Annotated in this window: 53 protein-coding genes (2 of these 53 running past the window's edge); 33 read left to right on the forward strand and 20 right to left on the reverse strand. The window is 68.6% G+C overall.

Going from position 1 to position 56,493, the window contains the following annotated elements:
- A protein-coding gene (dnaB, locus tag ACFXIV_RS30325) for a replicative DNA helicase (RefSeq protein WP_379400687.1) crosses the window boundary here: on the forward strand, positions 1-660 show its 3' end. It extends 735 nt beyond the left edge of the window; 660 of the gene's 1,395 nt are visible here — the last part of the coding sequence; the start codon falls outside the window, past its left edge; its stop codon occupies positions 658-660.
- A gap of 48 nt (positions 661-708) precedes the next feature.
- Positions 709-2,064, forward strand: a complete 1,356-nt coding sequence (locus ACFXIV_RS30330) for an LAGLIDADG family homing endonuclease (RefSeq protein WP_379400689.1) — start codon at positions 709-711, stop codon at positions 2,062-2,064.
- 325 nt (positions 2,065-2,389) lie between these two features.
- On the opposite strand, the gene ACFXIV_RS30335 is transcribed toward ACFXIV_RS30330, so the two are convergent.
- Complete coding sequence (locus ACFXIV_RS30335) at positions 2,390-3,175, reverse strand: amidohydrolase family protein (protein WP_379400690.1); 786 nt, start codon at positions 3,173-3,175, stop codon at positions 2,390-2,392.
- 84 nt (positions 3,176-3,259) lie between these two features.
- Here ACFXIV_RS30335 and ACFXIV_RS30340 point away from each other — a divergent pair, with 84 nt between their 5' ends.
- The 4 genes from ACFXIV_RS30340 (at position 3,260) to ACFXIV_RS30355 (ending at position 8,318) form a co-directional block, all read left to right on the forward strand.
- Positions 3,260-3,628, forward strand: a complete 369-nt coding sequence (locus tag ACFXIV_RS30340) for a MerR family transcriptional regulator (protein WP_379400692.1) — start codon at positions 3,260-3,262, stop codon at positions 3,626-3,628.
- A gap of 31 nt (positions 3,629-3,659) precedes the next feature.
- On the forward strand, positions 3,660-5,591 hold the full coding sequence (locus tag ACFXIV_RS30345) for a CocE/NonD family hydrolase (protein WP_379400693.1): 1,932 nt from the start codon (positions 3,660-3,662) through the stop codon (positions 5,589-5,591).
- A gap of 135 nt (positions 5,592-5,726) precedes the next feature.
- Positions 5,727-7,670, forward strand: a complete 1,944-nt coding sequence (locus tag ACFXIV_RS30350; protein WP_379400694.1) for a DUF6301 family protein — start codon at positions 5,727-5,729, stop codon at positions 7,668-7,670.
- A 9-nt stretch (positions 7,671-7,679) separates the two neighbouring features.
- Positions 7,680-8,318: a class I SAM-dependent DNA methyltransferase gene (locus tag ACFXIV_RS30355; RefSeq protein WP_379400695.1), complete on the forward strand. Its 639-nt coding sequence runs from the start codon at positions 7,680-7,682 to the stop codon at positions 8,316-8,318.
- A gap of 12 nt (positions 8,319-8,330) precedes the next feature.
- Here the strand turns inward: ACFXIV_RS30355 and ACFXIV_RS30360 are convergent, their stop codons facing one another.
- Entirely contained in the window at positions 8,331-8,753 is a 423-nt protein-coding gene (locus ACFXIV_RS30360; RefSeq protein WP_379400696.1) for a winged helix-turn-helix transcriptional regulator, read from the reverse strand.
- Between the two features lie 66 nt (positions 8,754-8,819).
- On the opposite strand from ACFXIV_RS30360, the gene ACFXIV_RS30365 reads away from it, so the two are divergent.
- The 3 genes from ACFXIV_RS30365 to ACFXIV_RS30375 all read left to right on the forward strand — a co-directional run bounded on the left by ACFXIV_RS30365 (position 8,820) and on the right by ACFXIV_RS30375 (position 12,937).
- A complete protein-coding gene (locus ACFXIV_RS30365; RefSeq protein WP_379400697.1) occupies positions 8,820-9,722 on the forward strand; it encodes an NADP-dependent oxidoreductase in 903 nt (300 codons plus the stop codon).
- Positions 9,723-9,811: 89 nt separating this feature from the next.
- Complete coding sequence (locus tag ACFXIV_RS30370; RefSeq protein ID WP_379400698.1) at positions 9,812-11,347, forward strand: FAD-binding protein; 1,536 nt, start codon at positions 9,812-9,814, stop codon at positions 11,345-11,347.
- Between the two features lie 36 nt (positions 11,348-11,383).
- Positions 11,384-12,937, forward strand: a complete 1,554-nt coding sequence (locus ACFXIV_RS30375; RefSeq protein WP_379400699.1) for a phytoene desaturase family protein — start codon at positions 11,384-11,386, stop codon at positions 12,935-12,937.
- 39 nt (positions 12,938-12,976) lie between these two features.
- Here ACFXIV_RS30375 and ACFXIV_RS30380 read toward each other — a convergent pair whose 3' ends face one another.
- Complete coding sequence (locus ACFXIV_RS30380; RefSeq protein ID WP_379400700.1) at positions 12,977-13,393, reverse strand: winged helix-turn-helix transcriptional regulator; 417 nt, start codon at positions 13,391-13,393, stop codon at positions 12,977-12,979.
- A gap of 87 nt (positions 13,394-13,480) precedes the next feature.
- On the opposite strand from ACFXIV_RS30380, the gene ACFXIV_RS30385 reads away from it, so the two are divergent.
- Positions 13,481-14,380, forward strand: coding sequence for an NmrA family NAD(P)-binding protein (locus tag ACFXIV_RS30385; protein WP_379400701.1), 900 nt, complete (start codon positions 13,481-13,483; stop codon positions 14,378-14,380).
- On the opposite strand, the gene ACFXIV_RS30390 is transcribed toward ACFXIV_RS30385, so the two are convergent.
- Both ACFXIV_RS30390 and ACFXIV_RS30395 read right to left on the reverse strand, forming a co-directional pair.
- On the reverse strand, positions 14,355-14,999 hold the full coding sequence (locus tag ACFXIV_RS30390; protein WP_379400702.1) for a class I SAM-dependent methyltransferase: 645 nt from the start codon (positions 14,997-14,999) through the stop codon (positions 14,355-14,357). The genes ACFXIV_RS30385 and ACFXIV_RS30390 overlap by 26 nt on opposite strands.
- 28 nt (positions 15,000-15,027) lie before the next feature.
- Complete coding sequence (locus ACFXIV_RS30395) at positions 15,028-15,945, reverse strand: LysR family transcriptional regulator (protein ID WP_354840969.1); 918 nt, start codon at positions 15,943-15,945, stop codon at positions 15,028-15,030.
- 236 nt (positions 15,946-16,181) lie between these two features.
- Here ACFXIV_RS30395 and ACFXIV_RS30400 point away from each other — a divergent pair, with 236 nt between their 5' ends.
- Positions 16,182-17,657, forward strand: a complete 1,476-nt coding sequence (locus ACFXIV_RS30400; protein WP_379400703.1) for a threonine/serine exporter ThrE family protein — start codon at positions 16,182-16,184, stop codon at positions 17,655-17,657.
- Here the strand turns inward: ACFXIV_RS30400 and ACFXIV_RS30405 are convergent.
- A complete protein-coding gene (locus tag ACFXIV_RS30405; RefSeq protein ID WP_379400704.1) occupies positions 17,573-18,199 on the reverse strand; it encodes a GDSL-type esterase/lipase family protein in 627 nt (208 codons plus the stop codon). The genes ACFXIV_RS30400 and ACFXIV_RS30405 overlap by 85 nt on opposite strands.
- Positions 18,200-18,524: 325 nt before the next feature.
- Here ACFXIV_RS30405 and ACFXIV_RS30410 point away from each other — a divergent pair, with 325 nt between their 5' ends.
- Complete coding sequence (locus ACFXIV_RS30410) at positions 18,525-20,981, forward strand: flippase-like domain-containing protein (RefSeq protein ID WP_379400705.1); 2,457 nt, start codon at positions 18,525-18,527, stop codon at positions 20,979-20,981.
- On the opposite strand, the gene fadD5 is transcribed toward ACFXIV_RS30410, so the two are convergent.
- Positions 20,978-22,543: a fatty-acid--CoA ligase FadD5 gene (gene fadD5, locus ACFXIV_RS30415; protein WP_379400706.1), complete on the reverse strand. Its 1,566-nt coding sequence runs from the start codon at positions 22,541-22,543 to the stop codon at positions 20,978-20,980. The two genes, ACFXIV_RS30410 and fadD5, sit on opposite strands and share 4 nt — an antisense overlap.
- Positions 22,544-22,827: 284 nt before the next feature.
- Here fadD5 and ACFXIV_RS30420 point away from each other — a divergent pair, with 284 nt between their 5' ends.
- The 5 genes from ACFXIV_RS30420 (at position 22,828) to ACFXIV_RS30440 (ending at position 28,649) form a co-directional block, all read left to right on the forward strand.
- Positions 22,828-23,802, forward strand: coding sequence for a nitronate monooxygenase family protein (locus ACFXIV_RS30420; protein ID WP_354840956.1), 975 nt, complete (start codon positions 22,828-22,830; stop codon positions 23,800-23,802).
- 143 nt (positions 23,803-23,945) lie between these two features.
- A complete protein-coding gene (locus tag ACFXIV_RS30425; RefSeq protein WP_354840953.1) occupies positions 23,946-24,119 on the forward strand; it encodes a type II toxin-antitoxin system VapB family antitoxin in 174 nt (57 codons plus the stop codon).
- A gap of 173 nt (positions 24,120-24,292) precedes the next feature.
- On the forward strand, positions 24,293-26,995 hold the full coding sequence (locus ACFXIV_RS30430) for an acyltransferase domain-containing protein (RefSeq protein WP_379400707.1): 2,703 nt from the start codon (positions 24,293-24,295) through the stop codon (positions 26,993-26,995).
- Positions 26,996-27,074: 79 nt separating this feature from the next.
- Complete coding sequence (locus ACFXIV_RS30435) at positions 27,075-27,464, forward strand: hypothetical protein (protein WP_379400708.1); 390 nt, start codon at positions 27,075-27,077, stop codon at positions 27,462-27,464.
- Between the two features lie 27 nt (positions 27,465-27,491).
- Complete coding sequence (locus tag ACFXIV_RS30440; RefSeq protein WP_379400709.1) at positions 27,492-28,649, forward strand: cation:proton antiporter; 1,158 nt, start codon at positions 27,492-27,494, stop codon at positions 28,647-28,649.
- Positions 28,650-28,737: 88 nt separating this feature from the next.
- Here the strand turns inward: ACFXIV_RS30440 and ACFXIV_RS30445 are convergent, their stop codons facing one another.
- The 3 genes from ACFXIV_RS30445 to ACFXIV_RS30455 form a co-directional block, all read right to left on the reverse strand.
- Complete coding sequence (locus ACFXIV_RS30445; RefSeq protein ID WP_379400710.1) at positions 28,738-29,160, reverse strand: RNA-binding S4 domain-containing protein; 423 nt, start codon at positions 29,158-29,160, stop codon at positions 28,738-28,740.
- A 42-nt stretch (positions 29,161-29,202) separates the two neighbouring features.
- The gene (locus ACFXIV_RS30450) at positions 29,203-29,874 is read right to left on the reverse strand and encodes an NlpC/P60 family protein (protein WP_354840938.1); all 672 of its coding nucleotides are present in this window, start codon (positions 29,872-29,874) and stop codon (positions 29,203-29,205) included.
- A gap of 220 nt (positions 29,875-30,094) precedes the next feature.
- Positions 30,095-30,352, reverse strand: a complete 258-nt coding sequence (locus ACFXIV_RS30455; RefSeq protein WP_354840935.1) for a hypothetical protein — start codon at positions 30,350-30,352, stop codon at positions 30,095-30,097.
- A 188-nt stretch (positions 30,353-30,540) separates the two neighbouring features.
- Here ACFXIV_RS30455 and ACFXIV_RS30460 point away from each other — a divergent pair, with 188 nt between their 5' ends.
- From ACFXIV_RS30460 to ACFXIV_RS30475, 4 genes are all read left to right on the forward strand, one after another.
- On the forward strand, positions 30,541-31,725 hold the full coding sequence (locus ACFXIV_RS30460) for an AAA family ATPase (RefSeq protein WP_379400711.1): 1,185 nt from the start codon (positions 30,541-30,543) through the stop codon (positions 31,723-31,725).
- Between the two features lie 127 nt (positions 31,726-31,852).
- Positions 31,853-33,808: an acyl-CoA dehydrogenase family protein gene (locus ACFXIV_RS30465; RefSeq protein WP_379400712.1), complete on the forward strand. Its 1,956-nt coding sequence runs from the start codon at positions 31,853-31,855 to the stop codon at positions 33,806-33,808.
- Between the two features lie 361 nt (positions 33,809-34,169).
- On the forward strand, positions 34,170-35,156 hold the full coding sequence (locus ACFXIV_RS30470; RefSeq protein WP_379400713.1) for an alpha/beta fold hydrolase: 987 nt from the start codon (positions 34,170-34,172) through the stop codon (positions 35,154-35,156).
- A gap of 182 nt (positions 35,157-35,338) precedes the next feature.
- Complete coding sequence (locus ACFXIV_RS30475; protein WP_356996046.1) at positions 35,339-35,626, forward strand: hypothetical protein; 288 nt, start codon at positions 35,339-35,341, stop codon at positions 35,624-35,626.
- On the opposite strand, the gene ACFXIV_RS30480 is transcribed toward ACFXIV_RS30475, so the two are convergent.
- Positions 35,627-36,220, reverse strand: a complete 594-nt coding sequence (locus ACFXIV_RS30480; protein WP_379400714.1) for a TetR/AcrR family transcriptional regulator — start codon at positions 36,218-36,220, stop codon at positions 35,627-35,629.
- A 115-nt stretch (positions 36,221-36,335) separates the two neighbouring features.
- On the opposite strand from ACFXIV_RS30480, the gene ACFXIV_RS30485 reads away from it, so the two are divergent.
- Entirely contained in the window at positions 36,336-36,809 is a 474-nt protein-coding gene (locus tag ACFXIV_RS30485; RefSeq protein WP_379400715.1) for a nitroreductase/quinone reductase family protein, read from the forward strand.
- A gap of 24 nt (positions 36,810-36,833) precedes the next feature.
- On the opposite strand, the gene ACFXIV_RS30490 is transcribed toward ACFXIV_RS30485, so the two are convergent.
- On the reverse strand, positions 36,834-38,135 hold the full coding sequence (locus ACFXIV_RS30490; RefSeq protein WP_379400717.1) for an acetyl-CoA acetyltransferase: 1,302 nt from the start codon (positions 38,133-38,135) through the stop codon (positions 36,834-36,836).
- Between the two features lie 336 nt (positions 38,136-38,471).
- On the opposite strand from ACFXIV_RS30490, the gene ACFXIV_RS30495 reads away from it, so the two are divergent.
- The 4 genes from ACFXIV_RS30495 (at position 38,472) to ACFXIV_RS30510 (ending at position 42,312) form a co-directional block, all read left to right on the forward strand.
- Positions 38,472-39,305, forward strand: coding sequence for a hypothetical protein (locus ACFXIV_RS30495; RefSeq protein WP_379400718.1), 834 nt, complete (start codon positions 38,472-38,474; stop codon positions 39,303-39,305).
- Between the two features lie 40 nt (positions 39,306-39,345).
- The gene (locus ACFXIV_RS30500) at positions 39,346-41,277 is read left to right on the forward strand and encodes a fumarate reductase/succinate dehydrogenase flavoprotein subunit (RefSeq protein WP_379400719.1); all 1,932 of its coding nucleotides are present in this window, start codon (positions 39,346-39,348) and stop codon (positions 41,275-41,277) included.
- A 2-nt stretch (positions 41,278-41,279) separates the two neighbouring features.
- Positions 41,280-42,026 carry a succinate dehydrogenase/fumarate reductase iron-sulfur subunit gene (locus ACFXIV_RS30505; RefSeq protein WP_379384410.1) on the forward strand — a complete coding sequence of 249 codons (747 nt, stop codon included), beginning with the start codon at positions 41,280-41,282 and terminating at the stop codon, positions 42,024-42,026.
- Between the two features lie 130 nt (positions 42,027-42,156).
- Complete coding sequence (locus tag ACFXIV_RS30510; protein WP_354840902.1) at positions 42,157-42,312, forward strand: hypothetical protein; 156 nt, start codon at positions 42,157-42,159, stop codon at positions 42,310-42,312.
- Positions 42,313-42,358: 46 nt separating this feature from the next.
- Here the strand turns inward: ACFXIV_RS30510 and ACFXIV_RS30515 are convergent, their stop codons facing one another.
- Both ACFXIV_RS30515 and ACFXIV_RS30520 read right to left on the reverse strand, forming a co-directional pair.
- Positions 42,359-42,562 carry a DUF397 domain-containing protein gene (locus ACFXIV_RS30515; protein ID WP_354840899.1) on the reverse strand — a complete coding sequence of 68 codons (204 nt, stop codon included), beginning with the start codon at positions 42,560-42,562 and terminating at the stop codon, positions 42,359-42,361.
- Complete coding sequence (locus tag ACFXIV_RS30520; RefSeq protein WP_379400720.1) at positions 42,559-43,446, reverse strand: helix-turn-helix domain-containing protein; 888 nt, start codon at positions 43,444-43,446, stop codon at positions 42,559-42,561. The genes ACFXIV_RS30515 and ACFXIV_RS30520 overlap by 4 nt, the downstream gene beginning before the upstream one ends.
- Positions 43,447-43,709: 263 nt before the next feature.
- On the opposite strand from ACFXIV_RS30520, the gene ACFXIV_RS30525 reads away from it, so the two are divergent.
- The 4 genes from ACFXIV_RS30525 (at position 43,710) to ACFXIV_RS30540 (ending at position 45,623) form a co-directional block, all read left to right on the forward strand.
- Positions 43,710-43,913 (forward strand): hypothetical protein, encoded by a 204-nt coding sequence (locus tag ACFXIV_RS30525; RefSeq protein ID WP_379400721.1) that lies wholly within the window; start codon positions 43,710-43,712, stop codon positions 43,911-43,913.
- A complete protein-coding gene (locus tag ACFXIV_RS30530) occupies positions 43,883-44,134 on the forward strand; it encodes a hypothetical protein (RefSeq protein WP_379400722.1) in 252 nt (83 codons plus the stop codon). Before ACFXIV_RS30525 ends, ACFXIV_RS30530 begins: the two co-directional genes overlap by 31 nt.
- 155 nt (positions 44,135-44,289) lie before the next feature.
- Positions 44,290-44,760, forward strand: a complete 471-nt coding sequence (locus tag ACFXIV_RS30535; RefSeq protein WP_379400723.1) for a GNAT family N-acetyltransferase — start codon at positions 44,290-44,292, stop codon at positions 44,758-44,760.
- 2 nt (positions 44,761-44,762) lie between these two features.
- Positions 44,763-45,623, forward strand: coding sequence for a hypothetical protein (locus ACFXIV_RS30540; protein WP_379400724.1), 861 nt, complete (start codon positions 44,763-44,765; stop codon positions 45,621-45,623).
- Between the two features lie 30 nt (positions 45,624-45,653).
- Here ACFXIV_RS30540 and ACFXIV_RS30545 read toward each other — a convergent pair whose 3' ends face one another.
- The 4 genes from ACFXIV_RS30545 to ACFXIV_RS30560 are packed head-to-tail and all read right to left on the reverse strand — an operon-like array spanning position 45,654 to position 50,505.
- On the reverse strand, positions 45,654-46,637 hold the full coding sequence (locus tag ACFXIV_RS30545; RefSeq protein ID WP_379400725.1) for an SCO2521 family protein: 984 nt from the start codon (positions 46,635-46,637) through the stop codon (positions 45,654-45,656).
- A 12-nt stretch (positions 46,638-46,649) separates the two neighbouring features.
- A complete protein-coding gene (locus tag ACFXIV_RS30550; RefSeq protein WP_379400726.1) occupies positions 46,650-47,699 on the reverse strand; it encodes an SCO2522 family protein in 1,050 nt (349 codons plus the stop codon).
- Entirely contained in the window at positions 47,696-48,628 is a 933-nt protein-coding gene (locus ACFXIV_RS30555) for an SCO2523 family variant P-loop protein (protein WP_356996061.1), read from the reverse strand. Before ACFXIV_RS30555 ends, ACFXIV_RS30550 begins: the two co-directional genes overlap by 4 nt.
- Entirely contained in the window at positions 48,625-50,505 is a 1,881-nt protein-coding gene (locus ACFXIV_RS30560) for an SCO2524 family protein (RefSeq protein ID WP_379400727.1), read from the reverse strand. The genes ACFXIV_RS30555 and ACFXIV_RS30560 overlap by 4 nt, the downstream gene beginning before the upstream one ends.
- 195 nt (positions 50,506-50,700) lie before the next feature.
- Here ACFXIV_RS30560 and ACFXIV_RS30565 point away from each other — a divergent pair, with 195 nt between their 5' ends.
- From ACFXIV_RS30565 to ACFXIV_RS30575, 3 genes are read left to right on the forward strand one after another with little or no spacing between them, the layout of a single operon-like run.
- Positions 50,701-51,588, forward strand: coding sequence for a carbohydrate ABC transporter permease (locus ACFXIV_RS30565; protein WP_379400728.1), 888 nt, complete (start codon positions 50,701-50,703; stop codon positions 51,586-51,588).
- The gene (locus ACFXIV_RS30570; protein WP_379400729.1) at positions 51,578-52,408 is read left to right on the forward strand and encodes a carbohydrate ABC transporter permease; all 831 of its coding nucleotides are present in this window, start codon (positions 51,578-51,580) and stop codon (positions 52,406-52,408) included. The genes ACFXIV_RS30565 and ACFXIV_RS30570 overlap by 11 nt, the downstream gene beginning before the upstream one ends.
- Positions 52,405-53,694, forward strand: coding sequence for an extracellular solute-binding protein (locus ACFXIV_RS30575; protein ID WP_379400730.1), 1,290 nt, complete (start codon positions 52,405-52,407; stop codon positions 53,692-53,694). The genes ACFXIV_RS30570 and ACFXIV_RS30575 overlap by 4 nt, the downstream gene beginning before the upstream one ends.
- Positions 53,695-53,701: 7 nt before the next feature.
- Here ACFXIV_RS30575 and ACFXIV_RS30580 read toward each other — a convergent pair whose 3' ends face one another.
- Together ACFXIV_RS30580 and ACFXIV_RS30585 are read right to left on the reverse strand one after the other, a co-directional pair.
- Positions 53,702-54,619 (reverse strand): DNA-3-methyladenine glycosylase family protein, encoded by a 918-nt coding sequence (locus ACFXIV_RS30580; RefSeq protein ID WP_379400816.1) that lies wholly within the window; start codon positions 54,617-54,619, stop codon positions 53,702-53,704.
- A gap of 311 nt (positions 54,620-54,930) precedes the next feature.
- Positions 54,931-56,493 carry the 3' portion of an FAD-binding and (Fe-S)-binding domain-containing protein gene (locus tag ACFXIV_RS30585; RefSeq protein ID WP_379400731.1) on the reverse strand. The gene runs 1,209 nt beyond the window's last position, so the window shows 1,563 of its 2,772 coding nt (coding positions 1,210-2,772); its start codon lies off the right edge, out of view; the stop codon is at positions 54,931-54,933.

Genomic DNA, 56,493 nt, shown 5'->3' on the forward strand with positions numbered 1-56,493 from the left:
CGCAGCTGCTCCATCAAGCATGGTCTGGCCAGCGTCATCTTCTCGCTGGAAATGAGCCGCACCGAAATCGTCATGCGCCTCCTATCCGCGGAAGCGAAAATCAAACTGGGCGATATGCGTTCGGGTCGCATGAGCGACGACGACTGGACCAAGCTGGCGCGGCGCATGAGCGAGATCAGCGAAGCGCCACTGTTCGTCGATGACTCGCCGAACCTGACGATGATGGAAATTCGGGCGAAAGCCCGACGGCTCAAGCAAAGACACGATCTGCGCCTTGTGGTGGTCGACTACCTTCAGCTGATGACATCGGGCAAAAAGGTCGAATCACGTCAGCAGGAAGTTTCCGAATTCTCGCGGAGTCTCAAGCTTCTGGCGAAGGAGCTGGAGGTGCCGGTGATCGCGATTTCGCAGCTCAACCGCGGTCCGGAGCAGCGGACGGATAAGCGGCCTATGGTGTCCGATTTGCGCGAATCGGGATCACTAGAACAGGATGCGGACATGGTCATCCTGCTGCATCGCCCAGATGCCTTCGAGCGGGACGACCCTCGTGGTGGCGAAGCAGATCTCATTCTAGGAAAGCATCGAAACGGTCCGACCGCAACCATTACTGTTGCGCACCAATTGCATTTGAGCCGATTTGTCGATATGGCCCGAGGCTAATCGCAGATTTCGCGCGTTTCGAACGCGGATTCGAGCTACAGTCGGCGCGTGCAGACGAACCAGGCTCCTGATGAAGCAAGAGGTAAGCGCACCAATGCTTTTGGTCACTCCGGACTGGGCGGTCTGACGGCTTCCGCGCAAATCCTGAGGGCCGATAACGGGATCCCCACATCAGTGGAGACCCTGATGCACAGCAACGAACGACCGCTCGTTTGGTCGCTCGACAAGCAGATGCGCTTCGTCGCTCGGCCACTGGAGAACATGCTTTCCAGCGGCACAGGCGAAGTCGTACAGCTTCGTTTGGCCTCCGGCCGCTCAATCGACATGACAGCCAAGACACGTTTGCTGACTGTCGACCGTTGGAAGGAACTGGGAGAACTCGAGGTCGGGGACCGTATAGCCATCCCTCGCTGGACTCCTGCGCCCGTTCATACCGAGGAAATGCCCGACCCTGAGGTAATCCTGTTGGCACACATGATCGGCGACGGATCGTGCGTCAAGCGCCAGCCGATCCGATACGCGAGCATCGACGAAGAGAACCTCGCCGCGGTCACGGAAGCCGCTACCCACTTCGGCATCACGGCGATTCGTGACGAGTACGCGGCGGCGCGCGTCACCACACTCCGTTTGCCCGCGCCCTATCGACTCACCCATGGCAAGCGCAATCCGATCGCCAAATGGCTCGACGATCTCGGACTCTTCGGTTTGCGTAGCTACGAGAAGTTCGTTCCTGAGCGGGTTTTCACCATGCCGACCGAGCAGGTCGCGATCTTCCTCAGGCATCTCTGGGCGACGGACGGCTCCGCCCGCTGGGATGAGAAGGGTCGACAGGCCCGGATCTACTACACCTCTACCAGCCTGAGACTCATCGAGGACGTCGCTGACCTTCTGGTCCGACTGGGAGTCCACGGTCGCATCAGGCTTGTACCGAAGGCCGGTTACCGGGACTGCTGGCATCTCACGATCGACGGTGGGGAGAACCAGATCACCTTTCTGGAAGACATTGGATCCCACGGTGCGCGCGGCGTCATCGGTGAAGCGTGTTTGGCCCAACTCGATATGATGACGTCAAACCCCAACGTGGACACGATTCCCAAAGAAGTCTGGAACACGGTTCGAGCACTCCTCTCGACCCGCAATATGACCCATCGGGAGTTCCAATCTGCGATGGGAACCAAGTTCTGCGGGTCCACCATGTGGAAGCACTCGCCCAGCCGCCTGCGTCTGGCCCGAGCAGCAGACATCCTGGATGCACCCGAACTGGCCATGCTGTGTACCAACGATATCTTCTGGGATCGCATCACGGAGATCAGCGATCTCGGAGAGCAAGAGGTGTTTGCTGCCACAGTCGCTGGCACCGAAAACCTTATCGCACAGGGTGTTTCAGTCTACGCCGGACTCTGACCCAGGCCCGGCTCATCGCGAGCCCTGAAGTCGCTGAGCCGCACCAGGTTTGGTGTGACCGGTTCAGCCGATGTTAGTGGAGAGCGCGGGGAGCATGCGGACGGCCATGCAGACCTGGAAGGCTCGGGTGTTGGCAAGGGCAGGGCTTCTAGAGCCATGCCGTTGACTGTGCCCATGGTGGGGCGGTCCCCGCACCGGGCGCAAGCGGGCGTGACGACGGGGGCAGTTCCCGTCGTCACGCTCGCTCGATGGACCTATCGTCCGACCCGCAGGATTCGTTGCTGAAAATTAGCGACAATCTTGGGGATTGGCGTACACCCGCAGGTCAGGCTCGGAGAATTCGTTGAAAGTTGTCCTCCAGGACCAGGGTTCGCACTGCCGGATCTGCGATGGCGGCCTCGACGGTGTGTCGCGCGGCGACCACGTCTCCGTAGGGTGTGTTCGAGCCGAACAAGCACTGATCGGGGACTTCCTGTGCGGCGGCGGCGACCGCGAACACCTGCAACGCGCTCGACAGATCGATGTGCAGGTTGGGCCGGTCCGCGGCCAGCTCCACCAGGTCCAGGGCGTGGAATCCGCCCAGGGCGCCGACGATCAGGGGAACGGACGGATAGCGGGCGGCCAGTGCCGAATAGGTTCGGAGATCGTCAAGGGTGTTGGGCGCGAAGCCGTGGACCAGTACCGGTATCCCGCCGTGGTCGGCGCTGACGGCCAGCACCGGTTCGATGCGCGCGGCTTGCCCGGGCGGTGGGGTGATCTCACCGATGCCCACGATGCCGGGCCGGGTCAGGTAGGGCTCGAACCATTCGCCGAGGTGCTCGGCGGGCAGTAGTGAGGGCAGGCTCGCGAAGCCGAGCGTGGTGCCGGGGTATGCGTCCAGCGCGCGCAGCACTTCGTCCATGGCCGCCCGCACCTCGTCCGCCGCCGCGTCCGCACCGCCGATAACGGCTGTCAGCCTGGCGAATTCGGCCCGCACCTCGTCGAGGGTGCGGGCGCGTTCGGGGTGGACCCGGGTGGAGAGCAGCACCGTGCGATCCACGCCGGCCTGCTTCGCGCGCGCCAGCTGTGCGGCGGGGTCGATGGTGACGTGGGCGTGGACATCGGTGACCATGGCGTTTCCTCCGGCGGGGAATGGGCGGCAGCGGCTCGACGCTAAACGTTGACACTGGGGTCAAGGTCAAGCCGGAGGACATGGATGCTGATCAGCGAGCTGTCGCAGCGCAGTGGGGTGAGCGCCCGCGCACTGCGGCACTACGACCGCAGCGGCCTGCTGGAGGCCGGGCGGCGGTCCAATGGCTACCGGGATTTCCCGGAGTCGAGTGTCGAACGGGTGCGCCGGATTCGGGCGCTGCTCGAGGTGGGTCTCGATCTGTCGGGGGTCGCGGAGCTGCTGCCGTGCTTCGCCCCGGATGGACAGCTGGGCGGGTGTGAGCGGGCGCAGCGCCGGCTGACCGATCGGATCGCGGATCTGGACCGGTCGCTGGTTGCCATCACGCGGGCGCGGGCCGTGCTGGCCGCGGAGGTCGCGCGGTGGGATCGGCCTGCTTTGCCCGATTGTCGGTGAGTGGATGTGGGACCGGGGTTACGGTCGATCAATGAGCCGTAGTGGGAGCGGGCGCGGTCGTATCGCTCGGGTGGGGGCGGTGGCCGCGGCGATCGCGCTGGTGGTCGCGGGCTGCGGGAGCGGGGGGAACGGGCCGGCGCCGCAGGGGGCGGCGAGCTGGCCGCCGTCGGACGGGCGCGGGTCGTGTGCGGTCGACAAGCAGGAGAATGTTCCCGCGACCATGCGCGACGGCGTGGTGCTGAAAGCGGATGTGTATCGGCCCGAGTCGGCGGATCCGGTGCCGGTGATTCTGATGCGGACGCAGTACGGGAAGACGTCCGCGCAGGTCCAGCCGTTCCGATACCAGACCCCGGACTGGTTCGCTTCGCACTGCTATCTCGTTGTGGTGCAGGACATTCGAGGGCAGGGGCAGTCGGGCGGCACCTTCACCGAGTTCGCGAATGACACCAATGACGGCTACGACTCGGTGGAGTGGGCCGCCACCTTGCCGGGTTCGAATGGCAAGGTCGGGATGTACGGCTCGTCGTATGTCGGTGCGACGCAATGGCTTGCGGCCGTCGGCGCGCCGCCGCATCTGGCGACCATCGTGCCCGCCAATACCGCCTCGGACTATTACGACGGCTGGACCTATGAGGGCGGTGCGTTCCGGCTGGCGTTCGTGGAGCCGTGGGCCATGGAGACCATCGGCGCGAGCGCGGCCCTCAATCGCGGTGACACCGCCACCGCCAAGCAGCTGGGAGTCGATGGCGCAGACTACACGCGCTGGCTGGGTTTCCGCCCGTATCAGCAGTTTCCGCCGCTGCACCCAGGTGATCCGGTGGTCGCGCCGTGGTTCTACGACTGGATCTCGCATTCCACCCGCGACGACTACTGGAAGCAGTGGAGCATTCGCGATCGGTACGCGAACGTGAAGGTCCCGGTGCTGGATGTGGAGGGTTGGTACGACGCCTTTCTCGCGGGCGGGGTGCAGAATTTCTCCGGCATGGTCGCCGGTGGCGGCACGCCGGAGGCCCGGGCGGGGCAGCGCCTGGTGCTGGGCCCGTGGGATCACGTCGGCTGGGGTCGTCCGGGCAGCAAGGTGGAGACCCCGATGCTGGCGGCGAGCGGTGCGGCGGGCGACAGTCCGATCAACGACCTCATGCTGGCCTGGTACGACCATTTCCTGAAGGGCAAGGACAACAAGGTGTCCAGGAAGCCGGTGGTCGACTACTTCCTCATGGGTGCGAACAGGTGGAAGTCGGCCTCGGCCTGGCCGCTGCAGGATACCCGCTGGACCACCTATTACCTGTCCGGCAATGGCGGCAATGGAATTCAGGGCCGGGCCGGGCTGCTCACCACCGATGCCCCGCAGGACGCGCAGCAGCCGGATCGCTACGACTACGACCCGCTCAATCCGGTGCCCAGCGCGGGCGGGCACTCGTGCTGTGGCGCGTCGACGGGACCGCAGGGTCCCGTGGATCAGTTCGTGGTGGAGCAGCGTTCGGATGTGCTGACGTACACGACCGCGCCGATGCCCTCCGATACCGAACTCACCGGGCCGATTCGCGTGACGCTGTGGGCGTCCTCGACCGCGACCGACACCGATTTCACCGCGAAGCTGGTGGCGGTGGCCCCGGACGGCTCGACGGTGAATCTCAACAACGGGATCGTGCGCACCGCGTTCCGCGATTCGCTCGATCATCCGTCGCCGATCGTGTCGGGTCAGCCGTATCGGTTCACGATCGATGTGTGGCCGACCAGCTATCTGGTCAAGGCCGGATCGGCGATCCGGGTGGAGGTGTCGAGCAGCGATTTTCCGCAGTTCGCACCGAATCCGAATACCGGTGACCCGTTCGGGCAGAACATGAATACGCAGGTCGCGACCCAGACCGTGTATCACGACAAGGATCACCCGTCGGCGCTGGTGTTGCCGATCATTCCGGCGGGCGACTCGGGAAGTTCACGTTTCCCGATGGCGCACTGACATATTCGCCCCCGATCATGACCGTGGCCGGGCTTCCCGTGGATTGTCCGCCCCGTGCGGGAAGCACCGGCCGCCTACAGACTAATCGCGATCGCGAAGGCCCCCGGCACGGCCGGGCCGGGTTAGTGTCGCTGGGTGGCTTTCGAGGTGCGTGTCGATACCGCGGGTGCGGTCGAGATCGTGAGAGCGGCAGCGGGGTTCGGCTGGCGCTGGGGCTCCGGCAATGTCTCCGAATTCGCCCGGCTGGTCGGATGGAGTAGTCCGCAGCCGGTGGGAACACTGCGTACCGGCCCGGTCTTCTCCCGGACCGGGCTGTCGGTGTGGTGGGACTCGGCCATGTTCTGGGGCAGCGACCGCGGCCTCGACCATGTGCGCGTGACCATCTCCGACTGCCCGCCCCCCGCGGAGTTCGGCAGCCGGGAACTCCTGGACGCGGCACTGGCCCGCACGACGGCCGTGTTCACCGAGCACTGGGGCGATCCGGAGAGCCCGGCCGCGGGGCCGGCCGAGGGCCCGGCCTGGCGTTTCCCGACCGTATTCGCGGGCCTCACCATCGGTGTGGACACCGTCGATCTGCTGCTGGTGAACCCGACCGCGCAGCGGTACTGGATGGAACGCCGGCACCAGACGGCCCGTCGCCGCGCCGCCGCGGGCGCCTGGACCCGCTTCGCCGAGAACCTGGCGGGCTTCGTGGAGACGCTGCCGGTGGACGCGCGCCTGCTGATCACCGCGCCCGGCAGCCGCTTCGTCCAGTTCGACGCCGGGCCGGAGCAGCTGACCGGCGAGCTGGCCCGCACCGAATTCATCGACCCCACCTGGTATTACGGCCCGGAGACCGAGCAGCGGCTGATCGACCTGGGCTGGACGCCGCCGCGCCAGGCCAACTGGACGCGCACCCTGTCCCGGCGCGCGGGCGCCGTGGCCATGAGCGGGCTGGCGCTGCGCACCGCCGATACGCTGCGCACGGTCGGTGTCACCGCGCCCACCGAGCTGGTGGCCGACGCCTGGGTGGAGGGCGGCGCGGATCTGGACGTGACGCCGCTGGGCATCCCCCCGCATCCCACCTCCCGCAGCCAGCGCGCCGAATTCCTGCGCCGCCACGCCGTCTCCGACTTCGATGCCGGGCCGCTGCGGGTGGACGTGCCCGCCGGCGTCGAGATCGCCCGCGCGGCGCGGGACTTCGACTGGACCTGGACGCGCGCCGACCTGGACGGCTTCGCGGCCACGGTGGGCTGGAAACCGGTGCACGACAGCGATACCGGCGAGCGCACGGTGTGGGCGGACACCGAATTACGCGTGGACGATCCGCGCGCCCGCTTCTGCTTCGACGGTGACCGGCTGGAGGCGGTCTGCGTCACCCTCAGCGACAGCATCGAATCGTTCCTCTACGACGAGGGCCTGCCCGGTGAGGTGCGCGAGCAGCGCACCGCCGCCCAGGCCCGCGCCCTGGACGGTTTCCGCACCGAGTTCGGTGTGCCGCGCCATGCGGTACTGGGGCAGGCGCACGGACCGGCCTGGCCCGGCGACCGGCTCACGGTGGGCCTGGTCACCGAGCCGGACACGGTGGAGCTGTACCTGGTGCGGCCGGGCGAACGCGACCGCCGCCTCATCATCGAGCAGCAGCGCGCCGCCTTCCGCGCCCACGACCGCGAATGGGCGCAGTGCTATGAGGAATTGGCCGCCCTCATCGCCGATCTCACCGAGTCCGGCCAGCTCACCGTGGACGCCGGGGAACCGCATCGCGCCCGGATCAATCTCGACCACGACCAGGACCAGGAGCTGTTGCGGCTGGAACTGGCCAGCGCGACCGCCCGCGAATTGTCCCCGCGCGTCCTGAAATTCATGCTGCGCGACGGCTGGCAGCATCCGGATCACCGATATCCGCTGTGGCACATCGATCTTCCGCTGCCCGCCCTGCCGCGGGACCTGCGCCGGCTGGCCCGGCTGGCGGTGCTGCCGCTGCGCACCCTGATGCCGCCGCAGGCCCGGTTGCGCGTGCTGCTGAACGGCGAGTATCAGGCGGTGCGCGCACCGTCGACGGGCGCGATCGGCGCGCAGGCGGCCGCGCCGGACGCCTAGAGTCGAGGCATGATCGACAGCGAGGACATGCGCGTCACCCGGGCCGCCTACGACGAGGTGGCGGAGCTGTACGCCAAGCTCTTCCACCGGCAGCTGCACACCAATATCTTCGATCGATCGATGCTGGACGCCTTCGCGGAAGCGGTGCGGGAGAACGGGAATGGTCCGGTGGCCGATATCGGCTGCGGGCCGGGCCGGGTCACCTCGTATCTGGCGGCGGCGGGTCTGGAGATGTCCGGTGTCGATCTGTCGCCGGAGATGATCCGCCTGGCCCGGGAGGAGTACCCGGACATTCCGTTCGAGGTCGGTCCCATGGAGCAGCTCCGGTATGGCGACGCCGCCCTGGCCGGGCTGGTGGCCTGGTACTCGATCATTCACATTCCGCCGCAAAGGGTTCCGGCGGTGCTGACCGAGTTCGCGCGGGTGGTGCGGCCCGGCGGGCACGCCGTGTTCGGCTTCCAGGCCGCCGACGAGCCCACGGGCGTGCGGGATTACGCGCACAAGGTCGCCCCCGCCTACCGGTGGGCGCCGGGCACCTTCGCGGAAGCGCTGGCCGCCCATGGTTTCCGGGCCACCGCAACGCTGTCGCGGGAGGCCCGCCCGGACGAGTACACCCCGCACGCCACCGTGCTGGCGGTCAGGGTCTGAGAACGCCGGTGGTCACGTCCGGATCGGTTCCGGTTCCCGTGCCGCCCGCTCGTCGAATTCGGTTCGGGCGGCGGTGATTTCCTCGGCGTGCTGCAGCGCCCACTGTCCCATGGCGTGGGTGATCCGGCCCAGGTCGGCGCCCAGATCGGTGAGCGCGTACTCCACCCGGGGCGGCACGGTCGGATACACCGTGCGCCGGACCAGCCCGTCGCGTTCCAGGTCCCGCAGGGTGCGGGTGAGCACCTTCTGGGTGATGCCGTCGAGGCGGCGGCGCAGTTCGTTGAATCGGATCGGCCCGCCCTCGTTGCGCAGGGTGCCCAGCACCAGCAGCACCCACTTGTCGGCCAGCACCGCGAGGATGTCGCGGGCGGGGCAGCGCCGCAGGTAGCTGTCGACCAGATTTCCGGATGGCTCCCAGTCGGAGACGGTATCCATGAGGTACCTCGGGATCAAAAGAGTGCCTTCTTCCTACGAGATACTATCCGGCGCAGGATCGAGATCATGAAAGCGATCAGTCAGCGCACCCTCGGTGGACCGGACGTTCTGGAGACGGTGGAGGTCGATGTTCCGCGACCCGGCACCGGCGAGGTGCTGGTGCGGGTGGCCGCCACCTCGATCAATGCCGCCGATTGGAAACTCCGCTCGGGCGCGGTCACCAAACTGGGCCCGCCGCCGTTCACGCTGGGCTTCGACCTGTCGGGTGTCATCACCGCGGTCGGCGCGGAGGTCACCGAATTCCGGCCCGGTGACGATGTTTTCGGGAATGTGCTCAGCCGTTCCGGCGCGTACGCCGAATATGCGGTGGCCCCGGCGCAGTTCCTCGCCCACCGGCCCGCCGGGCTCGACCACATCCATGCCGCCGCGCTGCCGACGGCGGTGCTCACGGCGTGGCAGGCGCTCACCGATGTCCAACCGGGACAACGGGTTATGGTGCACGCGGCGGCGGGCGGCGTGGGGCATCTGGCGGTGCAGATCGCCAAGGCGCGCGGTGCGTACGTGATCGGCACCGCCCGCGCGGCCAATCACGAGTTCCTGCGCGGCCTCGGCGTCGACGAGCTGATCGATTACACGGCAACCGATTTCACCACCGTCGTCAGCGCTGTGGACATCGTGTTCGACCTGGTCGGCGGCGACTATGCGGCCCGCTCGCTGCGGGTGCTCACCCCGCACGGCCGGATGATCGACGCCCAGGGCGAGGAGCCGCTCGACGATCCTCGCTATCACCGCCTCTGGTTCACCCCGTCCGGCGCGGACCTGCGCGCGGTCGCGGACCTGGTGGCGGCCGGGCGGCTGCGCGCCGAGATCGATCGGGTGATGTCCCTGGCCGATGCCGCGGAGGCGCACAAGCTCAGCGAATCCGGCCGGGTGCGCGGCAAGATCGTCTTGACCACCTGGCACGACTGATCCGGCTTTCCGGCCATCGGGATACTTGATGCACGGGCCGCTCCCGGCGCATACCGTCGCGGAGAGACCACGTTGATCAGGGAGTAACGGTGACGGACTGGAACGAAGAAGTCGATGTCCTGGTGGCAGGGTCGGGCGGCGGCCTGGCCGGGGCCTATACGGCGGCGCGTGAGGGGCTGACGGTGGCGGTGGTGGAGGCCACCGACAAGTTCGGCGGTACCACCTCGTTCTCGGGCGGCGGCGGGGTCTGGTTCCCGTGCAATCCGGTGCTGCAGCGCGCGGGCGTGGACGACACCATCGAGGACGCGCTCACCTACTTCCGGTCCGTGGTCGGTGACCGTACCCCGGCCGAGCTGCAGGAGACCTACGTCCGCAATGGCGCCAAGGTCATCGAATATCTGGAGCAGGACGAGGCTTTCGAATTCCAGATGTTCCCGTGGCCGGACTATTTCGGCAAGGCGCCCAAGGCGCGGCTGGACGGCAAGCGGCACATCATTCCCGCGCCGCTGCGGGCCGCGAAGCTGGGCGAACTGAGCGACTCGGTGCGCGGACCGCTCGGCACCGACCGCCACGGCGACCCGCAGCCCGACTACCTGATCGGCGGGCGGGCCCTCGTCGGCCGGTTCCTGCTGGGGCTGTCCAAGTACCCCAACGCCAAGCTGTACCTGAACTCCCCGCTGGTCGAGCTGGTGACCGCGGACGCCGCGGTGGTCGGGGCGATCGTCGAGCGCGACGGTGAGCGGGTGGCCATCCGGGCCCGCAAGGGCGTGCTGCTGGCCGCCGGCGGTTTCGAGGGCAACGACGAACTACGGCAGCGCTACGGGGTGCCGGGCGTGGCCCGGGACACCATGGGGCCGTGGGGAAATCAGGGCAGGGCGCACGAGGCGGGCATGGCGGTGGGCGCCGACAGCGACCTGATGGATCAGGCGTGGTGGTCGCCGGGCCTGGTGCACCCGGACGGGCGCGCGGCCTTCGCGCTGTGGTTCACCGGCGGCATCTTCGTCAACCAGGCCGGTGCGCGCTTCGTCAACGAGTCCGCGCCCTACGACCGGCTCGGCCGCGACATCATCGAGCATCTGAACGACGGCTCGGCGACGCTTCCGTTCTGGATCGTCTACGACGACACCGAGGGCATCGTGCCGCCCATCAAGGCCAGCAATGTGCCGATGGTCGACGCGGAACGCTATGTCGAGGCGGGCCTGTGGAAGACCGCCGACACCCTCGAGGGCCTGGCCGCCGAAATCGGCGTTCCCGCCGAGGCACTGGTGGCGACCGTGGCCCGCTTCAACGAATTCGCGGCCCAGGGCGTGGATCCGGACTTCGGCCGCGGCGACGAGGCCTACGACCGCGCCTTCTCCAATGGCGAGCCCCCGCTCACCCCGATCGTGAAGGGCCCGTTCCACGCGGCCGCCTTCGGCATCTCCGATCTGGGCACCAAGGGCGGGCTGCGCACCGACACCGCCGCCCGCGTGCTGAACACCGACGGCGAGCCGATCCCGGGACTGTACGCCGCGGGCAACACCATGGCGGCCGTGAGCGGCACCGTGTACCCCGGTGGCGGCAATCCCATCGGCGCGTCGGTGCTGTTCAGCCACCTGGCGGCGCTCGACATGAGCGGCCGCTAGCCGCTCCCGGCGCCCATAATGTGATGCGATGGGCGCATGACGCGAGCGGGATACGACGTGATCGTGGTGGGTGGCGGCCACAACGGCCTGGTGGCCGCCGCCTACCTGGCCCGGGCCGGACGTTCGGTGCTGGTGCTGGAACGCCAGGCCCACACCGGTGGCGCGGCCGTGTCCGAGCGGGTGTTCCCGGGCTTCGACGCGCGACTGTCGCGCTACTCCTATCTGGTGAGCCTGCTCCCCGAGCGCATCGTGCGGGACCTGGATCTCAGCTTCGAGACCCGCAAGCGGCGCATCTCGTCGTACACGCCGATCGGTGGCACCGGGCTACTGGTGGACAACGGTTCCGAGGCCGCCACCCGCGCCAGCTTCGCGCAGGTCACCGGATCCGAGCGGGATTACGAGGCCTGGCAGCGCTTCTACGCCATGACCGGGCGGCTGGCCGAGCGCGTCTTCCCGACCCTGACCCACCCGCTGCCCACCCGCGCCGAATTGCAGCGCACGGTGGACGATTCCACCGCCTGGGAGACGATTTTCGAACGGCCCCTGGGCGAATCGGTGGAGGCCGCCTTCGCCGACGACACCGTGCGCGGCGTGGTGCTCACCGACGCGCTCATCGGCACCTTCACCCACGCCCACGATCCGGCGCTGCGGCAGAACCGCTGCTTCCTCTACCACGTGATCGGCGGCGGCACCGGCGACTGGAATGTGCCCGTCGGCGGCATGGGCGCGCTCACCGACGCGCTCGCCGGCGCGGCCCGCACCGCCGGGGCCGAGCTGAGCACCGGATGCACCGTCACCAGCATCGAACCCTACGGCGACACCGCCGACGTGCACTACCTGCACGGTGATCACGGGCACGTGGCCAGCGCGCGGCACGTGCTGGTGAACGCCGCGCCCTACGTGCTGGCGGAACTGCTGGGCGAATCGGCCGAGAAACCCGAGGGCGCGCAACTGAAGATCAACATGCTGCTGCGGCGACTACCGAAACTCCGTGACCCGCAGGTGGATCCGCATACCGCCTTCGCCGGCACCTTCCACATCGCCGAATCGGCCGATCAGCTCGAGCGCGCCTACCGGGAGGCGGCCGCGGGCACGCTGCCCTCGGCCCCGCCCTCGGAGATCTACTGCCACACCCTGACCGACCCGTCGATCCTCGCGCCGGAGCTGAACGAGCGCGGCTTCCACACCCTCACCCTGTTCGGGTTGCACACGCCCGCACGGCTTTTCGCCGACGATCCGCACGGCGCCAAGGAGCGGCTGGTGGATGCCACACTGGCGCAACTGGATTCGGTGCTCGCCGAATCGATCCGCGACTGTCTCGCCCTGGACGGCGAGGGCAACCCGTGCCTGGAGGCCCGCACCCCGGTCGAACTCGAACGCGAGATCAGCATGCCCGGCGGCCATATCTTCCACGCGGACTTGTCTTTTCCCTACCGCGCCGACGACGCCGACGACAGCCCCGCCGCCCGATGGGGCGTCGCGACCGGGCACCGCAATGTCCTGCTGTGCGGCGCGGGCGCGGTGCGCGGCGGCGGCGTCAGCGGCATCGGCGGCCACAATGCCGCCATGGCCGTCCTCGAAGCGGGCTGAGCGAATCCGCATGCGGGGCTGAGCGACCGGAATCGGCGCTCAGTCCAATTCGCCGTGCTCCGCGTCCCAGCGGGCGCGGGCCGCGGCCACGGCGTCCATGTGCGCGCGGGACCAGTCGGCCAGGTAGAAGGCGACCCCGGCCAGGCTCTCACCCATCTCGGTGAGCCGGTACTCCACCTGCGGCGGAATGGTCGGGTAGGCCGTGCGCTCCAGGAACCCGTCGCGCAGCAGCCTTTTCGTGGTGAGCGTCAGCATGCGTTGCGAGATACCGGGCACCGCGCGCTGCAGCTCGCCGAACCGGCGCACGCCCTTGCGCAGTTCGACCAGCACCTGCACGGTCCATTTGTCGCCGATCCGGTCCAGGGTGTCGCGGATGCCGCAGTGGTCATCGCCACACGGCCCGGCGGGAACAGCGGCTGCGGCCTGGTCGGTAACAGCGGTGTTCGTGACTGACACCGAAGTGCCTTCTTCCCAGGTCGCCACCGTCGTCGGAAGCTCGGTCAGGTCGTGGTCCACGACCTTCGCAACGCAAGGAGTAGCGCAATGATTCTCGTGACCGGCGTTTCCGGCGCTCTGGGCGGACTGGTACTGGCGGGCTTGCGGGCCCGGCCGGATCTGGAGGTGGTGGCGGGCACCAGCTCCAGAGCCGCGCAGCACAGTGACAATCCCGCCCGGCGCATCGATTTCGACGATCCCGCATCCCTGACCGCCGGCTTCGACGGCGTGGACACGCTGGTGTTCATCTCCGCCGGATACGCCGAGGACGATGTGGTGACGGCCCGCCACGGCGCGGTGATGGCCGCCGCGACGGCCGCCGGGGTGCGGCACGTCATCTACACCAGCCTCTCGGCGTCGGCCGGGCACACCACCATCGCCGTCCCGCACCTGTGGACCGAGAAGCAGCTGGCCGCAGCGCCTTTCGACGTAACCGTGCTGCGCAACGGGTTCTACAGCGAGGTGCCGGTGGGCCTGGCGGCCGGGGCGGCCGAATCCGCCGCCGCCACCGGGGTTTTCGCCGCACCGTTCGGCACCGGCCGCATCTCCGGGGTGTCGCGGGAGGATCTGGCCGAGGTCGCGGTGCGGGTGGCCGCCGAGGTCGAGCGCGACCTGCGCGCCGGAGCGTCCACCGCGCACGCCGGTCGCACCTACGAGCTCGAGGGTGTGACCTCGGTCAGCGGCGCTGAGATCGCCGGGCTGCTGAGCGAATCCCTCGGCCGCCCGGTCGAATACCGGGACGTGCCGCTCACCGAGCTGCGCGACAGCCTGCTGGGCGGGGGCCTCGAACCGTATCGGATCGGGCACACGGTGTCACTGTTCTCCAACCTGAAGGCGGGCTTCCTGCACGCCACCCACAGCGATCTGCCCGCCCTGCTGTCCGGCGCGCCGCGCCCGATCCGTGCCGAGATCGCGGCGGCGGTCAGCGGGCCGGGAGCAGCTGGGTGACGAGCCACAGGCGGCGGGGCAGCTCGCCCTCCTCGAAGGAATGCCGGTCGCGCAGCTCCCATCCGGCGGCGAGGGTCTCGACGAGTTCCGCGGAGAAGAAGTGCACGGCGAAGCCGCCGTGCTCGTAGATGTCGTCGCCGAGGGATTTACCCGTGCCGAAGTGGGCGTCGTCGGTATTTCGGACGGTGTAGACGAACGCGCCACCGGGTTTGAGGACGCGGCGGATCTCGGCGACCAGGTCACGGATCTCCTGGGTGCTGAGGTCCATGCACAGCAGCATGTGCGCGTACACCGCGTCCACGCTGCGATAGGGCAGCGGAATCGGCTGGCGGACATCGTGTTCCAGGGTGCGGACCCGCTCGCCCGCACCTTCGGCGTCCGCCCGCTCCCGTAATTGCGCCAGCGCGACGGCACTGAAATCGGTGGCGGTCACCCGAAAACCCTGGCGCGCCAGGTGGAGTGCGTCCCGGCCGTGGCCCGCGCCCAGTTCCAGCACGTCGCGGGCCCCGCGCTCGCGGAACAGGCGCGCCGCGTACACCGCGGCCTCCGACGGCTCGTCGCCGTACATCTCCGGATGCGTGCGGTAGGTGCGCTGCCAGTGCTCGTGCTGGTCGCTCATGCCCCCAATCATGTCCGACCGGCGGCGGCTAGGAGGTGCGACGGCCGTCCGCGCCGTGCTGGCCCATGATGTCGGAGCAGCAGCGGATGAAATACCGCATGACCGGATCGGTCTCGGAGGCGTCCGGCCACACCACCGCCACCCGGGTGGGGCCGATGCCGTGCACGGGCCGGAACACCACGCCCGGGTACTCGGTGCGGGCGGTGGAGGCGGGGGTGAAGCTCACACCGAAGCCATTGGCGATGGCGCGCAGCCATTCCTCGGTATTGCGGGCGATGGCCCCGATGATGGCGGTGTCCGCGGGCCGTGCGTCCAGGCCCATCCAATAGTCGCGCCACCAGCCGGTTTCCGCGGGCGAGGCGACATACGGCTCGTCCCACAGCTCCCGGAAGGCGATGTCGTCGCGCTGGGCCAGCGGATGGTCCTCGGGCAGCGCGATCCAGCGCGGTTCGGCGAACAGCTCCCGCAGGTGGTATTCGTCCTGGCCCGGAAAGGGCAGGCGCAGCAGGGCGACATCGACGTCGCCCTCGTCCAGCCCGGCGGTCGGGTCGGTCCAGCCGCCCTGGTGCAGATCGACCTGCCAGTCCGGGTGCAGCCGGTGGAAGACCCGGATGATCTCCGGAATGTGGCCGTCGGCAGCACTGTTCACGCAGCCCAGCCGCAGCACCCGGGAGGCGCGGCTGGCATCGCTCTTGGTGTCGCGCAGGATCCGGTCCCAGGACGCCAGCAGCGCCGGCACCTGCTCGGCGAGCACCTTGCCGGCCGCGGTGAGGGTCCAGCCCGCGCGGGAACGAATGAACAGCTCCACACCCAGCTGCTGTTCCAGCTGTTTGATCTGGGTCGCCAGCGCGGGCTGCGCGACATGTAGTCGCTGCGCCGCCCGCGGCAGGTTCTCCGCGTCCGCGACTGCCAGGAAGTAACGCAGCAGTCGCGTATCGATATCCATGCCACCAGGTTAGGAAGAGGGCAACCGGTAGGCATACCCCATGGCTTGGAAGTCGGGATTCGGGCGGGGTGCTATCGGCAGTTCCGCTTCAGAGCGGGGATGCATGGGAGTGATATGGCTCGCGTCCGGCGGATCCGGGCCCGCCGCGCGCTAAGTTTTGATTGCTACAAAGTTGCTCATCTATGGAGGCGAGACCCACGAGTCTGTCGCGGCACCATCCACGGCACCGGCGCACGATGCATGGCCGGGGCGCCCTGTCGCGCAGCCTCTACGGGGCCACCCGCAAGGCCGCCGGATCCATGGATCGCTGGCTGCGGCGGGTCGGCCCCGGCGCGGTCGCCCCGGCGGAGCAGGCCCCGCCGCCGGAGGAACCACCCATCTCCGCCGACCTGCTGGATCTGTTGCGGCACATGGGCGTAGCCCTCATCCGCTCGGGCGAGACCACCGGCCGCGTAAAGGACATCCTCGACGAACTGGCGCGCCGCTACGAGGCCACCGAGGTGCACTTCTTCGTGCTGCCCACGGGAGTGTTCGTGCGCGTACAGGATTCGCGCGGATCGGCGATGGACCTGCTGGAGGCCGACTCCGACACCCTGCGCCTGGATCAGATCGCCGCGCTCTACGAACTCATCGACCGGATCACCAGCGAACTGCCGCCGCCGGCCGAGGCCACCGCGGCACTCGAGCACATCCTCGCCTCGCCGCAGCCGACACCGGTGTGGCGCTTGCTGACCGGCAATGTGGTGCTCACCGTGGGGCTCGGCCTGATGCTCAACCCCACCTCCACCGCCCTGCTCGGCTACATCGTGCTCGGGCTGGCGGTGCAGCTGCTGATCATGGCGGCCGACCGGTTCCGGCTGCTGTACACCAGCCTGCCGGTGCTCGCCGGGGCGGTGGTCACCCTGCTGTCGTTCGGTTTCCCCAATGCGCTCGGCGGCGGAAATCCGTCCCAGCTGCTGATCCCCTCGGTGTCGAGCCTGCTGCCGGGCGCCATGCTCACCAACGGGTCCATCGAGCTGGCCACCGGATCCATGATCGCGGGCGCCAGCCGCACCATCTACGGCTTCAACAAGCTGGTGCTGCTGGCCTTCGGGGTACTGGTCGGGCTGCAACTGCTGGGCACGCTGCCCACCGTGTCACCGCACGCCGGACACGGATTGGGCTGGTGGACACCGATACTCGGGGTGCTGCTGATCGGACTGGGCCACAGCCGGCGGGCCAGCGCCCCGCCGAAATCCCTGGGCTGGCTGCTGATCGTGCTCTACGCGGCGTTCTGCGGGCAGCAGCTGGGCACCCAGCTCGGCGGCGGGCTGCTCGGCTCGTTCCTCGGCGGCATGGTGGCGGTGCCGGTGGCATACCTGGTGCAGCGCTTCAAGGATGCCCCGCCGACACAGGTGGTGTTCCTGCCCGCCTTCTGGATGCTGGTGCCCGGCGGCATGAGCCTGAGCGGGATCTCCGCACTGGTCACCGAGAACGACCCCAACGGCCTGCACATCCTGGTCACCGCGGTGCTCACCGTGCTCGCCATCGCGCTGGGCGTACTGGTCGGCTCGGGCCTGGTGACCTCGACCCGGGAGCCGCGGCTCCAAGGCATGGTCGAGGACTGGCTGGGACCCGCAACCGAAACTCAGCGCACCACCGGCAGTTCCGAGCCCGGATCGGCCAGCCAGAGCAGCCAGTGCGGGGCGAGCAGGGCGGCGAACTCGTCGTAGCCGGTCGCGCCCGGATGGAAGCCGTCGCCGGCCGCGACATCGCGCATCCAGATCTGGTTCTCGCGCAACGGCTGATGTGCCCGCAGGTAGGGCACCTCGGCCTCCTCGCACAGGTCGGCGAAGCGGGCGTCCAGCGCCAGCAGCCGGGCATTGTGCTCGTCGTCGACATTCGGCGGCGGCGCGACCACCATTGTCCGCCAGCCCTTTTCCCGCGCCCGGCGCAGGATGTCGGCCAGATTGCGCTCCGACTCACCGGGATCGACCCGGGGACGGCCGTCCTCGAGCTGGGTGTCGTTGACACCGGTGGAGATCACCACCCGGCAGTCCGCACCCGCGGGTAGCCGGGGCGCGCACTCGGCCTCCCAGCGGGCTCGCAGCTCGGTGCTGTTCTCCCGTCGGATGCCGAGGTTGTAGGAGGTCAGCGGCTGTCCGGCCGCCGTGGCCCGGGCCGCGAGCCGGCCCGCCCAGCCCAGGCACCTCTGATCACCGACTCCCGCGACGAAGGACTCACCGACGAAACAGACACGGAGATCGAGCACCACGGCCCGATCCTCGCACGCCTGTTCGCGATCTATCGAAGACTCGCATTAAGCAGGAATAGCAGGAATAACAGGCAGGTTCGCGGCCGTCTCGATTCTGGACCGACGGAGCGGGGGAGCGAAGCGGAGGAGCGGACGAGCGGAGGAGGGAAGAATCGAGACCCCGGGGGCCGCGAACCCGCCCCGGAGCGGAGCGGAGGGGCGAATCAGACACTGTTACGGTTACCAGCGTGTTGGGTGGTCGGTGATGCCGTCGGCTGCCGCATACTCACACCGAGCCGACCATGGGACCACAGCCGTTCCCACGATCCGAAAGCGCGAATAGGACATGCGAGTCGACGGGCGGGAGATTCCCGTCTCCGGCAGCCTGCTGCAGCCGCGGATCCGCCGGACCAGTGACATTCTGCGCGTCGTGCTGTCCGCGCTGTCGGTGGCCATCGTCATCGCCGGATCGCTGATCACCAGGCCGCAGTGGGAGGCGCTGGAGCGCTCGGTCTCCGGCATCGTGGGGTTCCTGACCCCGGAACAGTCGAACCTGGTCTACATCGTCTACGGCATCGCCATTCTCGCGCTGCCCTTCGCCATTCTGGTGCGGCTGGTGCTGCGCGGGCAGTGGAAACTGCTGGCGGGCTTCGTCTCCGCGGGCCTGATCGCGCTGGGCCTGTTCTCCATCACCGGCACCGGCTTCTCCGCACCGCGCTGGCATCTGTCGGAACCGGGACAGGTCAACACCTTCCTGTCGCAGTTCCTCGACGATCCGCGCTGGATCGCCATGCTGGCGGCGACGCTCACGGTGGCCAGCCCGTGGCTGCCCGCGCGGGCGCGACGCTGGTGGTGGACGCTGCTGCTGGCCTTCGTGCCGATCCACCTGTTCGTGTCGCTGGTGGTGCCCGCCCGGGCCGCGCTGGGCCTGGTGGTGGGCTGGCTGGTGGGCGCGGTCATCGTGCTGGTGGTCGGCACGCCCGCACTCGAGGTGCCGCTCGGCGCGGCGGTGCGGGTGCTGGCCCAGCGCGGCTTCCGGGTGACCGCCTTCAAGGTGCTGCGCCCGGCCGCCCGTGGGCCACTGGTGCTTTCGGCGAGCACGGTGCCGCAGCCGGAACTGGGGGCCTCACCCAATGGCGTGCCCGCCGCGGCCGGGACCGCGGCGGAGTCCGGTGAATCCCGTTCACCGGACAATGAATTGATCATCGAGATGTACGGCGCGAACCAGCGCAGCCGCGGCATGCTGCAGCAGCTCAAGCGCTGGCTCACGATTCGCAGCGGCGAGTACCCGGCGCCGTTCGCCTCCATGCGCCGCGCGGTCGAGCATCGCGCCCTGATGGGATTCGCCATCGCCGATCTGGGCCTGGCCAGCAACAAGCCGCTCACCGTGGCGGCGCTGGACCGCGGCTGGATGGTGTACGCGCACACCGTGCCCCAGGGCCGGCCGCTGGCCGCCGCCGACGGGGAGCCGGTGCTGACCCGGGTGTGGCAGGCGCTGCACAGCATGCATCAGGCCCAGATCTCGCACGGCGAACTGCACGCCGAGGAGATCCGGGTCCTCGACGACGGCACCGTGCTGTTCGGCGGGTTCGTGCAATCCGAATTCGGCGCGTACCAGGTGCGTTTCGACTCCGATGTGGCCCAGCTGCTGCTGTCCTCCGCGCATCTGTTCGGTGTCGGCCCGGCCGTGCGCACCGCGCTCGAAGTACTGGACAAGCAGGCGGTGCTGGACGCCTCGGCCCGGCTCACCAAGACCGCGGTGCCCACCCACCTCCGCAAGGCGGTGCCGGACGCGGGCGAGCTGATGAAGGACATCCGCGCGGAGGTGGCCGCGCAGACCGGGCAGGACAAGATCGAGGCCGCGCAGATCACCCGCTTCTCGCGCAACCAGATCATCCAGCTGGTGCTGCTCATCGGCCTGGTGTACGTGGCCTACCCGTACATCAGCGCGGTGCCCACCTTCGCCTCGGAGCTGCGCAATCTGAACTGGGGCTGGGCGCTGCTGGGGCTGACCGTGTCCGCCCTGACCTATGTGGGTGCGGCAATGGCGTTGTGGGCGTGCGCCTCCGAGGCCGTCAGGTTCGGCAACCTGCTGCTCATGCAGATCGCCAACACCTTCGCCGCGACCACCACCCCGGCCGGCGTGGGCGGGCTGGCGTTGAGCGTGCGGTTCCTGCAGAAGGGCGGCCTGGGCGCGGTGCGGGCCACCGCGGTGGTCGCCCTGCAGCAGACGGTGCAGGTGGTGACCCACGTGGTGCTGCTGCTGATCTTCGGCGCGCTGGCCGGAACCTCCACCAACCTGTCGCATTTCGTGCCCAGTGCCACCGTGCTGTACCTGGTGGCGGGCGCCCTGCTGGGCCTGCTGGGTGTGACCATGTTCGTCCCCAAGGTCCGCAAGTGGCTGCTCAACGAGGTGCGCCCGCAGCTGGCGGAGGTGGTGGGCCAGCTGAAGGATCTGGCCCGGCGGCCCGGCCGGCTGGCCATGATCGTGGGCGGCTGTGCCACCACCACCCTGGGCATGGCGCTGGCGCTGTGGGCCAGCATCGAAGCCTTCGGCGGCAGTACGACTTTCGTGACCGTCACCATCGTCACCATGATCGGCGGCACCCTGGCCTCGGCCGCCCCGACCCCCGGCGGGGTGGGCGCGGTGGAGGCCGCCCTCATCGGTGGTCTGGCCGCCTTCGGTGTCTCGGCGGGGATCGCGGTCCCCGCCGTCCTGCTCTACCGGGTGCTGACCTGCTGGCTGCCGGTGTTCTGCGGCTGGCCGATCATGCGCTGGCTCACCGCCAAGGACATGATCTAGGCCGAATACGCCTTGCGCAGTTCGACCTTTACGACCTTGCCGCTGGCATTGCGGGGCAGCTCGGGCACGACCACCAGGTGCTTGGGGTGCTTGTAGCGGGCCAGGGACTCGTTCAGGAACGGTTCCAGCTCTGCGAGGGTCAGGTCGTCGACGCCGTCGATGAGCGCGACCACCGCGACCGGCACCTCGCCCCACTTCTCGTGCGCGCGGCCCACCACGGCGGCCTCGTGGATCTTGGGGTGCGCGAAGAGCACGTTCTCGATCTCGGCGCAGTAGATGTTCTCGCCGCCGGAAATGATCATGTCCTTCTTGCGGTCCACCACGTAGATGAAGCCCTCCTCGTCCTGGCGGACCAGGTCCCCGGAGTGGAACCAGCCGCCGTGGAAGGCCTCCGCGGTGGCCTCGGGCTTGTTCCAGTAGCCCTGCATGAGAGTCGGTCCGCGATAGACGATCTCGCCGACCGTACCGGGTGCGACATCGTTCATCTCGTCGTCGACCACGCGGGCCTGGATGGTGGGGATGGGCAGGCCGACCGAGCCGATCTTGCGCAGCGCGTCCCTGCCCTCGAGCACACAGGTGATGGGTGACATCTCGGTCTGGCCGAACACCGCCACATTGAAGGCGTTCGGGAAGCAGTCGGCCATGGCGCGCAGCACCGTGTCCGACGCGGGGGCCGCACCCCAGCACAGCGCCTGCAGCGCGAGTTTGCGCTGCTTGACCGTCGGCTCCTCGCAGATCAGCTGCCACTGGACCGGCACGCAGAAGGCGGCGGTGGCCTGCTCGGCCTCGACGGCGTCGAGGAATTCGGTGGCATCGAACGCGCCCAGCGGGTGCAGCACGGTCTTGCCGCCGAGCATGAAATACGGGGTGAGCGAGCCCAATCCGGCGATGTGGAACAGCGGTGAGCTGCAGAAGCCGATGGAGTCCGGGGTGATCTCCATGGCCCGGATACAGGTCAGCGCCTGCGCGTTCATGTTCGCGTGGGTGAGTACCGCGCCCTTGGGGCTGCCGGTGGTGCCCGAGGTGTACATGATCAGGCAGGGGGTCTCTTCCGGAATGTCCAGTGGCGCATGCGGTTCGCCCGGCTCGGCCAGGAAGTCGTCGTAGCCGATGACGCCCGCGCCGGTCTGCCCGTTGATGACCACGACCGTGGACAGGTCCGGGGCCTGCCCGGCGACGCCCACGGCCAGCGGCTGCAGCACCGAGTCGGTGACGATGGCCTTGGCGCCGGAGTCGGCCACGATGTAGGCGACCTCGGGCGGGGTGAGCCGGAAGTTCACCGGCACCGCGATGGCCCCGAGCGCATTGATGCCCATGACGGCCTCGATGTACTCGGTGTAGTTCAGCGCCAGGATGAGCACACGATCGCCGAACCCGACCCCTCGACGGGACAGCGCGTCGGCGAACCGCTCCGACCGCTCGTGCAGCTGCTTCCAGGTGGTGTCCACGCCCTTGCACTTGAAGGCGACCTGACCGGGCCGCATGGCCGCGTGGGTCGCGACCTGGTTCACCCAGTGGTTGCGACGCGACCGAATCGGCTCGTCTAGCGGCTGGAAGGTCATGCGTTGTCCTTTCACGCTGATCGACTGTGAGAATAGCGCTTAACTTTCTGACGTGACAAGGGTTACAGAGAAGGTTTCACCGAGAAGTTCTCACGGCTTCATTCAGCAGCTCAGGGCACGTATAAGAGCCTGGTAGACACTCGAACCCAGGAGTGGCCATTCCCGGGTTCACTGGTCACAGCCCTGGTCAGATGCAAACTCCGACTCACATCAGGGTTGTCGCTCCATATGCAACTATGCGAGTATCGGGGCAGTTTGCGAGAGGCAGGGAGAGGACAGCGCCCATGGCACTGAAGACCAGATTCACCGAGACCTTCGGGGTCGAGCACCCCATCGTCCAGGGCGGCATGATGTGGGTCGGCCGCGCCGAACTGGCCGCCGCCGTCTCCGAGGCGGGTGGTCTCGGCATCATCACCGCGCTCACCCAGCCCACCCCCGACGATCTGCGCCGCGAGATCGACCGCGCGCGTGAGCTCACCGACAAGCCCTTCGGCGTGAACGTCACCATCCTGCCGTCGATCAACCCGCCGCCGTACCAGGAGTACGTGCAGGCGATCATCGAGTCCGGCGTGAAGATCGTGGAGACCGCCGGGTCCAATCCGGAGCCGTTCCTGCCGTACTACAAGGAAGCCGGCATCAAGGTGCTACACAAGTGCACCAGCGTGCGGCACGCGCTCAAGGCGCAGAAGATCGGCGTGGACGGCGTGTCCATCGACGGCTTCGAATGCGCCGGGCACCCGGGCGAAGACGACGTGCCGGGTCTGATCCTGATTCCGGCCGCCACCCGGGCCCTCGACATCCCGGTCATCGCCTCCGGCGGTATCGCCGACGCCCGCGGCCTGGTCGCGGCGCTGGCGCTGGGCGCGGACGGCGTGAACATGGGCACCCGCTTCATGTGCACCCAGGAATCGGCGATCCACCAGACGGTCAAGGAGCAGATCGTCGCCAACTCGGAGCGGGCCACCCAGCTCATCTTCCGCACCATGCACAACACCGCCCGCGTGGCGGACAACGAGATCAGCCGCAAGGTCGTCGAGATCGAGAAGGCCGGCGGCAAGTTCGAGGACGTCAAGGATCTGGTGGCGGGCGCGCGCGGCCGCCGGGTGTTCGAGGACGGCGACCTGGACGCCGGCATCTGGTCGGCCGGTCAGGTGCAGGGCCTCATCGACGACATTCCGACCTGCGGTGAGCTGGTCTCCCGGATGGTCACCGAGGCGGAGGCGCTGATCCAGCAGCGGCTCGCGGGCATGATCGGATAATTCGGGCGAAAGTCCGTACGTCCCAGACAATTACGACAGAGCCCTTGGCATTTCCTGCCAAGGGCTCTGGCCATTCCGGCTATCGGCGCCTGCTGGATCCGTCATGCTTTGAGAACACGACGGATGCGGCGGAGGTGCCTGAAATGGCCATCACTCGAATCTATCTCGACGACGACGCGCTGCGCCGGACCATGGCCATCTCTGGTGTGAACACCGAACAGGACGCGGTGAACCTAGCACTGCGGTTCTTCAGTTCCCATGCCACCGCAGAGGATTTCGACCATCCCTTCCAGGGGCGGACGGCCACGGCCTCGTAATCGTGCGGAACGATGACCCGATGTCTTCGGGGCGGTCGGGTAGGCGCTGACCTGCACAGCGCCGGGTGACGAATTCGCCTGCGCGAAAGCTCTTCTAGCCGCGGCGAAAACTTGGCAGAATCGCCGGTGGTACCTCGACGGCCGACAGCGCGCGGACACGGGAGGGCATTCCTGTGCGGCACAGTACGAGAGCATCGACCGATCCCACCCCGTTCCCCCGGGTGTCGATCGTCGGCGTCGGCTGCCGGTCGACGGGTCTGGAGTTCGATCACGAGTGGTTCGGCATGGATCGCCTCGCGGCCGCCGGGCTCACCCCGCGCCAGCGCACCAACCTCGAGGTCGCCGTGGAAGCACTGGACGACTCCGGATTGGGCTGTCTGGCACCGGCGTCCAATGCGGCGGTGGTCTTCGGCGCGGTCGGCGGCACCAATAGCGCCCACCACCTGTCGCGCGCCCTGGACCTGCGCGGTCCCAGCCTCACCGTGGACAGCCGGCGCGCCTCGCCACTGGTCGCCGTGGACATGGGCGTGCGCCTGCTGGCCGACGAAGCCGTGCCCTTCGTCATCGCGGGCGGTGTGGATCTCGCTCTGCTACCGGACATTTCGGACCTCCGGATACCGGTGCCCAGGAACGGCGGCACCGGTGTGGCCACGGGAGCGGGCGGCGGCAATGGCATCTGCACCGTCCTGGTGCTGCAGCGCACGACCGACGCGCTACGGACCCGAACCCGCCGCTACGCCGATATCGGCGGGCCCGCCATCGGCTTCCCCGAGGCGGACAGCCCCGACGCGCACATCGCCCTGGACGATCCCGCACGCCCGGGCGGGACCCCTACACGCGACGGCGGCGACGAACCCCCGGTTCTCCTGCCCCTCACCGGACGCGACCCGGCCGCCATCCACGCCCTCGCGCTGCGCTGGGCCGTCGCGATCGGGTCCTATCGCTCGCTGCGCGAATTCGCCTCCGCCACTGCCCGGCTCATACCCGAACCCACCCGCGCCGGGGTCCTCGCCCGCGACACCGCCGAGGCCGCGGCCCACCTGCGCACCCTGGCCCGCCGGATCGCCACCACGCCCGCGATCGCCCGCGCCACGGGAACGGTCACGGCCGCACCCCTCCCACGCGCGGCCACCGGCATCTTCGACCCGGTCCGCACCGATCACGACGGCGGCACGCTCTTCCTCTTCCCCGGAACCGGCGGCCACCCGCGCATGGGACGCGCGCTCGCGGCCCGGTACCCGGTCTTCGCGGCGGCATTGACCACGGCCGTGGACGCCGTGGCGGCGGCCGGCGGCCCACGAGTCTGGACGCCGCGCAATGGATTCCACCGAACGACCCCTGCGGGTCGAGGCGGCGACCACGGGCCCGATCGCGCGCGCGAATTCGGCTGCGATGGCGACACTTCGGGCGAATCCGGCGCGGGCGACATCGTATTCGAGCATTCGGCATTGTTCGCCTTTCAGGTCGCACTGGCCGAATTGCTCGAGTCGGTGGGGTTGCACGCGGATGCGGTGGCCGGGCACGGCGCCGGTGAGGTGGCCGCCGCGGTCGCCAGCGGCGCGCTGTCGATGGACGACGGGGCCCGGGTGGTGGTGGCGCGGGCGCGGCTGCTCGAGCGGGCCGGTAGGGGTGGAGCCGCGGCCGTGCTCGAGGCGACTCTCGCCGAGGTGACCAGGCTGGTCGAGCCCATGCGCGCCGATGTCGCGGTCGCCGCGGTGGACGGTCCGACCGCCATCACCGTGGCGGGCGAGCCCCGCTATATCGACGCTCTGGTGCGGCGGGCCCATCGCCGCACCATCTTCGCCCAGCGCCTCCCGGCCGACGCAATACCCGCCGCCGCGCACCTGCCCGCGATCCGCGACCGCGCCGCCGAATTGCACGGTGAACTCACCGATCTCGTGGCGAACCTGCCGCAGCTGCCGTTCTACTCGACCACCCGGCCCGGCCGGGTGCCGCGAATGCCGGACACCCGGGCCACCGAGGACGAGACCACCCGCACCGCGGCACCGCCGGCCACGGCGGAGGACCTGCGCACGGACGCCGCCTACTGGGCCGCCAACGCGTGGCGTCCGGTCCACTTGGCCATGGCGTTGGAATCCGCTGCCGCCGACGGGATTTCGATGATCCTCGAGATCGGTCCGGAGCCGGTGCTGACCCCGGGATTGCGGGAGCGCGCCCCGTTCCGGGAGGGCGCGCAGGCCGTGCTGTCCCGCGACGACGAGGCGGAGAGTTTTCTGCACACCATCGCGCGGCGCTATCTGGACGGGTGCGCCGTGGACTGGACAGCCCTCGGCTCACTGACGGCCGCTCCACCGCAACGGCAATGGCGCAGACCGGATTCCGGTGCGCGGCGCCGGTGGCGTGACGGCGGCTCCGGCGCGGCGTACCCGGCCGGGCAGCCGCCGGCACCGGCCTTTCCGGCCGTCGAGATCCGGCCGGACGGGACATATGTGGTCGCGGGCGGGCTGGGCCCGCAGGGCGAGGTCGCGGTGCGCTGGCTGCTGGAGGCGGGGGCGCGGGACGTGGTGGTGCTGACCCGCACGCCGCGGCCGCTGCCGACGGGGTTGACCGGGATGGAGGAGCGGATCGTGGTGATGCGGTGCGACTGCGCCGATCGCACCGATCTGGCGACGGCGCTGCAGGACATTCGCGAGTGCGGGCCGGCCGTCCGGGGCGTGGTGCACGCATCGGGGGAGACGCGGTTGGTGGCGGCGGCGAATCTGCTGGAGTTGACGGCGGCGGATCCCACCGATTTCACCGTGCTCCTCACCTGCGTACCCAGTGCGGCCGAGCCGGGTGCGGTGCGGGAACTGGCGGCGGCGCAGGTGGATCGGCGGGTCATCTGCGTGGAGTGGGTGGTCGGCCCCGCAGCCTGACAGCCGGTCAAAACGGTCAATTGGGACCGAATCAGCGTGTCCATATGCGACCGGTCGGTCGCACGGGAATGATGACTCCATGGCGGACCCCGAGATCACGGTCAAGTGGAAGAAGGAGCCGGACGAGCACGACTACCCGGCCGCCGCGGACTACCTCGACATGCTGGCGGAGCCGGACATCGTCGACAAGGTCGTCCAGAAGCTGCGCGACGCCCCCGTGGTGCACAAGAAGGCGAAGGACCTGCTGCGCGCCTCGCAGCTGGAGATCCTGCCGACCTACAACCCCTTTGTCCGCCGCGACCTCGCCAAGATCACGGCCGGCCTGGCGCTCTCGCCGATCCTGGTGGTGCGCGGGGACTTCCGCAAGGCCGTGCCCATGCAGATCGTGGACGGCTATCACCGGGTCTGCGCCATCTACTACACCGACGAGAACATCGCGATCCCGGTGAAGATCGCCTCCCTGCCCTGACCGCGTGAATGCCGAGACGACGACGCCGTGACCTTCCAGACCCTCACCCTCATCACCCTGCTCGGCCTGGCCGGGCCCTGGCTGGCCTGGCGGCAGTCCTGGCACCTGCCGGTCATCCTGGGTGAACTGCTGGCCGGAATCGTCTTCGGCACCACCGGCTTCGGCCTGCTGCATCCGGAGGACCCGACCTTCGCCTTCATCGCCGACGTCGGCTTCGCGGTGGTCATGTTCGTGGCCGGCACCCACGTGCCGGTGCGGAACGCGGCCATTCGCTCGGCGCTGGGGCGGGGCGTGCTGCGCGCGGTGCTGGTGGGCGTGCTCTCGGTGATCGCCGGGCAGGGCATCGCGGCGTGGTTCGGCACCGGGCACGGACTGCTCTACGCCGTACTGCTCGCCTCCTCCTCGGCGGCCATCGTGCTGCCCATCATCGATTCCCAGGGGCTGAGCGGAAAACCCGTGCTGGAGATGACTGCTCAGGTCGCCCTCGCCGACGCGGCCGCGGTGGTGGCGCTGCCGCTGGTGATCGATCCGCACAATGCGAGCCGGGCCGCGCTCGGGGCGCTCCTGGTGGCCGGGGCGGCGGTGGTCGCGTACTTCTTCCTGCGCTGGCTCGAGGACTCCGGCATCCGGCATCGGCTGCACAAGATCTCCGAGGATCGGCAGTTCGCGCTCGAACTGCGGGTCAGCCTCGCCCTGCTGTTCGCCCTCGGCGCGCTCGCCACTCGCAGTCACGTCTCGATCATGCTGGCGGGCTTCGCACTCGGCCTGGTGGTGGCGGCCATCGGGGAACCGCGCCGAGTCGCCAAGCAGCTCTTCGCCATCAGCGACGGCTTCCTCGCGCCGCTGTTCTTCGTCTGGCTCGGCGCACGGCTGAACCTGCGCGAATTCGGCGACCACCCGCACCTGATCCTGCTGGGCCTGGCACTGGGCGCGGGCGCGGTACTGGCCCATGTGCTCATGCGGTTCCTGGGTCAGCCGATTCCGCTCGGGGCCATCGCTTCCGCGCAGATCGGCGTGCCGGTCGCGGCGGTCACGGTCGGCACCCAGCTGCACGTGCTGAAGCCGGGCGAACCAGCCGCGCTCATGCTCGGCGCGCTGGTCACCATCGCCGCCGCCGCGTGGGGAGCGCGGGCGGCGTCCACGGGCACGCCGGGCGATGCCGCAATATCCCAGCGAGACAACTGATTTCGTGAGTGGAGGGTAACTCGTCGGGCACGTCCGAAATCGGGTTGGCACCCAACCTTCGGCACGGGTGCAAGGCTGTCGACGGCTCCTAGCCGTCCGCCGAAGTCCCGGGGAGGCGGGGGAGGTCGCGGCCCAGCAACCGGTCCGTCTCGCGGCGCTCGCGCTTGGTCGGGCGGCCCGCGCCGCGATCACGGCGCGGCAGGAGGGCGGTCAGCTGCGGGTCGGGCGGGGGCGGGCTCTTGTCGATCATGCACTGCACGGCCACGGCCGCGCCGACGCGCTTGGTGATGAGCTGCTCGACGATGACGATGCGTTCGGAACCATGGACGCGGACGCGGATCTCGTCACCGGGCTTCAGATGGTGCGCGGGCTTGACCGGTACGCCATTGACCCGCACATGCCCGGACCGGCAGGCCGCGGCGGCCGCGGAGCGGGTCTTGAAAATGCGGACGGCCCAGGTCCAAGAATCAATTCGGGCCTGAGCCGTGGTGCTCAGTGGAGCAGTGGTCACACGTCGACGATACTGCGTCAGGCGTTGACGACGATATGTGCGTCAGGCGTTGACGATGCGGCGCGCGGTGACGACCTGGCTCGCGTGCAGGTTGGTGTAGGAGACCGGGGTGCCGGTCTGCACGGCGTTCAACAGCTTGCCGTCGCCGGCGTAGATGCCGACGTGGCCGCCACCGTTGGTGATGACGATGTCGCCGGGCTGCAGGTCCTCGAAGGCGACCGGGGCGCCGACGTTGGACTGCTCGAAGCTGGTGCGGGGCAGCTCGACTCCGGCCTGCTTGTAGGCCCACTGCACGAGGCCGGAGCAGTCGAAGCTGTAGGGACCGGTCGCGCCCCAGGAGTACTGGGCGCCGACCTTGGTCTCGGCGGCGTGCAGCGCGATGTCGCCGACGGAGCTGGACTTCTGGAAGATGCTGGGCAGCTGGAACTGCGGAGCGGGTGCAGCCGGGACGCCGACCTGAGCGCCGCCGCCCAGTCCGCCCGGGGTCTGCAGCGCCGTCTCGGCGTCCTTGACCGTCTGGTTGAACTGCTGCACCTGGGGCGCGAAATCGTCCGGCACGTCGAAGTTTCCGATGCCCGGGATCTCGACGGTGGCGGCGGTGGCGGTGATCGCCGGGAACACGCCGGTAGTCGTCGCGGCCATCGCACCCATGACGATGGCGCCCTTCACGGAATTCGGAAGCCGAGATTCCTGCTGCAAGCTGTGCTTACCCACTGAGCCGCATCTCCGATCTTGCTGCTGTAACGTCGCGGGCTGCCTCTCCGATGAAGCAACAGACTCCGCTAAGTCACGAGAAGATTACGACTAGGCCGCCGCGTTGTCCACCCGACACGATAAGCGCGTCGCATCTTTACGAAAACGCCCCGCTGAACAAGTAATTCGGTGTATAGGGCCGCAGATCACGAGACGATATACGTGGTCGATACGCCCGTTATCAATCCTTCGCCTCGATCGCCCGCTCCAGCTCGGCAATCCGCCGGCGAGCGTCCGCGAGATCGACTTCCAGCTGCCCCAGCGCCATGACCAGCGGACCCACCGCGAGATCGGCCACCAGCTGCGGATCGTCGTACCCGCGCTCGATGGCCACCAGGATGTTGTTGCGGATGCGCGCGGCCACGATCGCCTCGGCGGGCACGTTCCAGGATTCGACCACCTCCGCGACGGTGGGCGTGGGTACGGCTTCTTCCGACATGAACCCTCCTGCGCTGGATCCCAACGAATCAGGCATAAGGGTAGAGACCCCCGGGGACACCGCGGACTCGCTGTATCGACTTCCGCTGATCGCGAATCGGCCGAGCCGGTATGCCGGTCGATAGCTGTCTCTAGCGTCCCCGATAGATGCCCGGATAATCCGCGACGACCGCGCTACGGTTGGGCCGCATGGACCCTGTCAGGAATCCCTACGCACCCGGCGCGGGGCAGCGACCGCCCGAGCTCGCGGGCCGGGACCGGCAGCTCGACGCCTTCGACATCGTGCTGGAGCGGGTGGCGCGCGGACGGCCGGAACGCAGCGTCATGCTCACCGGTTTGCGTGGCGTCGGAAAGACGGTGCTGCTCAACCAGCTTCGCTCGGCCGCCCGCTCGCGCGGCTGGGGCACCGGGAAGCTGGAGGCCCGCCCCGATCAGGAACTGCGGCGGCCGCTGGCCTCGGCGCTGCACATGGCGGTGCGTTCGATCGCTGTGACCCACCGCAATCCGGAGCAGGTGGACGATTTCCTGGGGATTCTCAAGGCTTTCGCACTGCGCTCCACCGACGGCAAGAGCATGCGGGAACGCTGGAACCCGGGCATCGATGTGCCCGCGGTGACCGGGCGGGCCGACTCCGGCGATATCGAGATCGATCTGGTGGAGCTGCTCATGGAGGCGGCGGCGCTGGTGCGCGATCTGGACATCGGCATCGCGGTGTTCATCGACGAGATGCAGGATCTCGGGGCGGCCGACATCTCGGCCATCTGCGGGGCCTGCCACGAATTGAGCCAGGACGCCGCGCCTTTGATCGTGGTCGGGGCGGGTCTGCCGCATCTGCCCGCGGTGCTGACCGCGTCCAAGAGCTACTCCGAGCGCCTGTTCTCCTACCACCGCATCGATCGGCTGGATCGGGAGTCGGCCGACCAGGCGCTCATCGCACCGGCCGAGCGGGAGAACGTGAAGTACTCCGAGGAGGCGCTGGACGCGCTGTACCGGAAGGCCGACGGGTACCCGTATTTCGTGCAGGCATACGGCAAGGCCGTCTGGGACGCGGCGGCGCAGAGCCCGATCTCGGCCGAGGATGTGGCGGTGGCGGCACCCGCGGCCGAAGAAGAGCTGGCGGTCGGTTTCTTTGGCTCCCGCTACGAGCGAGCGACACCGGCCGAGCGCGAATACATGCGCGCCATGGCCGACCTGTCCGGCGACGACGGGCCGGTGGCCACCTCGGCGGTGGCGCACGAGCTGGGACGCAAACCCGCCTCGTTGTCCCCGGCGCGCGACGGTTTGATCAAGAAGGGTCTGATCTACTCGGCCGAGCGCGGAACCATCGGTTTCACGGTGCCGCATTTCGGCCGATACCTGCGTGGCGTTCAATAACCAAAGATTAGCCAGCTGATCAAGATCATCTCGTGACTAGGCTTTTCGATCTTTGCCAGCCCCTACCGGCGGGTAACAAAGGCTCCTACACTCGAATGTGATTCTCATCACGGTCGAGGAGGACATCATGGCGACTGCCGCCAAGTTCGACGCCACTGAAGAACAAGCCCGGGCACTGGTCGAGGAATCCCGCGAAACCACCTGGGCCAAGCCGTCCTTCGCCAAGGAGATGTTCCTCGGCCGGTTCCGGCTCGACCTCATCCATCCATTCCCGCGCCCCGACGCCGCGGACGCCGCCAAGACCGAGGCGTACCTGACCCGGCTGCGGGCATTCTGCGAGACCATCGACGGCCAGCGCATCGAGGCCGAGGGCCGCATCCCCGACGAATACGTGCGCGGTCTGGCCGAACTCGGCTGCTTCGGCCTCAAGATTCCCGAGGAGTACGGCGGGGTCGGGCTGTCGCAGGTGGGCTACAACAAGTCCCTCATGATGGTCGGCTCCGCGCACGCCAGCCTCGGGGTGCTGCTCTCCGCGCACCAGTCCATCGGCGTGCCCGAGCCGCTCAAGCTGGCCGGCACCCCGGACCAGAAGCGAGAGTTCCTGCCGCGCTGCGCCAAGGGCGCGGTGAGCGCGTTCCTGCTCACCGAACCCGATGTGGGCTCCGACCCCGCACGCATGGCCTCCACCGCGACCCCGACCGCGGACGGGGAGGCCTACGAGATCAGCGGCGTGAAGCTGTGGACCACCAATGGCGTTGTCGCCGAACTGCTCGTGGTCATGGCGCGGGTGCCCAAGAGCGAGGGCCATCGCGGCGGCATCTCCGCGTTCATCGTGGAGGCCGACAGCCCCGGCATCACGGTGGAGCGGCGCAATGCGTTCATGGGCCTGCGCGGCATCGAGAACGGTGTCACCCGGATGGACAAGGTGCGCGTACCCAAGCGGAATCTGGTGGGCCGCGAGGGCGACGGGCTCAAGATCGCGCTCACCACCCTCAATGCCGGTCGCCTCGCCATCCCGGCCATGTGCACGGCCGCGGCCAAGTGGTCGCTCAAGATCGCGCGGGAATGGTCGGCCACCCGCGTGCAGTGGGGCCGTCCGGTCGGCGAGCACGGCGCGGTCGGCGCGAAGCTCTCCTACATCGCCGCAACGACTTTCGCGCTGGAATCGGTGCTCGATCTGTCGGGCACCATGTGCGACGAGAATCGCAACGACATTCGCATCGAGGCCGCGCTGGCCAAGCTGTGGGCCTCGGAGATGGCGTGCCGGATCGCCGACGAACTGGTGCAGATCCGCGGCGGCCGCGGCTACGAGACCGCGGCCTCGCTGCGGGCCCGCGGCGAAAGAGCCGTCGGCGCCGAGCAATTGGTGCGCGATCTGCGCATCAACCGCATCTTCGAGGGTTCCAGCGAGATCATGCGGCTGCTCATCGCCCGTGAGATGGCCGATGCCCACATGGCCGCGGCCGGGGCGCTGGTGGATCGCAATGCCGAGCTCAAGGACAAGGCCAAGGCGGCGGTCGGGGCGAGCGGGTTCTATGCCAAATGGTTCCCGCAGCTGACCGTCGGCGCCGGCACCGCACCGGTCGGCTACGGCGAATTCGGCCCGCTGGCCCGGCACATGCGCTTCGTCGAGCGGATGTCGCGCAAGCAGGCCCGCGCCCTGATGTACGGCATGGCGCGCTGGCAGGCCAAGCTCGAGTACAAGCAGGGCTTCCTGGGCCGCATCGTCGACATCGGCGCGGAACTGTTCGCCATGGCCGCGACCTGCGTGCGTGCCCAGTCCCTGCGGGTGGACGGCAATCCCGACGGCGTGGCCGCCGAGGAACTCGCCGAGGTCTTCTGCCGCCAGGCCCGCCGGCGGGTCGAGAAGCTCTTCGACGATCTCTGGTCCAACACCGATGACGCCGACACCGACCTCACCCGCGGCATCCTCGACGGGCGCTACCGCTGGCTCGAGGGCGGCGCACTGGATCCGAGCGAGGGCACCGGCCCCTGGATCGCCGAATGGCAGTTCGGGCCGTCGGTGGAACAGAACCTGTTGCGCCCGTTCCTCCCATCCACGAAGACGGGGGCGGCCACGTAGCCAAGGTCCGCACAGAAATCTGCCGCTCTCTAGTCCAATTGCTAGAGAGAGGCAGATTGTCATGACAGCCGGAAGGTGACGATGCGGCATGGGATGACGGTCACTCTCGATGCGATATGAAGCTAATTTTGTCTAGATCATTTGCTAGATGTAAGTAGAAATTACGGACGCCGGCCGGACGTACAGGGATTTCTACACGGGTCCAGCAATGTGACGAGACTCCGATAGATCCCCCGACAGTCGTGCATAGATCAGCGGAGACAGTTGGACAACTTGTCTATAACGCCTGGTGTGGGGGGTTAACGCAGGGGTTATTTCTACCGACAACCGGGCAAGAAGGCGCACTCTTCAGGAGGACGTCATGTCCACGATCGACCCCCGCGCAGCCGATTTCGACGGCCACCACATCACCGTGTCCGCCGATGACGGCGTGCCACTCGCGGTGCGTGAGTTCGGCACCACCGACGCCCCCGTCACCGTCGTGTTCGTCCACGGGCACTGCCTGCGCGCCGAATCGTGGGCGTTCATGCGCGGGCACCTGCTGCAGACCTGGGACGACGACACCCACATGGTGTTCTACGACCATCGCGGACACGGGGATTCCGGCAATGCCGACCCTTCCACGTACACCATCGAGCAGCTGGCCCGGGATCTGGACGCGGTGCTGCGGGTCGTGGTGCCGACCGGACCCGTTGTCCTGGTGGGTCATTCGATGGGCGCCATGACCGTGCTGGCCTACGCCCGGCTGTATCCGGAGACGATCGGGACCCGGGTGGTCGGCGTCGGACTGCTCTCCAGCGCCGCCAACGGGGTGACCCGGGTGGGGCTGGGTCGGCTGCTGAGCGCACCGGCGGTGAACTCGCTGCGGGTGGCCGTGCGGCGCGCGCCGCGGGCCATGCAGGCCTCGAAACACCTGAGCCGCCGCATCTTCGAGCCCATCATGCGGGACGCCACCCTGGGCACCCGCAAGGTGAGCCCGCGCATGCTGGCGGTGGCGACGACCATGCTCAACGACACCTCGCTGCTGACCATGGCCAGCTTCCTGGAGTCGCTGATCCGCTTCGACGAGACCGCGACCCTGCACCGCCTGGGCTCGATTCCGGTGCTGGTGCTGGCCGGGTCCGCGGACATCATGATTCCGTTCGCGCACTCCGTGGTGCTGGCCTCCCAGGTCGCCGACGCCGAGCTGGTGCGGCTGGACGGCGCCGGGCACAGCGTGATCCTGGAGCGGGCCGAGGAGGTGGCCGCCGCGGTGGTGGCGCTGGTGGCCCGGGCGACCGCGGCAGCGCGCGATGCGGACCCGGACTGCGGTCCCGACTGCGGGCCGGAGTACGCCATCGCGGGGTAGCCGGAAGATCATCCGCGGCGGGCGGATCGGAAGATCTGAAACGTCCGCCGCCCCAATTCCGCATCCGGTGACAGGCCCTCTAGCTGCGAATATTCATCGCCGACGAGACGAATCCCGCATGATCACGTACTGTGTTGTAGATCACGATGTGTGGTCTGTCACACGGCTCGAGGAGGGTTTCGATGACACGCAGCGAGATTGCGGAACTCCGCTACGCGGTCGGCCAGCTCCGCCAGTGCGTCACCGCACTGCGTTCGCACTACGGAGACGCGGGCACCGTCCGCCGGCTGGAGAACGATCTGGAAAGGCTCGTCATCGACACCGACGAGTTCGAACAGGCGCCGCCGCCGGAAGCACCGCGGGCCAAGCAGGAGACGATCTACGTCCCCGACGCCAAGCACGATGAGGCGGCCTGGATGGGCGCGCAGGACGAGGGCCTGGGCTTCCACTCCCGCCCCCGCACCAAGTAACTAATCCTTCGTTTCGAACAGCGGGAGGGCCACCTCGACAATGGCGTCGGGGCTGGGCAATTCGACGAGCGCATCGGGTGGGCTCAGCTGCCGCTGCAGCGCGCGCTGATGAGCCGCGCCGACCAGCAGCAGAGCCGGGGTGCGCAGATCGTCGGCCTCGATGCCCCGGGCCGACAGGTAGGCGACCACGGCGTCCACCGCGCGATGCGGGCCCAGGTCGAGATCGCGGCTGCGTTCCCGGTAGACCGCGCCCAGCTCGGCATCCGATTGCACCGCCGCCATCACCGGCAGGGCGGAGACGAAGAATTCCTCCAGGGTCGCGAGCAGCGACCGCAGCGCCGTGCGCAGATCCGCGGCGGGCGCGTCGGCGAGCAGGTCCTTGAGCGGGCGCAGCTGATGCTGGATCACGGCCTGTAGCAGGCCCATTCGATCGCCGAAGTGATAGAAGATGCTGGATTCGGCGACGCCGGCCCGGGCCGCGATCTCCTTGGTGGACAGCCGGGCGAGGCCGGATTCCGCGAGCACCTGTTGCGCGCTGGCGATCACGGCCTCGCGCACACCGGTACTGGGCCGCCCTCGGGAACGGGTCCCCACATCGCCTCCTGTCACGTTTCGACTGTCGTTTTCCGGCACGACCCTTGCAGTATGCCGCACCTGGTCGTATTTTCTGAGTATTCACTCAGTAAATAGGGAACCGGAGGACGCACCGATGTCCCAGCCAGCAACGACAACCCCGAACCCGGCCGCTACCCGCAAACAGGAGCGGCTCAACGCCGTCATGCGCCGGGTCCTGCGCTCACCGCTGCACCGGGTGGTCAGCGGGAAACTGCTCATCGTCACCGTGGTCGGCCGCAAGAGCGGGCGGGTGTACGAGCACCCCGTCGCCTACGCCGAACACGACGGCACGCTGCTGATCGGCACCGCGGCCAAGTGGCGTCACAACCTGCGCGCCGGCGAGCCGGTGCGAATCGGCCTGCGGCGCCGGGAGATCGACGCCGACTGGGAGGTCGTCACCGACGTGGACGCGGCGGCCGAGCCGTATCGGATCATCCTCGAGCAGAACCCGACCCACGGGAAATACGCTGGCATCAGCCTGAATTCGGACGGCAGCGTCAACCGCGCGGAGCTGGCGGCCGCCTTCGCCCGGGGCACGGCGGTCGTCCGGCTCCGCCCGCGCGACTAGTCCTCGGTGGCGGTGGACCAGTCCTCAGTGGCGGTGCCGGCCCCGGCCGGAGCGCCGGCCGCCGACGCCGCGGAAGCGGGCGCCGCGCGGGGCCTGCGAAACCGGTTCCAGATCGGGGGATTCGAAGATCGCGGCCAGGGCGCTGCCGGGGCCGACGGGGGTCACGGCCAGGCCGAGACCGCCGTCGCGGCGGGCCAGTTCGTGCAGCATGGTGGTGACCATGCGCAGACCCGCCGCGCCGCCCGGATCACCGAGGGCGATCGCGCCGCCGTGCACATTCAGGCGCTCCGCGGTGTCGTCCTCGAGGCCCAGGGTGCGGGCCAGCGCCAGCACCTCGACAGCGGAGGTCTCCTCCACCTCCAGCAGCTCCAGGTCCGACAGTTCGAAACCGGCGCGCCACAGCGCCTTCGCGACCGCGGAGGTGGCGGCGGGCACCGGGACGCCGAGGGGAGCGGTGGTGCTGACCCAGTCGAGCAGATAGCCCATCGGCTCCAGGCCGAGATCCACCAGCCGGTCCTCTGCCACCACCAGGCAGGCCGCGGCGGCCAGGCCGCGGCTGCTGCTGTTTCCGGCCGTGGTCACGCCATCGGGCCGGAAGGGGGACAGCGCCGCGAAGGCGCGGTGTGAGACATCATCGCGCAACCCCTCGTCGCGGTCGACCAGGCGCACCACCTCGGAATTGGGATTGTCCGGGCGCGCGCACACCACCACGGGCGCGGTCTCCGCACCGAACACACCCTGGCGATGGGCGCGGGCGGCACGGCGGTGACTGACCGCGGCGAAGTCGTCGGCCGCGGCCCGGCCCAGCTCGTGGGCGCGGGCCAGCTGTTCGGCGCGGTCCGAATCCGCTTGTCCGCGTTCAGGTTCGGCGGACCAGATCGCGATCTGCTGGTCGGTGGTGGGTCCGTCGTCGGCCGCGGGCCCCGGGCGGATGCCGGGCAGCGGCGGGACGCTGGCGGATTGCGCGTCGAATCCCCCTGCGGCGCTGGAGCATTCGGCGCCCACCGCCAGCACCACGTCGGCCGCGCCGGTGCGCACCATCATGGCGGCGGTGATCAGGGCGCGCAGTCCGCTGCCGGGACCCTCGCCCAGCGCGAAGTCACCCAGCTCCGGCGACAGTCCGCACTGCGGCAGGGCCGAGCGGATGGCCTCGGCATCGGGGACGGCGGTGACCAGCTGTTCGACCCGCGCGGGATCGATGCCCGAGCGCCCGAGCACCGCCGCGATGACAGTGCCGGCCAGCCGGTTCGGCGGCACCGCGGCGAGTGCTCCGCCGGGCAGACCCACGGGCGTGCGCATCGGCATGACGATGGCGGCGCGTCTCATTACCGGCTCCCTTCGAACCCTCAGCAGACCGACAGGCCACCACACCGTTGTTGCTGTCATATGACGGCCGGTAACCGCTGCGGACGAGCCGCCCTACCTGCGCGCGGGCCGGAATCCGAAACACTCTGACAGCCCGGCGAGTTCGCGAGATTGCCGTTTGTTCACCAAGCAAACGAATCACTGACGGCCACAGGAAATGTGGCGCAAATCACGGGATCACGAAATAGCTGTTGCGAGCTCGAGTGATAGCGACACTGTCGTAAGGTGCTCACCATCACATTCGATGCCGGAGGTAACGATGACGTTCCACGGGGTAGAGCAGCGAGGCATCCAGCAGTGAGCGCCGCACCAGTCAAGGCTTCTGAATCGAGCACTACCGGGGTTTTCAGTAGGGGACGGGCTGCCATTTCGGCACGCACGCTCCGCACCGACCGGTGGTGGGTGCCGCCGGCCGCGACGGTGCTGGGGCTCGCGGCCTTCGTCATCTACGCGACCATCAGATCCTTTGTGCGCAGCGCGTATTGGGTGCCCGACTTCCACTATCTGACACCGTTCTATTCGCCCTGCCTGAGCGCCTCGTGCGTCGAGGGCTCCAGCCATTTCGGCACGCCGGTCGGCCACCTGCCCATGTGGATTCCGCTGGGCTTCCTGGTGCTGCCGTTCCTGCTGCTGTTCCGGCTCACCTGCTACTACTACCGCAAGGCCTACTACCGGTCGGTGTGGATGTCGCCGCCGGCCTGCGCGGTGGCCGAGCCGCACGCGAAATACTCGGGGGAGACGCGGCTTCCGCTGATCATCCAGAACGCGCACCGCTACTTCTTCTACGTAGCGATCATCATCTCGGTGATCAACACCTATGACGCGGTGATCTCCTTCCACGCCAAGGGCGGCGGCTTCGGCATCGGCCTGGGGACGCTGATCATCACCGGCAACGCGCTGCTGCTGTGGGCGTACACGCTGTCGTGCCACTCCTGCCGCCACATCGCGGGCGGCCGGCTCAAACACTTCTCACAGCACCCCGTGCGCTACCGCTTCTGGACCGTGGTGTCGAAGCTGAACACCCGGCACATGCAGCTGGCCTGGACCACGCTGGGCACGCTGGTCCTCACCGATTTCTACGTCATGCTGGTGGCGAGCGGAACCATCTCCGATCCTCGCCTCATCGGCTGACAGTCCTCTATTCCTCTGTCTCCCAGGAGTATTCGGTTCCATGCCTGAAGTCGAGCGGCACAAGTACGACGTCGTCGTGATCGGTGCCGGCGGTGCCGGCCTGCGTGCGGTCATCGAGGCCCGTGAGCACGGTCTGTCCGTGGCGGTGGTCTGCAAGTCCCTGTTCGGCAAGGCGCACACCGTCATGGCCGAGGGCGGCTGCGCGGCCGCCATGGGCAATGCCAATGAGAAGGACAACTGGCAGACCCATTTCAAGGACACCATGCGCGGGGGCAAGTTCCTCAACAACTGGCGCATGGCCGAACTGCACGCCCAGGAAGCTCCCGACCGGGTGTGGGAGCTGGAAACCTATGGGGCGCTGTTCGATCGGACCAAGGACGGCCGGATCAGCCAGCGCAACTTCGGCGGCCACACCTATCCGCGGCTGGCGCACGTCGGCGACCGCACCGGGCTCGAGATCATCCGCACCATGCAGCAGAAGATCGTCTCGCTGCAGCAGGAGGATTACGCGCAGACCGGTGACTACGAGGCGCGCATCAAGATCTTCGCCGAATGCACAATCACCGAGCTGCTCAAGGACGGCGACCGGATCGCCGGGGCCTTCGGGTACTGGCGGGAGTCCGGGCGCTTCATTCTGTTCGAGACGCCCGCGGTGGTGATCGCCACCGGTGGCGTCGGCAAGTCGTACAAGGTGACCTCGAACTCCTGGGAGTACACCGGCGACGGGCACGCGCTCGCGCTGCGGGCCGGGGCGTCGCTGATCAATATGGAGTTCCTGCAGTTCCATCCGACCGGCATGGTCTGGCCGCCGTCGGTGAAGGGCATCCTGGTCACCGAGGGCGTGCGCGGTGACGGCGGGGTGCTCCAGAACTCCGAGGGCAAGCGGTTCATGTTCGATTACATCCCGCCGGTGTTCAAGGGCCAGTACGCCGAAACCATCGAGGAGGCGGACCAGTGGCTGAAGGACAACGATTCCGCCCGGCGCACACCGGATCTGCTGCCGCGTGACGAGGTCGCGCGGGCCATCAACGAAGAGGTGAAGGCCGGGCGCGGCACCCCGCACGGCGGCGTCTATCTGGATATCTCCTCCCGCCTGCCCGCCGACCAGATCGTCAAGCGGCTGCCGTCCATGCACCACCAGTTCAAAGAGCTGGCGGACGTGGACATTACGAAGGAGCCGATGGAGGTCGGGCCGACCTGCCACTACGTGATGGGCGGCATCGAGGTCGATCCGGACACCCAGGCGGCCACGGTGCCCGGCCTGTTCGCGGCCGGCGAATGCGCCGGCGGCCTGCACGGCTCCAACCGGCTGGGCGGCAACTCGCTGTCGGACCTGCTGGTCTTCGGCCGGCGCGCCGGATTGGGCGCGGCCACCTATGTCGAGCAGCTGGCCGCACGGCCCAAGATCGCCGACACCGATATCGCCGTGGCCGCGAAATCGGCTGTGACGCCGTTCGATCCGCCCGCCGAGGGCGGCCCGGGCGAGAACCCGTACACGCTGCACATGGACCTGCAGCAGACCATGAACGATCTGGTCGGCATCATCCGCAAGGAACACGAACTGAAGCAGGCCGTCGAGCATCTCTCCGAGCTGCGCGACCGCTACGACCACGTCACCGTGGAGGGGCACCGGCAGTTCAATCCGGGCTGGCATCTGGCCCTGGATATGCGCAACATGCTGCTCATCAGCGAATGCGTCGCCCAGGCCGCACTGCTGCGCACCGAGAGCCGCGGCGGCCACACCCGCGACGACCACCCGGGCATGGATCCGGTGTGGCGCAACAAGCTGCTGGTCTGCACCATCGACCCGGACGAGGTCGGGTTCTCGGTGCCGTCGGTGACCGTCACGCCCGAGGCCCAGGTGCCCATGCGCACGGATCTGCTCCGGTTGTTCGACCTGGCGGAGCTCGAAAAGTACTACACCCCCGCCGATCTCGCAGAGTTGCGGGACGACGCCGGAAAGGCGGAATAGCCATGGGTTACGAGGCGAAGTTCAAGGTGTGGCGCGGTGACACCGAGGGCGGCGGCCTGCAGGACTTCACCGTCGAGGTGAACGAGGGCGAGGTGGTGCTCGACATCATCCACCGGCTGCAGGCCACCCAGGCACCGGATCTGGCGGTGCGCTGGAACTGCAAGGCGGGCAAGTGCGGTTCGTGCTCGGCCGAGGTGAACGGGCGGCCGCGGCTGCTGTGCATGACCCGCATGTCGACGTTCACCCAGGAAGAAGTGGTGACGGTGACGCCCATGCGCACCTTCCCGGTTATTCGCGACCTGGTCACGGATGTGTCGTTCAACTACCAGAAGGCCCGCGAAGTACCGTCTTTCACGCCGCCGGTGGATCTGAAGCCGGGCGAGTACCGGATGCAGCAGACCGATGTGGAACGGTCGCAGGAATTCCGCAAGTGCATCGAATGCTTCCTGTGCCAGAACACCTGTCACGTGGTCCGTGATCACGAGGACAACAAGCACGCATTCTCCGGTCCGCGATACCTGATGCGTATTGCCGAACTCGAAATGCATCCCTTGGATGTGGCCGACCGCCGGGAACTGGCGCAAGAGGATGCGGGCCTGGGCTTCTGCAACATCACCAAGTGCTGCACGGAAGTGTGCCCGGAACACATCAAGATCACCGATAACGCGCTGATCCCGCTCAAGGAACGCGTGGTGGACAGACAGTACGACCCGATCGTCTGGCTGGGAAACAAGCTCTTCCGGCGCTGACGTCCGAGCTGGTTGTTGATCACGAAACGGCTGCCGTTTGGCAACGGAAGTATGTTTGCGACGGCTAAGCATGGGTATCCAACTATTCGTGGACCGAGGACTCAAGAATGCACGTCCCCGGTACCGGAAAATGGGTCCCGATGACTGGGTCGAACGGCTGATCGTAGGGATGCTCTTCGCGGTATCGGCGATGGGCGTATACGTACTCACCGGCGCACTGATGCCCGCCGTCGCGATCGGCGTGCTGGTCGCCGCCGTCGCCATGGGTGTGGTCGCAATCCTCTGATACCGGGGGTTCACGGGTCGGGGCCCGTGAACCCTCGTTCAGCGAATCACCGGTCGAAGACCCCGTTTTCGAGGCCCGCGGTGAAGGATCCCCATTCCGCCGCGCCGAACACCAGCGCCGGCCCCTGCGGATTCTTGCTGTCCCGCACGCCCACTCGGCCCGCGGGCAGGAACGCCACTTCGACGCACTCCTTACCGGCCCCGCTGCGGCTGCTCTTGAACCAGCGGGCCCCGGAAAGATCCACACTCATGCCGCATACTCCTTCGCCACCTGCCGGAGCAGGTTTCTGCTGTCCTGAACGTCCAGCGCGCAGCGTTCCAGGCCCGCTTGTGCCCGGCGATAACGCTGAACGTCGCCCTGTCTCTCGAGATACAGATCGCCGGTGAACCCCTCCACGTAGACCACCGGGGGCTCCACCGGTTGCCCCTTGCTGTCGCATCCGAATTCCAGAATCACGAATGGTCCGGTCGAAAGTCCCAGGGGGACACCGGCGGCGAAGGGCAGGATACGCAGCGCGACATTGGACCGGGTGCTCAGTTCCGCCAAGTGTCGCACTTGCGCCGCCATCACCCTTGCACCTCCCACCAGGCGGCGCAATACCGATTCGTGCAACACCATGGCGATGGTCGCCGGATGCATGCGACGGGTGATCATGGCCTGCCGCTGCATACGCAGCTGAACGCGCCGATCCACCTCCACCACAGTCTCTTCCGGGTATCCCAGCCGGTTCAGGGCCCTTGCGTACTCGGCCGTCTGCAGCAGGCCCGGCACCAATTCCGATTGGTAGCAGGACAACTGCTGCGCGGATGCCTCCAGGCCGACGTAGACGTCGAAGTTCTCGGGAATCAGGTCGCCGTAGGAGTGCCACCAGCTCTTGACCGCCGCCTGCTGCGCCAAACCCTTGAGCCCCTCCGCGATTTCGGCGGGGATCCCGTAGATGCGGCACAGCTCCTGGATGTCGATGGTGCGGATGCGGTCCGCGTTGCCCTTCTCGAGCCGCTGCAAGGTGCTGGCGCCCCACTCCATCAGCTTGGCGGCTTCGGCGATGGTCAATCCTGCCTGGATGCGCCAGTCCCGTAGATAGCGACCGAGCTGACGGCGGGGCAGGGTGGATGACGCGGGACCTTCGGACACAACACGCTCCATTCGCGGTCGCGGGCATGGATCGGGGCTCGACGGCGGGCGAGGGCTTCGTCCACTTTGGAGAATCGTCCTCCCCCAAGTGGATTCACTGCTGGGAATTCGCGCAATTTTGCGTTCTCCTGCTCGAAATTCGCCCGCCTGGCGTCTGCTCGTGGTGTGCTGGAGATGTGCCCGGAGCGGTGTAGCTAGGCCCCTTTCCTTTCCTGAACCTCCGGGCACTTCAGGAACCAGCGGGAACGAGGAGTGGTCTGGACATGCAACTGTCGTCCCTCAATATGCACATTGCCGGTCTGTCGCGCTGCCGCCGTGATCCGGGTGTGATGACCGTCGAACAAGCGCACGCCGCAATGCAATTGCACCTCGATTGCACGGTGCAGACCTGCAAGGTACGCCGACGAGCACGGGCAACGCTGGTCGAGGAGGGACGGTGCGTGCTCGACGAGCGGGCACTGCCATGACCGGCCCCGCACCGGCCCAGGCCGGCCCCGATCCCGTACCGACCGGCTACGACCGGTTCGTCCACCGGATGCTGTGGCTGCTGCTCGACGCCCGGACAGCACAGCTCCGCCACCAGAAGGCACAGTTCTACACCAGGATTTCGCGGCCCGGGGAGTACCGGGGAAGGCCCCAGGCCGCGATGAACGCTGCCGCACAGCGCTTTCGAGCGCCCCGCGCCTAACCTCCGGGCAGCGGTGGCGCAGTCCCCACCGCGTGCTGCAGCGCGGTTCGGCCGCCGGCTCCACAGACGGCGGGCGGCCGAACCGCACCCAAGATTCGGTGTGACGCTTACCCTGGAATCCATCGCACTTGTGCCCGGGGTGGAGGGGAACACCGTTGTCGGCCTTCGAACAGCCGGACGATCCGGCGTGCCGGATCGCGTCACTGTCGGATCTGGACGCGATCCGCGCACTCGAGGTGGTCGAATTCGAGCATCTCGCGTATCCGTATTTCGTACTCCGGCAACTCTTCGAGCTACACGGAGCAAACTGGACGGTTGCTGAGGATGCGGGGGAGCTCTGCGGCTACGTGCTCACCGCCCTCGATGGAGAGCGCACGGCCTGGTTTCTCGGCTTCGCGGTGGCATCCGAATGCCGGGGTCGCGGCCACGGCCGGGCACTGCTGGAAGCCGCTCTGGCCCAATGCCGTCAGGCCCGCGCCGAACAGGTCTTCGTCACGGTGAAACCGGGCAATCGGGTCGCCTACCACCTCTACAAGGAGGTCGGCTTCGTGTGGGCCGATCATGAGGCCACCTACTTCGGCGCAGACGAGCCGCGAGATGTGCTGGTGCACAGGATTTATCATTGATCATGCTCGAGAAAAGCGCACCGTCGTCGCCGTTCGTGACGGATATGAGCATGCGCATCGAGCGCCACGCCGACACCTATGCCGACAACGTCACCGAATTCCTGGAGCAGCCGCACGGCCTGCGCCGCCGCGCCACCGAACAGCCGCTGCTGGACCTGTTCACCCGGCACACCGAGGCGGTGGTGGCGACCTACGATCCGCCCGGAATCCGCAGGGCCGGTGACAGTCTCGTCTTCGGCCACCTCTACGCGCCGGTCCTCGAACACACCGCCACCGCGGCGCCGCAGCCGATGGCGGTCAACCAGCTGCTCGCGGCCCTGATCGCCGCGGAGGTGGAGTTCCGCGGGCCACTGCGCCTGAGCCGCACCCAGAATCGGCTGCTGGCCGAGGCCTACGAGCGGCTGGGCCGCCCACTGGTGCAGGCCGGACTGCCCGCGCACGCCGCCCTGGCCTACCGCCGGGCCGGGAGTCTCTACCGCATCGACGAGGACACCGATGCCGAGGATCGCTGCGGCCTGGCCCTGGCCCGGGCGCGGCGGCTGGCGCAGCCGGCGGCCTGGCGGCGCGCCGGCGGCCTGGTCCCGGATCTCATCTGCGGCTACGGATACCGGCCCTTCCGCATGCTGTGGTTCGTGGCGTTCCAGCTGCTGGTCTTCGTGGTGGCGGTCACGTTGCGGTCGGATCAGCCGCCGGCCATCACCGTGTTCCAGGTGTTCATGAACTACCTGAATCCGCTGGGCGTCGGGGATACCGACAACCTGCGGGTCGGCGGGCGCGCGGTGTTCGTGCTCGAGAGTTATCTGGGCGCGGTCACCATGTCGGTGTTCTTCGCGCTGCTGGTGCGCCGCTGGTTCCGGCTCTGATCCGGTCGCGCCGCCGGTCGGATCCGCCGGTCACCACTGGACGGTGCTGATCTTGGCGCTGCGCAGCGCCGCCAGGGTCGCCACCGCCAGCCGGTCGCGCAGATGTCCGACCTGCGCGGTCCACTGCCGGGTGAAGCCCGGATCGGACTCCAACCGCGTCCACAGTTCGCGCAGCCGGGGCGGCGTGTGGGCGCCCGGCATCCACAGGTGCACCAGCTGTTCGAGCAGCGGCGCCAGCTCGGCGGACGGATCGCGTTCGGGCATGGGACGATCCGCCTCGGACAGTGCCGCGCCCAGGGTGGACAGCAGCCAGTCGTGAACGGCCAGGTCCTCGCAGAAGCGTTGCACCGCACCCAGATCCCGGGCGGTCGGCACCATGATCCGCACCGACCGGGTGTGCTCGTCCTCGAGCCGGAACGCGAACAGGGTGCGCCCGCGCACGGCGCCGCCCACCGGCGGCGCGACCCGCGCGGCCCAGCGCAGCCGGGTGGCGCTGGAGCGCACCGGCGGCTCCTGATCCAGGCGGGGATCGGTGCGCACGCGGGTGAGCAGCCGGTCGCTGACCGAGCCCAGGTCCAGGGTGGTGGCGCCGGAGCCCTCCAGGAACCCCTCGGTGAGATCGACCGCGGCCGCGGCGTCGTCGGCGATGCGGTGCCACACCTCCAGCGTCCCGACCTGATCGAGGTAGTGCGACCAGGGCCGCCGGTTCTTGTCGGCCGTCCGCACCACGGTGGAACAGGCCGAACTCTGCATCACCCGGCCGCCCACCAGGATCGCGTGCGCCGCCACCGTCCCGATGGCGCGGCTGTCCGATCCGGACACCGTGGCCAGCTTGCAGTCCACCCCGACGGCGGAACCCGGCGAAATCGCCAGGGCCAGCGGCCGTTCCCGCATCAGTACCCGCTGCCCGGGCAGCAGTGACAGCAGCGCCGTCGCCTCCCGCGCCGCCAGTCCCCCCGCATTGGGCAGCAGTGCCGTGCGTACCTCCCCCAGCAGCACCAGCGGCTCGTTCACCGGGCGGCCACCTCAGACGTCACCCAGGAAGATGTGGTTCAACCGGTGGGTGGCCCGGCGCGGCACCTGCACCGGAATCCGTTCGCCCGCACCGCGTTCGGCGAGCTTCGCCTGCACATCGTCATCGAGTTGCAGGTGGTCGAGGATGACCCGCACGGCGTGCTCGATGCCCAGGTAGCTGTAGGGCAGCACCGACAGCGCCCGATAGGCCGCGAAGGGTTTGGCCTTCGGATTCAGTTTCACCACCGCGGGCAGCCGGGACCAGTCGCTGGGCCACGGCTCCTCCCAGGGCACCGGGGCCGCCACCATGGCGCCCTCGTTGCGAATCAGGCCCAGCCGCAGCAACTGCCAGATGGCGGCCAGGAAGGGGCAGGACCAGAGCATGCGCTCCACCTGCTGATCGCCCTCTTCCTCCAGGCGGCGGCTCCACAGCTGCACATCCAGGAAGATGGAGTGATTGCGCGCGCCGAATTCCTCCGGCGGCCGATACCGCGAGATGCGCATGGCCTGTCCCGCATCGAATTCCGAGGATCGGCGGCCATTGCAGAGCCAGCCGGACTCGACGGTGGGCGGGCGGCGGCCGGTGCTGTCGCGCTCGGGTTCGGCGACGATGCGGGCGGCCATCATCTCCGCCAGCCGCACCGGCTCGCCGACCGGTTCACCGTCCTGGAACGACGGCACCTCGGCGCAGCCCGCCTCGCGCGCCAGATAGTCGATGCGCACGCCGCATTCCTCCGCGGCGGCCAGCAGCTTCTCCAGCACGTGGCGCGGGTCGGCGGTGCGCCGGGCATCGCGCGGCCGGTTGGCGGTGCGGGTCCAGAAGTAGTCGTCGACCAGGAAGCAGGTGCTGACCCGGGCGCCCGCCCCGAATTCCGCTTCGGCAGCGGCGATCTGGGTCTGGACGATGGGCGCCACCTTGCGCAGCTGGGCGTGGATCCGGTCGACGCCGTCGACCAGCTCGTCCATATAGAAGTGCCCGACCTCGATGGACAGATGCGAGAGCGGCTGGCCGGCCACGCGATTGCGTTCGCCCGCCTCGCTGTAGTCGGTCGCGGAGCTCATCGGCGCACCTCCACCTGTTCCCAGACGGCGTCGTTCATGAGTTTCTCGGTGAGCAGGCGGAATGCGTCCACGGTCTCGGCATTGGCGACGTGAGCGGCCACATCCACATCCAGGATCACCTGTTCCCGGCACTGCAGCATTGGTTCCACCGGGATCTTGCCCAGTATCCCGCTCTCGCCCATGCCGTGCCGGTTGGCCGCGCGGGTCAGGGTGTTGTGTTGTTCCTGCAGCCAGGCGGCCTGAGCCGGGCGGAGGCCGGCGGTCAGGTTGAGTTCGGGCACCGCGGTACGGACGAAGCGCAGCGAATTCAGCAGCTCGGCCCGGTCGTGTCCCCAGGCCTCGCCGACGGCCAGCACGCCGTGCTCGTCGTGCACCAGGCCGCGGGCGGCCGCGATGTGCTGGCGGGTCCAGCGGTGGAAGATGAGCCAGCGGCACACCGCGCGGGACAGCTGCGGGTGCCGGGTCGCGCTGAGCGCGAGGGCCAGGGCGATGGATCGGCCCGCGCTCAGATCGACGAAGGTGACATTGAATTCCTGCTCGCAGGTGGCGAACAGCGCGGCGCAGCGATCGATCATGCGTTCGTCGAGCGTGGTGAATTCGGAGCCGCCGAGATCGCCGGGGAACAGCACCAGGCGGCCGGAGGGATGCCGGGACCGGCTCAGTTCCATCCGGTCGGTCTCGGAGCGCACACTGAGCCGCGCGGGCGTCCCGTTCTCGTCGAGCAGATAGGCGTGCAGGCCGGTCCCGTCCCGGACCCCGTTGTCGATCCGGCTGATCTCGAAAGTGCCGCCCGCGGTGGGGGATCCGAAATCGAAGTCCAGATAGGCGACCTTGTACCCCTTCATGCTCAGCCAGTAGGCCATATTGCAGCTGGTGACCGAGCGGCCGGTGCCGCCCTTGTCCGAAGAGGAGAACACGAGCACGGTCACACGCTCCTGGTGGCGTCGAACCGGGCGTAGGCGAGCTCGTCCAGTTCCAAGAGGGCCTGCGAGGCGAGGCTGACTGCGGTGCCGGGGCGCTCGTCGATGAGCGTGCGGGCCCGTTCCAGGCGCTGCTCGGCCAGGGCCAGGGCGGTGCGGCCGGCCGACACGTCGGTCTCGCTCAGCTCCAGCATCTCCCGGTTGAGCAGGTGTTCGGCCTCGGTCAGCAGCTCCATGGCCCGGGTCACCGAGGTCGGCGCCCGCAGCGGCGGTTCGCGGTACAGGCGGGCGGCGGTCACCATGCACTCGACCACGCGCTCGGTGAGATACCAGGAGGGCAGGTGGTTTTCGGGGCCGCCGAAGATGCGGCTGGGATCGTCCCACAGGCCGGTGGCCGGTCCTTCGCGGAAGGCGCGCAGGTCGAGGTGGTCCATGGTGGCCTGGGCCAGCGTCATCAGCTGGTCGCGGGTCTCGATGGTGCCGGAGAGCCGCGCGGCCTGCAGGGTGCGTTTCAAAAGGACGGTGGCGTAATCGGAGACCGTCCACAGCAGCAGCGGGCCGTCCAGCGCCTCACTGCCCAGCAGGCGCAGACTCACGCCCGGCGTGTGCATGGTGCGGGCCGGATCGTCGGCGGTGAAGCGGCGCACGATGCGGCCGCGGCGGGCCAGCTCGTCGAAAATCGTTGCGGCGCGGTCCAGATCGTCGTCATTGGCCTCACGATTGAGCAGATCCTGCATGAGCACCGCGGAGACGATGAGACTGAAGTAGTCCGATTCCTCGCCGTCGGAGGTACGCCACGGAATGTCCTCGAGCGGCCAGCGCCCGGTGCCGAAGCGCGCCACCGCCGCCCAGTAGCGCTGGGCCAGATCCCAGCGCAGCTGCAGGGCCTCGGCCAGGCGGCGCTGCTCGCCGTTGAGCAGGTCGAGTTCACGAGTGCGCACCGAGGTGAGGTCGTTGATGCCGTCCAGCGCCACCACGGTGAAGTGCAGATAGGGCCGGGCGACGGCATGACCGGGCTGATCCGCGATGGGCATGTCCACGAAGTCGATCGACGCGGCCTTGCGCACAATGGCCCAGCTCCAGCCACATTCGAACAGCATGTCGCCGCTGTCCAGGTCGACCCCCTCCACCTGGCTGAGGGTGGCGTCGTTGCGCAGCCGGATCCGCACCCGGTCCAGGCGCTGCTGCACGGCGTGCACCACCGCGTCGGGGGAACCGCCGGTCTGGTTGAGCATCGACAGCATGGCCTGCCCGGCGGCGGATTTGGGCGAGACCGTATTCACGACGAAGCTGCGGATCAGGCCCACCATGGCGGCGGTGAGCCGGACATTGATGAGCGCGTCGAGCGCCTCGATGCGCGGGCCCAGATCCACGGCGAGCTTGATCCGCCGGCCCACGGCCAGTTCGGCGACCGGGCCGCTGAATCCGCGCAGGAATTTCAGCGCGGCCAGGCACAGGGTCAGTGACATGGAATAGGAGTCGACGACCTCGAGCGTGCGCTGCGCCGGGGTCGGCTCGGCGCCGTCGGAGGAGGCCAGGTAGCTGCCCGCGGCGAAATTCGGCAGGGCGGCGGTGGAGTCGGGGTCGCGGTCGGTGTGGCGGTCGATGTACTGCTCGAGCAGCCAGACCACGCGCTCGCCGATGCGCAGGCCATTGTCGCCGAGAGGGGAGAGCACCTCGCGGATGTCGTCGGCGATCTCGTCGGGATGCTCCAGCCCGAAGCCGTCGATCTCGGTCGCCGGGTACAGCAGGCACAGCAGCTGTTCGGCGTCGCTGATGGAGTTGGAGCCGTTGCGGCCACCCCACACCCACTCGCCATCCTGATAACAGGCGGTCAGCAGCGACCGCCAGACTCCGAGGATCTGTTCCCGTGGCTTGATTCTCATCGACGCCGTCCCCTGCACTGTCGTGGCCAGCCTCGCCGTCATAGCTATGAACGAGCGCGGCACAAACTATCATGCGCCGCCGCCCGGCACCGGGTGGGACGCCGTCTCGAAATCGCATCGCGCACAGGGCAATATCGGGCAGATCGGGCGTGGGAGGGCGCGGTCGCCGGGAGCGGGCCGGTAGCGTCGCTGATCATGGATCGGACGGTTCGCCGCGGTTCGGCCCGGCGCAGACAGGCGGCGGTGGGTTATGCGCTGCTGCTGCCGAGCCTGATCGGGGTCGGGTGTTTCCTGCTGGTGCCGATCGCGGTCGTGTTGTGGCTGAGTGTGCACAGCTGGAATCTGCTGGGGCCCATCGAATTCACCGGGGCGAGCAACTGGCGGTCGGTGCTGGCGGACCGGCAGTTCGGGCATTCGCTGCTGGTGACGCTGGCGTTGACGGCGCTGGTGGTGCCGGTGCAGACGGCGCTGGGGTTCGCGGTGGCGGCCGTGCTGGCGCGGCGCGGGCGGGGTGGGACCGTGCTGCGGGTGGTCTACGCGCTGCCGTGGATGTGTGCGCCGGTCGCGGTGGGGGTGGTGTGGCAGTGGATCTTCGCACCCACCGGCGGGGCGTTGAACGCGCTGCTGGGACGGCGGGTGGAGTGGCTGAGCTCGACGACGCTGGCGCTACCGGCGGTGGCCACGGTGATCGTGTGGATGAATGTCGGTTATGTGGCCTTGTTTTTCGTGGCCGGGATCAGGGCCATACCCGGGGAGATCCTGGACGCGGGCGCGCTGGACGGGGCCACCGGCTGGCGGCGCATCCGCTGGCTGATCCTGCCGCTGCTGCGCCCGACCATGTTCTTCGTGCTGGTCACCGGGGTGCTGAGCGTCTTCCAGACCTTCGATGCGGTGTACGCGCTCACCCGGGGCGGGCCCGACCACCACACCGATGTGGTTGCCATGCGGATGTATTCGGAAGCCTTCGAGGCCGCGCATCCGGGGCGGGCCGCGGTCATGGCGGTGGTGGTGTTCGCGGTCATGTTCGTGATCACGGTGGTGCAGCACCGATACTTCCGGAATCGGACCAGTTATGAGTACTGAACGACGGGCGGCGGCCCGGGCCGCCGCGGCGTACGCGGTGCTGATCCTCGGGGCGCTGCTGACGGTGGCTCCGCTGGTGCTCAGCGCCCTGACCGCGGTCAAGACGCCGAGGCAGTTCGCGAGCGAATCCGCCCTGGCCACACCGCATCCCGCGACGCTGGACAACTTCCGCACGGTGCTGGACCAGGGGCTGGGGCGGGCGGTCGCGGTCACCGCCCTGATGACGGTCTGCATCACCTGCGGGCAGCTGGTCACCTCGACCATGGCGGCATATGCCTTCGCGCGCACCAGTTTTCCCGGTCGTGACGTGCTGTTCTGGGTGTATCTCGGGACCATGATGGTGCCCAGCGCGGTCACCCTGGTGCCGCTGTACCTGATGTTCGCGAAGCTGGGCTGGCTCAACAGTTTCTGGGCGCTGGTGCTGCCGTTCCTGTTCGGGTCGCCGTACGCGATCTTCCTGCTGCGCCAGTACTTCCGGGCCATTCCGGGGGAGCTCATCGACGCGGCGCGGATGGACGGGGCCTCGACCCTCGACATCCTGGTGAGCGTCGTGGTCCCGATGAGCAGGCCGATCCTGGCCACGCTCGCCGTCATCACCGTGGTCTCGCAGTGGAACAGCTTCATGTGGCCGCTGGTCGCCGCGTCCGGCCCGAAATGGCAGGTGCTGACCGTGGCCACGGCGACCATGCAGACCCGGTACAACGCGCAGTGGACGCTGATCATGGCCGCCACCACGCTGGCGATCGCTCCACTGGTGCTGTTGTTCGTGGTGTTCCAGCGGCAGGTCCTGGCCTCCATCGCGGTGACGGGAATCAAATGACAGGGATCCGGATCAAAGAGTCGACCCGGGCCGTACTCGGGCTGATCGTGGTCGCCGTGCTGCTGGTGGCCGCGGCCCTGTGGCTGGGCCGCGACACCGCGAGCGACGGGCGCACTGTGGTGCGGCTGCGGATCTGGGATCAGAGTTTCGTCTCCGCCTATCGGGCCTCGCTGGACGAGTTCCAGCGCGCCAATCCCGACGTCGAGGTGCGAATCACGCTGGTGCCGTGGGCTTCCTACGCACAGAAGCTACGGCTGGATGTGGCGGGCGGGATCGCCGACGATCTGTTCTGGACCAACCTCTACGAGGACTACGCCGACAGCGGGCACCTGATGGATATCGGTGCGGCGCTGGGACCGCAGGCGGCCCGAGCCTGGGACCCGCAGGCCGTCGCCCAGTACACACGCGCCGGAAAGCTGTGGGCGGTACCGCAATTCGTGGACGGCGGGACCGCCGTGTACGTCAACCGGGACCTGCTGGCACAGGCCGGGGTCGACCCGGACGAGGTCACGGCGGCGCGCTGGAGCCCCGACCCGGCGCGGGATACCTTCCGGCCGCTGCTGCGGCGGTTGGCCCCGGCATCGGAGTGGCCGTACAACGCCGCCAACGACTTTCAATCCATCACCCTGCCGTATCTGGGTTCGGCCGGTGGGCAGCTCCAGCGCGACGGCCGGTTCGCCTTCGATTCCCCGCAGGGACGGGACGCCTTCGGCTATACGGTGGGGCTGGTCGCCGACCGGCTCTCCCCCTCGGCCGCGGACACCAATACCAGCGGCGACTTCGCCAAGAACGCCTTCCTCCAGGGCCGGATGGCGCTGTTCCAGTCGGGCACCTTCAATCTGGCCACGATTGCCCAGAATGCCGGATTCCACTGGGGATTGGCCATGATTCCCGAGGGCCCGGCCGGGCGGGTGAGCGCCAACAATGCCATCGGCCTCGCGGGCAATGCCGCCACCCCGCACCCCGCGGCGGTGCGGCGGGTGCTGGCCTGGCTGGGGAGTGCGGCGGGCAACCGCTACCTGGGCATCGACGGGGCGACGATTCCGGCCGTGGTATCCGAACAACAGGTATACCGGGACTACTGGGCCCGGCACGGGGTCGACGTTTCACCGTTCTTCGATGTGTTGCGCGACAAGGAGATCGCGGCGGGCGGGGGCGCGGGATTCCCGGCCGCCCTGGAGGCGATGACGCCGATCTTCGACGAGATGTACCTGGGCCGCATCCCCGTCCCGGACGCGCTGGCCCGGGCGCAGCGGGAGGCCGACGCGGCGGCCGCCCAGCGGTGATCGGCGCTCAGATGCGACTGTGATCGGTGTAGGGCGTGCGCGGGCCGAACTTCGGTTTGCGCGCGAACCCGGCCAGGCCGAGCAGCCGCACGGCGCGATATCGGTGCGGGCGCAGGGGTTCCAGGTATTCGACCATCTCGTCGTCGTCGATCGGCCGATCGAGCAGCGTCCAGCCGACGGTGGCCGCGAGATGAAAATCGCCCACCGAGAGGGCATCCGGATCACCGAAGGCACGCTGGGCGATCTCGGCAGCCGTCCACACCCCGATCCCGGGCACGGTGCGCAGCCGCTGCGCGGCGTCGGCGTGGCTCAGCCCGGCCGCCTGCTCCAGCTTCGGCGCGATACGCGCAGCCAGCACAATGGTTTTCGAACGCTGCGGGCCGACATTGGCACGGTGGTAGACCCAGGACGGGATGTGCCGCCAGGTCTCGGCGTCGGGCATGACCCGCAGGCCCTCCGGGGCCGGACCGGGGGCGGGAGTTCCGTAGCGCCACACCAGTTTCCGCCAGGAGTCGTGGGCGGTCCTGGTGTGCACCTTCTGCTCCAGCACCGCCGGGACCAGCGCCTCCCACACCAGGCCGGTGCGCAGCATGCGCAGACCCGGATTGCGGCGGTGCGCCTCGGCGATCTTGGGGTGCTCGGGGGCGAAGTCGCTGAGGTCCTCGTCCAGACAGAGCATGCCGGGCAGCCCCGCCAGGAACTCCTCTGCGCCCGGACCCCACGCGCGGGCGTCGACCGTCTGCCGATCGAGTTGCCGCAGCCGGTAGGTGACCTCCCCCGAGGGCAGCCGGGAGGCGTGCCAGTGCGAGCCGTCGGGGGTCTCGCGATGACAGGGATCGCCGAAGCCGCGGCGCAGCGGGGAGATGGTGGCGGCCAGATCCAGCGGCCGATCCGAGCGGAGGGTGCGGGCGCGCTCGACCGTCATCCGATCGATTCCGGGCGGCGCTGAAGTCACCGCGCCATTCTATTGTTAACGCGAAGATCGACGGCGGCGATGGTCATTCCGATTGTCTTGGTTGCTCAGCAAACAAATGGCATCCGGCACTGGAGGTACTCGGCGTGATCACCAATCTGATCAATTTCCTGCTCGGCGTCTGGGGAAACATTTTCGCCGGTAGTAGCGGTTACCAGATTGCGCCCGGCACGCTGCCGTTCGGCAGCTGACGATGAGGGAAGGGGCACCCGCCAACTGCGGGTGCCCCTTCAGCTGTGCCGATTACGGCCGTTCCGTGCCGATTACGGCCGGTCCAGGAGGAACTGGGCCAGGTGACGGGACGGGCGGCCGGCCAGCTGTGCGGCCTGGGTCCGGCAGGAGAAGCCGTCGGCTATCAAGATCGAATTCACGGGCGCCGCACGCAGTGCCGGGAGCAGGCCGTTCTCGGCGACCGCGACCGATACGTCGTAGTGGCCTCGCTGCATTCCGAAATTTCCAGCAAGCCCACAGCATCCGGTGATCTCGATCACTTTCGCACCGGTGCCGCGCAGTATTCGGCGATCGGCCGCGAACCCCAGCACGGCATGCTGATGGCAGTGCGGCTGCACCAGCACAGTGTGGCCACTGCGGTCCGGCGGCCGCCAGCCGGGCTCGCCCTCCAGGAATTCCGACAGGGTGCGCACCGCGCCCGCCACGGCGGCCGCCCGCGGATCCTCGGGCAGCAGGCGCGGGAGATCGTCGCGCAGCGCGGCCGTGCACGACGGTTCCAGCCCGACCACCACCCCACCCGCGCCGACATGCGCGGCCAGGGCATCGACGGTGGCGCGCAGCCGCTTCCGCGCGCCGTCCAGCTGGCCGGTGCTGATCCAGGTGAGACCGCAGCAGACCCGGGAGTCGGGGATGCGCACGCGATGACCCAGTGACTCGATCAATTCCACGGCGGCACCGGCGATCTCGGGATCGAAGGCGTCGGTGAAGGTGTCGATCCACAGCATCACCCCGGGTGCGGAGTCGCCGGTGCGCACCGGCTGCCGCCAGGAACGCCGAAAACTCCTGTGCGCCACCGTGGGCACCTCGCGACGCGGATCCATTCCGGACAACCGCAGGCCGAGCCGGCGCAGCGGTCCCGCCGCGCCGAGCGCGTTCACCAGCCGCGGGAGCCGCGTCGCCGGTCCGAGCCAGCGCGGCAGGCGGCCCAGGGTGTAGTGGTCGATCGGGCGCGGCCTGCGCCGATAGCGGCGGTACAGGGTCTCCGACTTGTAGGTCGCCACGTCGACGCCGGCGGGGCAGTCGGAATGGCATGCCTTGCAGGACAGGCAAAGATCCAGCGACTCGGCGACGGCGTCCGACCGCCAATCCAGCGCGCCCCGGACCACCTCCTGCAGCACCCGGGCCCGGCCGCGGGTGCTGTCCTTCTCGTCGGCGGTGGCCAGATACGACGGGCACATGAACCCGCCCGCGGCGTGGGTGTCGGCCCGGCACTTGCCGACTCCGACGCAGCGATGCACGGCCGTGGCCAGATCGCCGTCGGCGGGAAAAGTGAAACCACCGGTCGTGGGCAGCGGGCGCAGCCCGGCCAGGCGCAGGTCGGCATCGATCGGGCGGGGATGCACGAGCACACCGGGATTCAGCACGGCGTCGGGGTCGAACAGCGCCTTGAAGCCCGCGAAGGCGTCGAGGGCCTCCCGGGAGTACATGAACCGCAACAGATCCGAGCGCGCCCGGCCGTCGCCGTGCTCACCCGAGAGCGAGCCGCCGAACCGCACCACCTGCCGGGCCGCGTCCTCGAGGAAGCTCCGGAAGCGTTGCGGCGCATCGGCTATCGGCAGATCCAGGCGCACATGGATGCAGCCGTCGCCGAAATG

Origin of the sequence: Nocardia sp. NPDC059236 (assembly GCF_042754085.1) — a bacterium.
Lineage (GTDB): Bacteria > Actinomycetota > Actinomycetes > Mycobacteriales > Mycobacteriaceae > Nocardia.

What these genes read in the sequence shown, in the direction of transcription:
- ACFXIV_RS30345 (WP_379400693.1), top strand. Translation starts at nt 3,660, where the DNA reads ATGAGCCGTAGTGGGAGCGGGCGCGGTCGTATCGCTCGGGTGGGGGCG.
- ACFXIV_RS30550 (WP_379400726.1), bottom strand. Translation starts at nt 47,699, where the DNA reads ATGAGCTCCGCGACCGACTACAGCGAGGCGGGCGAACGCAATCGCGTG.
- fadD5 (WP_379400706.1), bottom strand. Translation starts at nt 22,543, where the DNA reads ATGACCTTCCAGCCGCTAGACGAGCCGATTCGGTCGCGTCGCAACCAC.
- ACFXIV_RS30490 (WP_379400717.1), bottom strand. Translation starts at nt 38,135, where the DNA reads ATGAGACGCGCCGCCATCGTCATGCCGATGCGCACGCCCGTGGGTCTG.
- ACFXIV_RS30420 (WP_354840956.1), top strand. Translation starts at nt 22,828, where the DNA reads ATGGCACTGAAGACCAGATTCACCGAGACCTTCGGGGTCGAGCACCCC.
- ACFXIV_RS30485 (WP_379400715.1), top strand. Translation starts at nt 36,336, where the DNA reads ATGTCCCAGCCAGCAACGACAACCCCGAACCCGGCCGCTACCCGCAAA.
- ACFXIV_RS30470 (WP_379400713.1), top strand. Translation starts at nt 34,170, where the DNA reads ATGTCCACGATCGACCCCCGCGCAGCCGATTTCGACGGCCACCACATC.
- ACFXIV_RS30385 (WP_379400701.1), top strand. Translation starts at nt 13,481, where the DNA reads ATGATTCTCGTGACCGGCGTTTCCGGCGCTCTGGGCGGACTGGTACTG.
- ACFXIV_RS30390 (WP_379400702.1), bottom strand. Translation starts at nt 14,999, where the DNA reads ATGAGCGACCAGCACGAGCACTGGCAGCGCACCTACCGCACGCATCCG.
- ACFXIV_RS30360 (WP_379400696.1), bottom strand. Translation starts at nt 8,753, where the DNA reads ATGGATACCGTCTCCGACTGGGAGCCATCCGGAAATCTGGTCGACAGC.
- ACFXIV_RS30505 (WP_379384410.1), top strand. Translation starts at nt 41,280, where the DNA reads ATGGGTTACGAGGCGAAGTTCAAGGTGTGGCGCGGTGACACCGAGGGC.
- ACFXIV_RS30575 (WP_379400730.1), top strand. Translation starts at nt 52,405, where the DNA reads ATGACAGGGATCCGGATCAAAGAGTCGACCCGGGCCGTACTCGGGCTG.
- ACFXIV_RS30375 (WP_379400699.1), top strand. Translation starts at nt 11,384, where the DNA reads ATGACGCGAGCGGGATACGACGTGATCGTGGTGGGTGGCGGCCACAAC.
- ACFXIV_RS30460 (WP_379400711.1), top strand. Translation starts at nt 30,541, where the DNA reads ATGGACCCTGTCAGGAATCCCTACGCACCCGGCGCGGGGCAGCGACCG.
- ACFXIV_RS30475 (WP_356996046.1), top strand. Translation starts at nt 35,339, where the DNA reads ATGACACGCAGCGAGATTGCGGAACTCCGCTACGCGGTCGGCCAGCTC.
- ACFXIV_RS30510 (WP_354840902.1), top strand. Translation starts at nt 42,157, where the DNA reads ATGGGTCCCGATGACTGGGTCGAACGGCTGATCGTAGGGATGCTCTTC.
- ACFXIV_RS30435 (WP_379400708.1), top strand. Translation starts at nt 27,075, where the DNA reads ATGGCGGACCCCGAGATCACGGTCAAGTGGAAGAAGGAGCCGGACGAG.
- ACFXIV_RS30540 (WP_379400724.1), top strand. Translation starts at nt 44,763, where the DNA reads ATGCTCGAGAAAAGCGCACCGTCGTCGCCGTTCGTGACGGATATGAGC.
- ACFXIV_RS30425 (WP_354840953.1), top strand. Translation starts at nt 23,946, where the DNA reads ATGGCCATCACTCGAATCTATCTCGACGACGACGCGCTGCGCCGGACC.
- ACFXIV_RS30410 (WP_379400705.1), top strand. Translation starts at nt 18,525, where the DNA reads ATGCGAGTCGACGGGCGGGAGATTCCCGTCTCCGGCAGCCTGCTGCAG.
- ACFXIV_RS30365 (WP_379400697.1), top strand. Translation starts at nt 8,820, where the DNA reads ATGAAAGCGATCAGTCAGCGCACCCTCGGTGGACCGGACGTTCTGGAG.
- ACFXIV_RS30565 (WP_379400728.1), top strand. Translation starts at nt 50,701, where the DNA reads ATGGATCGGACGGTTCGCCGCGGTTCGGCCCGGCGCAGACAGGCGGCG.
- ACFXIV_RS30465 (WP_379400712.1), top strand. Translation starts at nt 31,853, where the DNA reads ATGGCGACTGCCGCCAAGTTCGACGCCACTGAAGAACAAGCCCGGGCA.
- ACFXIV_RS30580 (WP_379400816.1), bottom strand. Translation starts at nt 54,619, where the DNA reads ATGACGGTCGAGCGCGCCCGCACCCTCCGCTCGGATCGGCCGCTGGAT.
- ACFXIV_RS30560 (WP_379400727.1), bottom strand. Translation starts at nt 50,505, where the DNA reads ATGAGAATCAAGCCACGGGAACAGATCCTCGGAGTCTGGCGGTCGCTG.
- ACFXIV_RS30515 (WP_354840899.1), bottom strand. Translation starts at nt 42,562, where the DNA reads ATGAGTGTGGATCTTTCCGGGGCCCGCTGGTTCAAGAGCAGCCGCAGC.
- ACFXIV_RS30570 (WP_379400729.1), top strand. Translation starts at nt 51,578, where the DNA reads ATGAGTACTGAACGACGGGCGGCGGCCCGGGCCGCCGCGGCGTACGCG.
- ACFXIV_RS30395 (WP_354840969.1), bottom strand. Translation starts at nt 15,945, where the DNA reads ATGGATATCGATACGCGACTGCTGCGTTACTTCCTGGCAGTCGCGGAC.
- ACFXIV_RS30335 (WP_379400690.1), bottom strand. Translation starts at nt 3,175, where the DNA reads ATGGTCACCGATGTCCACGCCCACGTCACCATCGACCCCGCCGCACAG.
- ACFXIV_RS30500 (WP_379400719.1), top strand. Translation starts at nt 39,346, where the DNA reads ATGCCTGAAGTCGAGCGGCACAAGTACGACGTCGTCGTGATCGGTGCC.
- ACFXIV_RS30400 (WP_379400703.1), top strand. Translation starts at nt 16,182, where the DNA reads ATGCATGGCCGGGGCGCCCTGTCGCGCAGCCTCTACGGGGCCACCCGC.
- ACFXIV_RS30355 (WP_379400695.1), top strand. Translation starts at nt 7,680, where the DNA reads ATGATCGACAGCGAGGACATGCGCGTCACCCGGGCCGCCTACGACGAG.
- ACFXIV_RS30525 (WP_379400721.1), top strand. Translation starts at nt 43,710, where the DNA reads ATGCAACTGTCGTCCCTCAATATGCACATTGCCGGTCTGTCGCGCTGC.
- ACFXIV_RS30340 (WP_379400692.1), top strand. Translation starts at nt 3,260, where the DNA reads ATGCTGATCAGCGAGCTGTCGCAGCGCAGTGGGGTGAGCGCCCGCGCA.
- ACFXIV_RS30455 (WP_354840935.1), bottom strand. Translation starts at nt 30,352, where the DNA reads ATGTCGGAAGAAGCCGTACCCACGCCCACCGTCGCGGAGGTGGTCGAA.